The 57,671-nt window shown below is 54.8% G+C and carries 45 protein-coding genes and 1 pseudogene (1 of these 46 running past the window's edge); 17 read left to right on the top strand and 29 right to left on the bottom strand.

All coding sequences use genetic code 11. The annotated features are described in order from the left end of the window. Window positions 1-438 carry the 3' portion of an SOS-induced cell division inhibitor SulA gene (gene sulA / locus ACSZO1_RS02100; RefSeq protein ID WP_437609039.1) on the top strand. It extends 69 nt beyond the left edge of the window, so the window shows 438 of its 507 coding nt (coding positions 70-507); its start codon lies beyond the left edge, outside the window; it ends in the stop codon at window positions 436-438. Between the two features lie 350 nt (window positions 439-788). Continuing rightward, window positions 789-1,856, top strand: a complete 1,068-nt coding sequence (ompA, locus tag ACSZO1_RS02095; protein ID WP_437609037.1) for a porin OmpA — start codon at window positions 789-791, stop codon at window positions 1,854-1,856. Window positions 1,857-1,929: 73 nt separating this feature from the next. Here ompA and matP read toward each other — a convergent pair whose 3' ends face one another. After that, window positions 1,930-2,388: a macrodomain Ter protein MatP gene (gene matP / locus ACSZO1_RS02090; protein WP_437609035.1), complete on the bottom strand. Its 459-nt coding sequence runs from the start codon at window positions 2,386-2,388 to the stop codon at window positions 1,930-1,932. A gap of 185 nt (window positions 2,389-2,573) precedes the next feature. Here matP and ACSZO1_RS02085 point away from each other — a divergent pair, with 185 nt between their 5' ends. Continuing rightward, complete coding sequence (locus ACSZO1_RS02085) at window positions 2,574-4,331, top strand: AAA family ATPase (RefSeq protein WP_437609034.1); 1,758 nt, start codon at window positions 2,574-2,576, stop codon at window positions 4,329-4,331. Between the two features lie 68 nt (window positions 4,332-4,399). Beyond that, the gene (gene fabA, locus ACSZO1_RS02080) at window positions 4,400-4,918 is read left to right on the top strand and encodes a bifunctional 3-hydroxydecanoyl-ACP dehydratase/trans-2-decenoyl-ACP isomerase (RefSeq protein WP_437609032.1); all 519 of its coding nucleotides are present in this window, start codon (window positions 4,400-4,402) and stop codon (window positions 4,916-4,918) included. A gap of 60 nt (window positions 4,919-4,978) precedes the next feature. On the opposite strand, the gene rmf is transcribed toward fabA, so the two are convergent. The 6 genes from rmf to rlmKL all read right to left on the bottom strand — a co-directional run bounded on the left by rmf (window position 4,979) and on the right by rlmKL (window position 13,003). Then, window positions 4,979-5,149: a ribosome modulation factor gene (rmf, locus tag ACSZO1_RS02075; RefSeq protein ID WP_437609099.1), complete on the bottom strand. Its 171-nt coding sequence runs from the start codon at window positions 5,147-5,149 to the stop codon at window positions 4,979-4,981. Window positions 5,150-5,455: 306 nt separating this feature from the next. Then, entirely contained in the window at window positions 5,456-6,055 is a 600-nt protein-coding gene (gene pqiC / locus ACSZO1_RS02070; protein ID WP_437609030.1) for a membrane integrity-associated transporter subunit PqiC, read from the bottom strand. Next, window positions 6,055-7,698 (bottom strand): intermembrane transport protein PqiB, encoded by a 1,644-nt coding sequence (pqiB, locus tag ACSZO1_RS02065; protein ID WP_437609028.1) that lies wholly within the window; start codon window positions 7,696-7,698, stop codon window positions 6,055-6,057. Before pqiB ends, pqiC begins: the two co-directional genes overlap by 1 nt. Continuing rightward, window positions 7,685-8,953 carry a membrane integrity-associated transporter subunit PqiA gene (gene pqiA, locus ACSZO1_RS02060; protein ID WP_437609026.1) on the bottom strand — a complete coding sequence of 423 codons (1,269 nt, stop codon included), beginning with the start codon at window positions 8,951-8,953 and terminating at the stop codon, window positions 7,685-7,687. Before pqiA ends, pqiB begins: the two co-directional genes overlap by 14 nt. A gap of 19 nt (window positions 8,954-8,972) precedes the next feature. Next, a complete protein-coding gene (locus ACSZO1_RS02055) occupies window positions 8,973-10,880 on the bottom strand; it encodes an ABC transporter ATP-binding protein (protein ID WP_437609024.1) in 1,908 nt (635 codons plus the stop codon). 5 nt (window positions 10,881-10,885) lie between these two features. Then, window positions 10,886-13,003 carry a bifunctional 23S rRNA (guanine(2069)-N(7))-methyltransferase RlmK/23S rRNA (guanine(2445)-N(2))-methyltransferase RlmL gene (rlmKL, locus tag ACSZO1_RS02050; protein WP_437609022.1) on the bottom strand — a complete coding sequence of 706 codons (2,118 nt, stop codon included), beginning with the start codon at window positions 13,001-13,003 and terminating at the stop codon, window positions 10,886-10,888. 147 nt (window positions 13,004-13,150) lie between these two features. On the opposite strand from rlmKL, the gene ACSZO1_RS02045 reads away from it, so the two are divergent. Beyond that, window positions 13,151-14,263, top strand: coding sequence for a YcbX family protein (locus tag ACSZO1_RS02045; RefSeq protein WP_437609020.1), 1,113 nt, complete (start codon window positions 13,151-13,153; stop codon window positions 14,261-14,263). Window positions 14,264-14,332: 69 nt separating this feature from the next. Here ACSZO1_RS02045 and ACSZO1_RS02040 read toward each other — a convergent pair whose 3' ends face one another. Together ACSZO1_RS02040 and pyrD are read right to left on the bottom strand one after the other, a co-directional pair. Beyond that, window positions 14,333-14,878 (bottom strand): cell division protein ZapC, encoded by a 546-nt coding sequence (locus ACSZO1_RS02040; RefSeq protein ID WP_437609018.1) that lies wholly within the window; start codon window positions 14,876-14,878, stop codon window positions 14,333-14,335. A gap of 151 nt (window positions 14,879-15,029) precedes the next feature. Continuing rightward, complete coding sequence (gene pyrD / locus ACSZO1_RS02035) at window positions 15,030-16,040, bottom strand: quinone-dependent dihydroorotate dehydrogenase (RefSeq protein ID WP_437609016.1); 1,011 nt, start codon at window positions 16,038-16,040, stop codon at window positions 15,030-15,032. Between pyrD and ACSZO1_RS02030 the strand changes: the two genes are divergently transcribed. The 6 genes from ACSZO1_RS02030 to ssuB are packed head-to-tail and all read left to right on the top strand — an operon-like array spanning window position 16,039 to window position 20,558. Continuing rightward, a complete protein-coding gene (locus ACSZO1_RS02030; protein WP_437609014.1) occupies window positions 16,039-16,254 on the top strand; it encodes a hypothetical protein in 216 nt (71 codons plus the stop codon). The two genes, pyrD and ACSZO1_RS02030, sit on opposite strands and share 2 nt — an antisense overlap. Before the next feature lie 33 nt (window positions 16,255-16,287). After that, window positions 16,288-16,839 carry an NADPH-dependent FMN reductase gene (gene ssuE / locus ACSZO1_RS02025; protein ID WP_437609012.1) on the top strand — a complete coding sequence of 184 codons (552 nt, stop codon included), beginning with the start codon at window positions 16,288-16,290 and terminating at the stop codon, window positions 16,837-16,839. 13 nt (window positions 16,840-16,852) lie between these two features. After that, window positions 16,853-17,812 carry a sulfonate ABC transporter substrate-binding protein gene (locus ACSZO1_RS02020; RefSeq protein ID WP_437609010.1) on the top strand — a complete coding sequence of 320 codons (960 nt, stop codon included), beginning with the start codon at window positions 16,853-16,855 and terminating at the stop codon, window positions 17,810-17,812. Between the two features lie 14 nt (window positions 17,813-17,826). Further along, complete coding sequence (gene ssuD, locus ACSZO1_RS02015; RefSeq protein WP_437609008.1) at window positions 17,827-18,972, top strand: FMNH2-dependent alkanesulfonate monooxygenase; 1,146 nt, start codon at window positions 17,827-17,829, stop codon at window positions 18,970-18,972. 9 nt (window positions 18,973-18,981) lie between these two features. After that, complete coding sequence (gene ssuC / locus ACSZO1_RS02010) at window positions 18,982-19,773, top strand: aliphatic sulfonate ABC transporter permease SsuC (RefSeq protein ID WP_437609006.1); 792 nt, start codon at window positions 18,982-18,984, stop codon at window positions 19,771-19,773. Then, window positions 19,770-20,558, top strand: a complete 789-nt coding sequence (gene ssuB / locus ACSZO1_RS02005; RefSeq protein ID WP_437609004.1) for an aliphatic sulfonates ABC transporter ATP-binding protein — start codon at window positions 19,770-19,772, stop codon at window positions 20,556-20,558. The genes ssuC and ssuB overlap by 4 nt, the downstream gene beginning before the upstream one ends. A gap of 287 nt (window positions 20,559-20,845) precedes the next feature. Here ssuB and pepN read toward each other — a convergent pair whose 3' ends face one another. Continuing rightward, entirely contained in the window at window positions 20,846-23,464 is a 2,619-nt protein-coding gene (gene pepN, locus ACSZO1_RS02000; protein ID WP_437609002.1) for an aminopeptidase N, read from the bottom strand. A gap of 317 nt (window positions 23,465-23,781) precedes the next feature. Here pepN and pncB point away from each other — a divergent pair, with 317 nt between their 5' ends. The 4 genes from pncB (at window position 23,782) to ACSZO1_RS01980 (ending at window position 29,603) form a co-directional block, all read left to right on the top strand. Continuing rightward, entirely contained in the window at window positions 23,782-24,987 is a 1,206-nt protein-coding gene (gene pncB, locus ACSZO1_RS01995; RefSeq protein ID WP_437609000.1) for a nicotinate phosphoribosyltransferase, read from the top strand. Window positions 24,988-25,372: 385 nt separating this feature from the next. After that, window positions 25,373-26,773 (top strand): asparagine--tRNA ligase, encoded by a 1,401-nt coding sequence (gene asnS, locus ACSZO1_RS01990; RefSeq protein ID WP_437608998.1) that lies wholly within the window; start codon window positions 25,373-25,375, stop codon window positions 26,771-26,773. Between the two features lie 302 nt (window positions 26,774-27,075). Then, window positions 27,076-28,185: a porin gene (locus ACSZO1_RS01985; protein WP_437608996.1), complete on the top strand. Its 1,110-nt coding sequence runs from the start codon at window positions 27,076-27,078 to the stop codon at window positions 28,183-28,185. Between the two features lie 227 nt (window positions 28,186-28,412). Beyond that, window positions 28,413-29,603 (top strand): amino acid aminotransferase, encoded by a 1,191-nt coding sequence (locus ACSZO1_RS01980; RefSeq protein ID WP_437608994.1) that lies wholly within the window; start codon window positions 28,413-28,415, stop codon window positions 29,601-29,603. Window positions 29,604-29,691: 88 nt separating this feature from the next. Here ACSZO1_RS01980 and ACSZO1_RS01975 read toward each other — a convergent pair whose 3' ends face one another. From ACSZO1_RS01975 to cmoM, 7 genes are all read right to left on the bottom strand, one after another. After that, on the bottom strand, window positions 29,692-30,321 hold the full coding sequence (locus ACSZO1_RS01975) for an MBL fold metallo-hydrolase (RefSeq protein WP_437608992.1): 630 nt from the start codon (window positions 30,319-30,321) through the stop codon (window positions 29,692-29,694). Between the two features lie 47 nt (window positions 30,322-30,368). Next, complete coding sequence (locus tag ACSZO1_RS01970; protein ID WP_437608990.1) at window positions 30,369-30,917, bottom strand: DUF882 domain-containing protein; 549 nt, start codon at window positions 30,915-30,917, stop codon at window positions 30,369-30,371. A 185-nt stretch (window positions 30,918-31,102) separates the two neighbouring features. After that, entirely contained in the window at window positions 31,103-32,779 is a 1,677-nt protein-coding gene (gene ldtD, locus ACSZO1_RS01965; RefSeq protein WP_437609097.1) for a L,D-transpeptidase, read from the bottom strand. 284 nt (window positions 32,780-33,063) lie between these two features. Beyond that, the gene (gene mukB / locus ACSZO1_RS01960) at window positions 33,064-37,524 is read right to left on the bottom strand and encodes a chromosome partition protein MukB (RefSeq protein ID WP_437608988.1); all 4,461 of its coding nucleotides are present in this window, start codon (window positions 37,522-37,524) and stop codon (window positions 33,064-33,066) included. Further along, window positions 37,521-38,252, bottom strand: coding sequence for a chromosome partition protein MukE (gene mukE / locus ACSZO1_RS01955; RefSeq protein ID WP_437608986.1), 732 nt, complete (start codon window positions 38,250-38,252; stop codon window positions 37,521-37,523). The genes mukB and mukE overlap by 4 nt, the downstream gene beginning before the upstream one ends. Further along, window positions 38,233-39,555: a chromosome partition protein MukF gene (mukF, locus tag ACSZO1_RS01950; protein WP_437608984.1), complete on the bottom strand. Its 1,323-nt coding sequence runs from the start codon at window positions 39,553-39,555 to the stop codon at window positions 38,233-38,235. Before mukF ends, mukE begins: the two co-directional genes overlap by 20 nt. Beyond that, window positions 39,552-40,337, bottom strand: a complete 786-nt coding sequence (gene cmoM / locus ACSZO1_RS01945) for a tRNA uridine 5-oxyacetic acid(34) methyltransferase CmoM (protein ID WP_437608982.1) — start codon at window positions 40,335-40,337, stop codon at window positions 39,552-39,554. Before cmoM ends, mukF begins: the two co-directional genes overlap by 4 nt. A gap of 126 nt (window positions 40,338-40,463) precedes the next feature. On the opposite strand from cmoM, the gene elyC reads away from it, so the two are divergent. Then, window positions 40,464-41,252, top strand: a complete 789-nt coding sequence (elyC, locus tag ACSZO1_RS01940; RefSeq protein WP_437608980.1) for an envelope biogenesis factor ElyC — start codon at window positions 40,464-40,466, stop codon at window positions 41,250-41,252. On the opposite strand, the gene ACSZO1_RS01935 is transcribed toward elyC, so the two are convergent. The 12 genes and pseudogenes from ACSZO1_RS01935 to serC form a co-directional block, all read right to left on the bottom strand. Beyond that, window positions 41,232-42,125, bottom strand: a complete 894-nt coding sequence (locus tag ACSZO1_RS01935) for a YcbJ family phosphotransferase (protein WP_437608978.1) — start codon at window positions 42,123-42,125, stop codon at window positions 41,232-41,234. The genes elyC and ACSZO1_RS01935 overlap by 21 nt on opposite strands. 169 nt (window positions 42,126-42,294) lie before the next feature. Beyond that, window positions 42,295-43,041 (bottom strand): 3-deoxy-manno-octulosonate cytidylyltransferase, encoded by a 747-nt coding sequence (gene kdsB / locus ACSZO1_RS01930; RefSeq protein WP_437608976.1) that lies wholly within the window; start codon window positions 43,039-43,041, stop codon window positions 42,295-42,297. Next, a complete protein-coding gene (ycaR, locus tag ACSZO1_RS01925) occupies window positions 43,038-43,220 on the bottom strand; it encodes a protein YcaR (protein WP_437608974.1) in 183 nt (60 codons plus the stop codon). Before ycaR ends, kdsB begins: the two co-directional genes overlap by 4 nt. A gap of 34 nt (window positions 43,221-43,254) precedes the next feature. Continuing rightward, window positions 43,255-44,472 carry a winged helix-turn-helix domain-containing protein gene (locus ACSZO1_RS01920; protein ID WP_437608972.1) on the bottom strand — a complete coding sequence of 406 codons (1,218 nt, stop codon included), beginning with the start codon at window positions 44,470-44,472 and terminating at the stop codon, window positions 43,255-43,257. A 62-nt stretch (window positions 44,473-44,534) separates the two neighbouring features. Then, window positions 44,535-45,512, bottom strand: a complete 978-nt coding sequence (gene lpxK / locus ACSZO1_RS01915) for a tetraacyldisaccharide 4'-kinase (RefSeq protein WP_437608970.1) — start codon at window positions 45,510-45,512, stop codon at window positions 44,535-44,537. Then, a complete protein-coding gene (msbA, locus tag ACSZO1_RS01910) occupies window positions 45,509-47,257 on the bottom strand; it encodes a lipid A ABC transporter ATP-binding protein/permease MsbA (RefSeq protein ID WP_437608968.1) in 1,749 nt (582 codons plus the stop codon). Before msbA ends, lpxK begins: the two co-directional genes overlap by 4 nt. A 35-nt stretch (window positions 47,258-47,292) precedes the next feature. After that, window positions 47,293-49,550 (bottom strand): annotated as a pseudogene (locus ACSZO1_RS01905) (ComEC family protein). Between the two features lie 214 nt (window positions 49,551-49,764). Continuing rightward, entirely contained in the window at window positions 49,765-50,049 is a 285-nt protein-coding gene (ihfB, locus tag ACSZO1_RS01900; RefSeq protein WP_437608966.1) for an integration host factor subunit beta, read from the bottom strand. An 88-nt stretch (window positions 50,050-50,137) separates the two neighbouring features. Beyond that, on the bottom strand, window positions 50,138-51,811 hold the full coding sequence (rpsA, locus tag ACSZO1_RS01895) for a 30S ribosomal protein S1 (protein WP_437608964.1): 1,674 nt from the start codon (window positions 51,809-51,811) through the stop codon (window positions 50,138-50,140). Window positions 51,812-51,936: 125 nt separating this feature from the next. Continuing rightward, window positions 51,937-52,626, bottom strand: coding sequence for a (d)CMP kinase (cmk, locus tag ACSZO1_RS01890; protein WP_437608962.1), 690 nt, complete (start codon window positions 52,624-52,626; stop codon window positions 51,937-51,939). Between the two features lie 171 nt (window positions 52,627-52,797). After that, the gene (aroA, locus tag ACSZO1_RS01885; protein ID WP_437609095.1) at window positions 52,798-54,081 is read right to left on the bottom strand and encodes a 3-phosphoshikimate 1-carboxyvinyltransferase; all 1,284 of its coding nucleotides are present in this window, start codon (window positions 54,079-54,081) and stop codon (window positions 52,798-52,800) included. A gap of 109 nt (window positions 54,082-54,190) precedes the next feature. Beyond that, a complete protein-coding gene (gene serC / locus ACSZO1_RS01880) occupies window positions 54,191-55,276 on the bottom strand; it encodes a 3-phosphoserine/phosphohydroxythreonine transaminase (RefSeq protein ID WP_437608960.1) in 1,086 nt (361 codons plus the stop codon). Between the two features lie 343 nt (window positions 55,277-55,619). On the opposite strand from serC, the gene ycaO reads away from it, so the two are divergent. Further along, window positions 55,620-57,377 (top strand): 30S ribosomal protein S12 methylthiotransferase accessory factor YcaO, encoded by a 1,758-nt coding sequence (gene ycaO, locus ACSZO1_RS01875; RefSeq protein ID WP_437608958.1) that lies wholly within the window; start codon window positions 55,620-55,622, stop codon window positions 57,375-57,377. Window positions 57,378-57,671 lie beyond the last annotated feature (294 nt).

The raw sequence follows: 57,671 nt of genomic DNA, 5'->3' as shown, positions 1-57,671 counted from the left end.
GCATCTGCTTCTTCTGGCGGCTGGATTAGTGAACTGACCTACAGTGAAGACCAACCGGGCATGACACAAATGCTGCTTCTCCCCCTGCTGCAGCAACTGGGTACGCAGTCTCGCTGGCAACTGTGGTTAACTCCGCCGCATAAACTCAGCCGCCGCTGGTTACAGCAGTCCGGCCTGCCACTGAATAAAGTGATGCAGATCCCACAGACGGCGGAAATCTGTACCGTTGATGCCATGATTAAAGCCCTGCAGACCGGCAATTACAGTGTGGTATTAGGCTGGTTACCGGATGAGATCGATGATGAGGATCGCCGTCGTCTGAATGAAGCGGCCTCAATGGGCCAGGCGCTGGGTTTGATTATGCGACCGCAATACCGGATTGCATCATCCGCGAGACCGGCAAGTGCGTTAAAAATTCACTCGACTTTGTATCATTAAGTAAAAATGAGATTTTTCTCAGCGTGATTATCGTCTCATCTTCCGATAAACCACTGATTCTGCTCTGACGCGGCTGAACAATGAGTTAGCCGCATCGCCAACGGGATTTTATCGCACAGAATCCCCCTTCAAATGTGTAAAATTATGTACGAAACCCTGATTTTTTACCGACCTGCATCACATCCTACTTGTAAGTTTGCTGTTACGCTGTAGACTTTATCTCGCCAGGGTGCTCAATAACCTCCGTTTTATCGGAAGAGTAATAATCGAGCTTTATAACCCGGCGAAGGATTTAACCAAGGGCTTAATTTAAAGCTCATTGCCTATTTGGATGATAACGAGGCGCAAAAATGAAAAAGACAGCTATCGCAATTGCAGTGGCACTGGCTGGCTTCGCTACCGTAGCGCAGGCCGCTCCGAAAGATGACACCTGGTACACCGGTGCTAAACTGGGCTGGTCTCAGTACCATGACGTTGGTTTCGACGGCAACGGCTATGTAAACAACAACGGCCCAACCCACGAAAATCAACTGGGCGCGGGTGCATTCGCAGGTTACCAGGCTAACCCATACCTGGGCTTCGAACTGGGTTATGACTGGTTGGGTCGTATGCCTTATAAAGGCAGCGAAATCAACGGCGCATTCAAAGGTCAGGGCGTTCAGCTGGCAGCTAAATTAAGCTACCCAATCGCTGACGATCTGGACCTGTACACCCGTCTGGGTGGTATGGTATGGCGTGTTGACTCTAAACAAGACAACAACGGCGTTCGCACCAGCGACCACGACACCGGCGTTTCTCCGCTGGCTGCAGTTGGTGTTGAATACGCACTGACCCGTGACCTGGCTGCCCGCCTGGACTACCAGTGGGTTAACAACATCGGTGACCGTGCTACCGTTGGTGCACGTCCAGACAACTCCATGCTGAGCCTGGGCCTGTCCTACCGTTTCGGTCAGGAAGCAGAAGCTGCGCCAGCTCCGGCACCAGCTCCAGCTCCAGCTCCAGTTGTTGAAACCAAGCGTTTCACTCTGAAGTCTGACGTGCTGTTCAACTTCAACAAAGCAACCCTGAAACCAGAAGGTCAGCAGGCTCTGGATCAGCTGTACAGCCAGCTGAGCTCTCTGGACCCGAAAGACGGTTCTGTGGTTGTTCTGGGTTACACCGACCGTATCGGTTCCGAGCAGTACAACCAGAAACTGTCTGAGCAGCGCGCTCAGTCTGTGGTTGACTACCTGGTATCTAAAGGTATCCCAGCTTCTAAAATCTCCGCTCGTGGCCAGGGTAAATCTAACCCAGTTACCGGCAGCACCTGTGACAGCGTGAAAGGCCGTAACGCCCTGATCGAATGTCTGGGTCCAGACCGTCGCGTAGAGATCGAAGTGAAAGGCATCAAAGACGTTGTAACTCAGCCTCAGGCTTAAGTTATCACGTAACAAAAACCCCGCCACGGCGGGGTTTTTTATTGGTGTTGTGTACCTGCGAAGGAAAGGGATATCAGTTTTCAGGCTTACCCAGCATATCCTGCAACCCCTGCTTCAGCGACGACATCTGGCTGGCGTACTGTTCTTTACGCTCGGCATCTTCAATCAGCTGCACAATGGTTTCTGACAGCGTACAGTGACGACGTTGCGCCAGACCTGCCAGCCTCTGCCACACCAGATATTCCAGATCGATAGACTTCTTACGGGTATGCTGATGTTCAGCATTAAAATGCCGCTTACGACGCGCACGAATGGTTTGCTTCATGCGGTTTTCCAGTGCTGGATTCATATGCAGCTTAATCCACTGCAATACCTCCACCGGACGATTTTCCAGAGCCAGTAACGCGTCTACCGCTTCCTGCGCTGCGCTGGTCTCGATATGGCGCGTGATCAACTCCCCTTCCCGGTGTTTTTTCACCAGGTAGGTCCATTTCCATCCACTTTCAAGGTTTTCGAGTTGCTGATATTTCATCGGGATCTCATCGTGACCACGTAACAAGCTAAGAATAACAGCTTTTTTCTGGCTTGCGGCAGAGAAAAAGAGATGATTAAACAGGATCAGATTTCCGGCAGGGCAAAATGCATCTCTACGGTGCTTAACCGGCTGAAATCTTGTATAATCGCGCTTTTCCTTAATTCAGATAAATTCGGATAACTTTGACCAGCAACCGACTTGAATGGCGCGCCCTGCAGCCCGATACTGACAGCTTCCAGCCTCTTTTTTCCCGGTCATTTGATGACGACGATGCAGATTGTCTGGCTGCGGTGCAGCCCCGTCTAATCAATGCGTTAGGCTTACTGCAACTTTCATCGGCAGCCTTCCCGTTGATGCTGGTAAAAACAGCCGAGAGCCACGATTACCTCACCTTACTGGCCGATGCCCTGCGCAGTACCAGCGAGGAAGAGGATGATACCGTTTACGGCGGTCAGTATACGATTGACGAGCGTCACGTGAGCTGGCAACCAGCCAGTGTGGCGGATGAACGTTTTGCCAGCCACGGTGAAACGCATTTTGCTGACTGGATTGAAGCGGAACAGCTGTTTGGCTGCGTGCGTGTTTATCAGGATAACATTCAGCTCGAACCCGGCCTGCTACATCGCGTTAATGGCGGCACGCTGGTGCTGTCACTGCGCAGCGTCCTGGCGCAGCCGCTGTTATGGCTGCGTCTGAAACAGATTATCAGTCGCCAGCGTTTCGACTGGCTGTCACCAGATGAAACCCGCCCTTTGCCCGTTTCCATTCCTTCCATGCCAATGCAGTTCCGCCTGGTGCTGAGCGGCGAGCGTGATGCGCTGGCAGATTTTCAGGAAATGGAACCGGAGCTGGCATCACTCTGCATCTACAGTGAGTTTGAAGAAAATCTGCAGATCGCAGATGAAGAAGAGCTGACTCTGTGGTGCCAGTGGACACAACATCTCGCCCGCACCGCGGGGCTTCCGCCGCTTAATGCCGATTTCTGGCCAGTGCTGTTCCGTGAAGCCACCCGCTATACCGGCGATCAATACACGCTGCCACTGTGTCCGGACTGGCTGAACCGCCAGCTGCGTGAAGCAGCACTGTACAGCGAGGACGAGCAGATTACCGCAGCCAGTCTCAGCGCAGCCCTGGATGCACGCGTGTGGCGGGAGAGTTATCTGTCAGAACGTGTGCGTGATGAGATCCTGCTGGATCAGATTCTGATCGAGACCGAAGGCGAAGTGACTGGCCAGATCAATGGCCTGTCCGTGATTGAATTCCCCGGCCACCCGCGCGCTTTCGGTGAACCTTCACGTATTAGCTGTGTTGTGCATGCTGGCGACGGCGAATTTACTGACGTCGAGCGCAAAGCCGAGCTGGGCGGTAACATCCATGCCAAAGGCATGATGATTATGCAGGCCTATCTGATCAGTGAACTGGAACTGGAGCAGCAGCTGCCCTTCTCTGCCTCGCTGGTATTTGAGCAGTCATACAATGAAGTGGATGGCGACAGCGCTTCCCTTGCGGAGTTGTGTGCTCTGATCAGTGCGCTGGCGAACCAGCCGATTAGCCAGCATATTGCGGTAACGGGTTCTGTCGACCAGTTTGGTAATGTCCAGCCAGTCGGCGGGCTGAACGAAAAAATTGAAGGATTCTTTGAGATTTGCCGCCAGCGCGAGCTGAGCGGGAAACAAGGGGTGATCATTCCCGCCAGCAATGTCCGCCATCTTAGTCTGCATCAGAACGTGGTGGATGCCGTGCGCGATGGTCAGTTCCATATCTGGGCGGTCAACAGTGCGGACGAAGCACTGCCATTGTTGACCGGAGTAGAGTGGGATAAAGAAAATGCACCCTGTCTGCTACGATCTATTCAGGAGCGCATTGCCCAAATTCAACAGCAGGACGCACGCCAGCGTCCCTGGCCGCTGCGTTGGGTTAACTGGTTTAACCACAGCTGATCGGAGTTGTTCAGCTTACACCTGTTAGCTAACCTTCGTGATTCACTAAAATAAGGCTTATTGAGAACATGGTAGATAAACGCGAATCCTATACAAAAGAAGACCTGATTGCTTCTGGTCGCGGCGAACTGTTTGGCGCCGAGGGCCCTCCGTTGCCAGCCGGTAATATGCTGATGATGGACCGCGTGGTGAAGATGACTGAAACCGGCGGTAACTTTGATAAAGGTTACGTGGAAGCAGAACTGGATATCAATCCGGACCTGTGGTTCTTCGCCTGCCACTTTATCGGCGACCCGGTCATGCCAGGCTGCCTGGGCCTGGATGCCATGTGGCAGCTTGTTGGTTTCTACCTCGGCTGGCTGGGCGCAGAAGGCAAAGGCCGTGCGCTGGGCGTGGGTGAAGTGAAATTCACCGGCCAGGTCCTGCCAACGGCGAAAAAAGTGACTTACCGTATCCACTTCAAGCGCGTTATCAACCGTAAACTGGTAATGGGCGTGGCAGATGGTGAAGTGCTGGTCGATGGCAATGTGATTTACACCGCCACCGATCTGAAAGTGGGTCTGTTTAAAGACACCTCTGCTTTCTGATGCACTGATACAAAAACCTCCGCGCTAAGCGGAGGTTAATTTCCCTGACTGAACAGTCAGTTACGCTGCGGTAACTGCCCTGTCCTCCATGGCTTGTCGCCAACCTCCCAGCCACTGTGAGCGCGCATCGATCGTCTGATAAGGACACATCTCTTTTGAGCGCCCGCTGATTCCTGCCTGATAACCCCGTGAGTGCGCGCGTTCCATACGGTCACGTTTCTGTCTCTTCATCATGCCTCGTTTCCCTCATTTTTAGTCTGCTGGAATGTGGTTTCAAAGAAAACAGTGGTCACATAATGTGCAGCCACATCTAAGTTCTACCTGCTAAAAATAGAAAGATCAATGCGCAAAATTCACGCCAATGTCATAAATGAAGTGTAAGATTATTCTTTCTGCTGGCGCTTTTTTCTGCTTATTTTTCGCCCATCCTGCTGATTCTGCAAATAAAAAGTCCCTGACCCTCTGAGAAACACTGGCTCAGACAATCAAGGACTTACACCGGCCATACCGGCTTTGTATAGTAATGAAAAAATATTGCTACTCTAAGCGTGATAACGCATTTGCAATCTGCTGCGCTTCCTGCTGCCAGCCCTGTGCCAGCGTGCGCACCAGTGCATCATAACCATCTTCCTGTTGCGGCAGAGTAATCAGAAACGGACGTTTAATCAGGCGCTGATGGTGTTGCAGTATCCATTCCCCACTGACAATCACCTGGCCATCATAGCGTCCATGGAAGCCACTGACGGTAACATTAAGCGTGTCATAGTCCGGGCCTAAGGCAGATGACGACACAATCCAGCCCGGCAACGCCGCGCTCAGATTGCTGACCAGACGCTGTTGCAGCTGCTGATCCAGTGGGCTGGCCCACTGGTTATTGGCGGCAATCACATATTTCACATCGCTGGTCTGATAAACCACGCCATTGCCCGCCAGATAGTCCGGCACCGCGACATGTTCCACCCACAATACCGGCTGGCGGCGTTCCGCACCGCGCGTCGCTGCCAGCGAACCCGCATCAGCAGGCTGGCTGGCTTTCAGGCTGCCACTTCCCGCTGGCAGCTGATAATAGGTTGTTTCCGGTGTACTGCTGCAGGCGCTTAACACCAGTGCGGCGGACACGGCAATCCATTTCATCATTATCTGGCCCTCTTCGGCTGTGGGTCCTCACCGGGTTTGGCTTCAAACACCAGCGCATTACTCTTGTTATTCAGGGTTTTCAGCACGGGCTGCAGTTCGCGCAGCACCTGGTCCAGCCGCTGCATATCCGCCACCATCTTGTTGTAAGCCGGTGAACCTGGCTGGAAGCCCTTCATACTGCGATTCAGCTCGCGCAGCGTCTGCTGCATATCCTGCGGCAGATCCTTCATCGACTGGCTGGAGGTAATCTGGTTCAGGCTGTCGAGGGTTTTCTGCAGTTCACGCAGCGTGCGCTGGCTTTCCGCCAGAGTATTGGTCGCCTGGTTGATCATCGGATCAAGTGGCAGTGAATTGATCTTATCCAGCGTCGCCATCAGTTTCTGCTGGATCTGATTCAGGCCACCACTGGTGGTCGGAATCACCTCATAGCCGGCAATTTTATTCGGCCCGTTGTAGGCTTTAACGCTATCGTAGAAATCGAGATCGATATACAGCGAGCCGGTCAGCAGGTTGGCGGATTTCAGCGATGCACGCAGACCACGTTTTTTGCCATCCTGCAGATGCTGTTCAAGATTGAACTCGCCGCCCACCTGGGCAAGGAAACGCTCTGGCTCAATACGGATCAGCACCGGAATACGGTAATCGGTATTCAGCTCCTGATTCGCCGCACCCGGGAACTGGAATGGCGCCTGCGCCACCGTACCGAGGCGGATACCACGGAACTCGACCGGTGCCCCCGCCTGCAGGCCACGAATCGAGTCGCTGAAGAACATCACATAATCGACGTGCTCGGTGTACAGCGAATCCTGGATACTACGCTGATCGTCAAACAGCTGATATTCATCACTGTTTTTCGCCACCAGCCCCAGTTCACGGCCATCAGGAATATCGAAACTCACACCACCGCTAAACAGCGTGGTCAGCGAGCCCATCTCCACACGCATGCCGGATGCGGACATATCCACCGCAATACCGCTGTCTTTCCAGAAACGCACATTGGTGGTCACCAGACGATCGTAAGGCGCGCCAATAAACAGCTGGTAGCGCATCGCGCGCTTATCCGCATCAAAGTTGCTGGTCTCGACCGACCCCACACGATAGCCGCGGAACAGCACCGGATCGCCGGCATTTAACTGACCGGCCTTGTTACTGCTCAGAATGACACGAATACCTTTCGCATCCGGCGGTGCCAGCGGTGGCGCATCGAGCAACTGATAACTTTCCGGTTTATCACCTTTACTGCCCGGCTGCAGCTCAATATACGCGCCGGACAGCAGTGTACCGAGGCCGGTCACCCCTTCACGGCCAATCTGCGGTTTCACCACCCAGAAAGCGCTGTCGCCATGCAGCAGTTTTTCCATTCCGGTATTCAGCCGCGCTTTAATTTCCACATGATGCAAATCATCGCTCAGCACCGCACTTTCCACCACGCCAACGTCCACACTGCGGCTTTTGATCGCGGTTTTTCCCCCTTCAATCCCCTCCGCATTAGTGGTGATAAGGGTGACTTCCGGCCCCTGATGGCTGAAATGGTAAAACAGAATCCATGCCCCAATCAGAATGGTGACAATGGGAACAATCCAGACAGGCGACCAGCGTTTAATCTGCTCGACTCTGGCGACGCCGTGATTATTTTCCGTCAACGCTCGGCTCCTTCAGATTTGTTTCGCGAACTCGATCCCAGGTCAGGCGCGGGTCAAACGTCATGGCAGCGAACATTGTCAGGATCACCACCAGCGCAAACAGCAGCGCACCCACCGCCGGGTAAATGCTCATTAAACGCCCCATACGCACCAGCGCACTGAGCACAGCAATAACAAAGACGTCGATCATCGACCAGCGACCGACAAACTCCACCACCTCATAAATCAGATGCATCTTCTCGCCATCCCGGCGGCCATAACCCTGAGCATCCAGACACAGCCAGCCAATCGCCAGCATCTTCAGCGACGGCACCATAATACTGGCAATAAAAATCACCAGCGCCACCGGATACGAGCCATCGCTCCATAACAGAATGACCCCGGCCATAATGGTCGAGCTAATCTGGTTACCGAGCGCTTCCGTCACCATAATCGGCAACAGATTGGCCGGGATATACAGCAGCACCGAGGTCAGCAGCAGTGCCAGTGTCCATTGCAGGCTGTGTTTGCGGCGCGCATGCCCGGCAACGCCGCAGCGTGAACAGACACGCTGATCGACCGGCAGAATTGCGGTACAGCAGCGGCAGGAGCGCACCCCCTGCTGCAATCCACTGACGCCCGCCAGCGGCTTCACCGGCAACAGCGGCAGCGGGTCAACGCGCTGCCATAACCAGCGACGATCCACACACTGGAACGCTCGCAGTTGCAACACGCAAAACAGGCACCAGGGAATAAAGCTGGTGCCAATGCCGATCTCGCCGTAGGCCATCAGTTTGACGAAGCTCACCAGCACACCGGCGAGGAAAATCTCCGCCATACCCCAGCTCTTCAGCTGAAACAGAATGCGCGCCATCCAGCGGCGTACCGGTTCAGGTAACGGTGCCTGATTCACCAGCAGCAGGATCGCCAGCATGCAAAACGCCGGCACGCCCTGCACAAACAGCAGGAACAGCGTCGCTAGGCTGGTGTAATCTTCCGCCACCATCACCTGCGGGATTTGCATCAGGGTAATCTGGCTGCTCAGACCGGAAACCTGCATATTGACGAACGGAAACAGGTTGGCGAACAGCAACATGACGAGTGCTGAGAAAGCATAACCGGAGGGCCGCCTGCGCGGCTCCTGCCAGTTCATCACTAAGGTGGTATGACAGCGCGGGCAGCTTGCCTTGCTGCCCGGCCGGATTTCCGGCAGCTGTGTCATCAGGTCACATTGGGGACACAGCATCCACTGATGCGAGTGGTCCGACGAACACATAGCCGTTTCTCCCGTGGTATTAAGCGCCGTTCCTGAGGGATTCCAGATATTCCCAGCGCTCAAATGCGATTTCCAGTTCCTGCTCACTGTTCGCCAGCGCATCCAGCACTGGCTGCGTGACGTCACGCGGCTGGTTAAAGAAATTAGCATCACTCATCTGCGCCTGCAGATCGCCAATTTTCGTTTCCAGCTCTTCCAGTTTTTGTGGCAACTGTTCCAGTTCCCGTTGCAGGTTATAGCTTAGTTTGCTGGCAGCGCGTTTGACATTTTCTGGCTTCGCCGTTTCCTGTTTTACCGGCGCAGCAGGTTTCGCCGCCCGCGTTTGCTTATACGCAGCGCGCTGCAGCTGGGCATCGTGGTAACCACCGACAAAGCTGCCGATTTCGCCCGTACCTTCAAAGATCCAGCATTCTGTCACCGTATTGTCGACAAACTGACGATCGTGGCTGACCAGCAATACCGTGCCCTGGTAACCGTCGATCAGCTCTTCCAGCAACTCCAGCGTTTCCACATCGAGATCGTTGGTCGGTTCATCGAGGATCATCAGGTTGCTGGGTTTCAGGAACAACCGCGCCAGTAACAGACGGTTACGCTCACCACCAGACAGCGCGCGCACCGGTGTCATCGCACGTTTCGGATGGAACAGGAAGTCCTGCAGATAACCCAGCACATGGCGGGGTTTACCATTCACCAGCACTTCCTGTTTACCTTCGGCGAGGTTATCCATCACGGTGCGATCCGGGTCCAGCTCGGCACGGTGCTGATCGAAGTAGGCCACTTCCAGCTTGGTGCCGATATGTACGCGTCCGCTGTCGGCTTTCAGCTGATCCAGCATCAAACGCAGCAGTGTGGTTTTACCGCAACCGTTCGGCCCCACCAGCGCAATTTTATCGCCACGCTGCACCTGCACGGAGAAATCATTTACCAGCTGCTTACCGCCCACCGCGTAATCGACATTTTCCAGCTCAAAGACGATCTTGCCGGAGCGGCTGGCTTCACCCACCTGCATATTGGCTTTGCCCATCACTTCGCGGCGCTCAGAACGCTCACGACGCAACGCTTTCAGTGCACGCACACGTCCTTCGTTACGGGTCCGGCGTGCTTTAATGCCCTGACGGATCCAGACTTCTTCCTGCGCCAGCTTGCGGTCGAACTCGGCGTTCTGCATCTCTTCGACACGCAGCGCTTCTTCTTTGGCCAGCAGATACTGGTCATAATCGCCCGGCCAGGAAACCAGCTTGCCGCGATCGAGATCGACAATGCGCGTCGCCATATTGCGGATAAAGGAACGGTCGTGGGAAATAAACACGATGCTGCCCTGGAAGGTTTTCAGGAAACTTTCCAGCCAGTCGATGGTTTCAATATCAAGGTGGTTGGTGGGTTCATCCAGCAGCAGAACTTTTGGATTGCTGACCAGTGCACGACCCAGCGCCGCTTTACGCAGCCAGCCGCCCGACAGCGACGACAGCGCCACGTCCGCTTCCAGACCAATCTGCTGCAGCACATCGTTAATACGACTTTCCAGCTGCCACAGGTTCTGGTGGTCGAGAATGCCCTGCAACCGCGCCATTTCGTTGAGGTTTTTCTCGCTCGGATCTTCCATTACCGTATGAGAAATCGCGTGATAGGCTTTCAGATGTTCCGCCTGCTCCGCCACGCCTTCGGCGACAAAATCATATACCGAACCCTGCACATTGCGCGGCGGGTCCTGTTGCAGACGGGCGATAATCAGATCCTGTTCGTAAATGATACGTCCGTCATCCAGCGGCTGCTCGCCGTTGATGATCTTCATCAGGGTCGATTTGCCGGCACCGTTACGGCCCACCAGACAAACCCGCTCGTTCTCTTCGATATGCAGCTCAGTGTTATCCAACAGCGGCGCATCGCTGAAAGAGAGCCAGGCACCATGAATACTGATTAATGACATAAAACTTATTCCTTACCGGCGTGGGTGATCAGCCAGCAGTTATGAATGTGACGGTTACGGGCAAAATCCTGCGACTGGGTTTTGGCGGTGATCTCTTGTGCCGCCAGGCCCAGCGTCGCCAGCCCGTCGTGATCCATTTTGAATCCACGTTTGTTGTTAGAAAACATAATGGTGCCGCCGCGACGCAGCAGACGTTTCAGATCGCGCATCAGGCTCAGATGGTCGCGCTGCACGTCAAAGCTGTCTTCCATGCGTTTGGAGTTGGAGAACGTTGGCGGATCGATAAAGATCAGGTCGAACTGCTCATCGCTGTCACGCATCCAGCTCAGGCAGTCGGCCTGCATCAGGCGATGCTGACGGCCGGTTAAGCCATTCAGGCGCAGGTTGCGTTCCGCCCACTCAAGGTAGGTACGCGACATATCCACCGTGGTGGTGCTGCGCGCGCCGCCCAGCCCGGCGTGCACACTGGCGCTACCGGTGTAAGCAAACAGGTTGAGGAAGTCTTTACCCTGGCTCATCTGCCCGAGCATTTTACGCGCGATGCGGTGGTCGAGGAACAGACCGGTATCCAGGTAATCGGTCAGGTTAACCCACAGCTGCGCATCAAATTCGCGCACCTGGAAGAAATCGCCCTTCTCGCCCAGCTTCTGGTACTGATTTTTGCCTTTCTGCTTTTCGCGCGTTTTCAGCACCAGCCGGTTAGCCGGTAATTCCAGCACACTGAGGGTGGCAGCAATGACATCAAACAGACGCTGGCGCGCTTTATTCGGGTCGACGGTTTTCGGTGGCGCATACTCCTGCACCACCACCCAGTCGGCGTAGCGGTCTACCGCCACGTTGTATTCCGGCAAATCGGCGTCGTAGATACGGTAACAGTCGATACCGCTCTGTTTTGCCCATTTTTCCAGTTTCTTCAGGTTCTTACGCAGGCGATTGGCGTAATCTTCGGCAATCTGCGCCACTGCGCCACCTGACGGGTTCGCCGCCAGCTGATAGTTTTTCTGCACGCAATCCAGCGGACCGTTTTTCGCTTTAAACTGACGATCGGCACGCAGCTGCAGGCAGCTTAATAATTCTGGCGATGCACTGAACAGAGACAGATTCCAGCCGCCAAACTGCTGTTTCATGATGCGTCCCAGCTGACTGTGCAGGGCAATCAGTGCGGGTTCACTCTCCAGACGCTCGCCGTATGGCGGGTTGCTGATCACCGTACCTGCCGGGCCTTCCGGCAGCGGATTGGTCAGCTTCACCACATCCTGAGCGGTAAACGTCATCAGCTGTTCCAGCCCGGCACGACGCGCATTAGCACGTGCACGTTCCAGCACCCGGCTATCGTTGTCATAACCATAGAAGCGTGACGTGGTCTCCTGCAAACCGCGACGCGCACGCAACTGCGCCTCACTTTTCACTTCGCGCCACAGCGTGTCGTTATGCTGGTTCCAGCCAGTGAAACCCCAGTGGGTACGATGCAGACCCGGCGCACGATCGGTGGCGATCATCGCCGCTTCAATCAGCAGCGTACCAGAACCACACATCGGGTCGAGCAGTGGCGTGCCCGGCTGCCAGCCAGAGCGCTGCACAATCGCCGCCGCCAGGTTCTCTTTCAGCGGTGCCTGTCCGGCCTGCTGACGGTAACCGCGCAGATGCAGCCCCTCACCGCTGAGATCCAGCGCAATGCTGGCGTTATCGTTATTCAGCCAGACATTGACGCGGATATCGGGCAGCTCGCGATCCACATTCGGGCGCGGCAGATTTTTGCGCGTAAAGCTGTCAACAATGGCATCTTTCACTTTCAGCGCGCCAAACTGGCTGTTGCGGATCACCTCACTGGTGCCGCTAAAGTGCACCGCGAAGGTTTTGTCGCTGTCGAACATCGCGGTCCAGTCGATGGCCTGTGCACCCAGATACAGATCCAGGTCGCTCCACACACCGCATTCGCCCAGTGGCAGCAGGATACGCGACGCCAGACGGCTCCACATCAGGCTCTGATAGAGTAAACGATCGTCTCCGTCAAAATGCACCCCGCCCTGCACGACCCGGCACTCCTGGGCGCCCAGCGCTTCCAGTTCACTTTTTAACAGCTCTTCGAGCCCACGCGCCGTACTGGCAAACAGAGAATTCATATCGTCACTTACTGTCCTGAGAAAATTGTTGCGCATTATAGCTAATCCGCACCGCATGTCATAAAGTTAGCTTCTTTTCGTCCGACATTTGTCGCGACAGCGCCCAAACCCGCCCCACAACTGTGACGCACTGTAATGGAGATGTCGATGATTAGCCTGACGCGCCTGTTTATTCACCCGGTAAAATCGATGCGGGGTTTGCAGGTCTCCCACGCCCTGGCGCTGGACAGCGGTCTTGCCTTAGATCGCGCCTTTATGATCACCGAACCCAGCGGCAAATTTATTACCGCCCGCCAGTTTCCGCAGATGGTGCTGTTTACCCCAGCACAGTTGCCGGACGGTCTCTATTTACAGGCGCCGGACGGCAGCAGCGCCATGGTGCGTTTCGATGACTTCGCCGCACAAAACGCCGCGCCCACCGAAGTATGGGGCACCCATTTTAGTGCGCTGATTGCGCCGGACAGTATCAACAGCTGGTTAAGCGGTTTCTTTCCGCGTCCGGTGCAGCTGCGCTGGGTCGGGCCGCAGATGACGCGGAGGGTAAAACGTAAACCCAAAATCCCGCTTGGCTTTGCCGATGGTTATCCTTTCCTGCTGGTCAGTCAGGCTTCGCTGCTCGATCTGCAACGGCGCTGTCCGGCCAGCGTCAAAATGGAACAGTTTCGCCCCAACCTGGTGATTAGTGGTGCCGAGGCCTGGGCAGAAGACAGCTGGTCGGTATTACGTGTCGGCGATGTCACCTTTGAAGTACCAAAGCCTTGCAGCCGCTGCGTGTTTACCACTGTCAGTACCGAACATGGCCGCAAGCACCCGGATGGCGAACCGCTGGCAACGCTGCAGTCGTTCCGCAGTGCACTGGACGACAGTGGCGATATCGATTTCGGCCTCAATCTGATTGCCCGTAATACCGGCATTATTCGCGTCGGCGATGCGGTGGAAATTATTAAAACCCACCCGCCACGCCTTTATGGTGCAGGCAAAGTGGAGCAGAACATCGCGGTGCCGCAGCAGTCCAGCAGCGCGGTGAAGATAGGCTATCAGGGCAAGTCCTTCAATGGCGATAACCAGCAGGTTCTGCTGGAGCAGCTGGAAATGGAAGGTTTCAGCATTCCTTACTCCTGCCGTGCCGGGATTTGTGGCAGCTGCAAAATGACACTGGTTTCCGGCAACGTGAAAGCGCTGAAACAGAGCGCGGTGCGCAACGATGGCACGATTCTGAGCTGTAGTTGTATTCCGGCGGGAGATATTGAGCTGGCGTAACACTGGCGTAGTGCCGGTTTGCCTGTGCCCGGCAGGCTGTGAGTACCGGGCAATGATGATATCCTGGGCTTAAACCGCGCGATCCAGCTCCACATTGTGATTCTGTGGGTATGGCAACAGGCGATCATGCATAATTTTGATTGCATCACCCAGCACCATACCGCGGCCTGCCAGGGTCAGCTGATTCTGCGCCAGCAGGCACAGTGCGGCATTTTCCCCGCTTTCCACCACCAGCAGCGACGCCTGCTCACCGTTTTCGCACAACTGAACACGGACTCTGTCGCCATCGCCAGGCCGCCAGCCACGCTGTTCATAGCTTTCAAAGTGCCAGCTTTTTGGCATCAGCGGTTTCAGGAAACGTGTCGCCACCAGCGCATTCAGCACCAGTTCCGCTCGCTGATCGGCATTCAGATCCAGCGCGCGGCACTTTTCATCGAAGGTAAAAAATAAGGCGGCGTCATCAACGCAAAAACCTGATTCCGCAAACGCGTCAGGGGTCAGCATTTTACGCGGGAAACGGGAACGGAATAACATACCATCCGCCAGATCGAGCATCATTCGATCGTGCTGTTCGTCAAAAAACCAACGCCAGTTGTCGTCAGGTTTAATTCTCATGGTACGTCCTTCAGGAAATAATTTGTTACTTTTACCGCCTGCAAAACGCGACGGCAAAATGAATATAGACCAAATAATGATTGATTGGGATAAAATATAAACGAGCCAGAGGCAGAAATAAAGCCCCTGGCTGATTTTACGACAGATTGTCTCAGAGATGGGTCACAATTTCTTTAATTAGCGACGGGCCTTTAAAGATAAAGCCGGAATATATTTGCACCAGCGTCGCGCCTGCGGCGATTTTTTCCCGCGCAGCCACCAGCGAATCAATACCGCCGACACCGATAATCGGTATCCGTCCCTGCAGCTCCTGCGCCAGCCGGCGAATCACTTCAGTGCTGCGCAACTGTACCGGACGACCACTTAAACCACCCGCTTCGTCACAATGTTTTAATCCGGCTACCAGTGAACGATCGAGCGTGGTATTGGTGGCGATCACACCATCAATATTATGACGCAACAAACTGTCGGCAATTTGGATCAACTCTTCTTCGGAAAGATCCGGCGCGATCTTTACCGCCACCGGCACATAGCGGCTGTGAATATTTTCCAGATCCTTCTGCTTTATTTTAATCGCCGCCAGAAGATCGTCCAGCGCTTCGCCATATTGCAGCGTGCGTAAACCTGGCGTGTTCGGAGAGGAGATATTGATCGCAATATAACCTGCATACGGATAAACCTTCTCCATACAGATTAAATAATCGTCTTTACCCTGCTCTACCGGCGTATCTTTATTCTTGCCTATATTAATGCCGAGGACGCCTTTGAAGTGGGCTTTTTTGACATTCTCTACCAGATGATCAACACCGAGGTTATTGAACCCCATACGGTTAATAATCCCCTCGGCTTCCACGAGACGGAACAGGCGCGGCTTATCATTACCCGGCTGTGGACGTGGTGTCACGGTGCCAATCTCGACAAAACCGAAACCCATCGCGCCGAGCGCATCGATGCACTCACCGTTCTTATCCAGTCCGGCGGCCAGCCCTAACGGGTTAGAAAAGGTCAGTCCCATACAGGTGACAGGCTTTGCCGGCAGCTTCTGCCGAATCAGCGCTTCAAATGGGGTGCCGGACAACCGGCGCAACTGCTGAAAAGTCAGTTCATGCGCCCGCTCTGGGTCGAACTGAAACAGCGCTTTACGAACGAAGGGATAGTACATGCACTCTCCTGAATTCCCGGTGGCAAATCGGGGCGCTATTATCCGGCATCACGCGCAGAAAAAACAGGACTCAGGACAAAAACGCAAACGTTTTCATCACCACGGCTCCCCTTCCTCCCTGTTAAATCGCAAATCTGACTTAGATTTCCCGGAAAAATCATTTAAACGCCTGTTCGCGCTCTGTCAGGATAATGTTACCTGTTCTGAAAAATAGACATTCAATAACTAATAGTTATAAGGAGTCGCTATGCGCGTTATTACTCTGGCGGGAAGCCCTCGCTACCCTTCCCGCTCCACGGCGTTGCTGAGCCTGTGCCAGACGCAGCTGGAAAAACGCGGGGTGGAAGTGATCCCATGGAATCTGCACAACTTCCAGCCAGAAGATCTGCTTTACGCGCGTTTTGACTCTCCGGCACTGCAGGCGCTGAAGCAGGATCTGGAAAACGCCGATGGCGTGATTGTCGCGACTCCGGTCTATAAAGCCTCTTTTTCCGGCGCACTGAAAACCCTGCTGGATTTACTGCCAGAACGCGCACTGGAACATAAAGTCGTACTGCCGTTGGCAACCGGCGGCACTGTCGCGCATATGCTGGCGGTGGATTACGCGCTGAAACCGGTGCTGAACGCACTGAAAGCGCAGGAGATCCTGCATGGTGTGTTTGCGGATGACTCGCAAATCAGCCACTACGATCGCCAGCCTGAAGTGAACCAGACACTGGCCGCGCGTCTTGATGAGGCGCTGGATACCTTCTGGCACGCGCTGTCGCGCCGCCGCCCGCCGCTGGCAAAAGCCGTGTAACAGGAGCCGGAAAATGAAAAAATTACGTCATCTGCTTTCCGGGATCGCACTGGGTGCGTTGCTGAGCGTTGGCAGCCAGGCCAGCGCGGCAGACACTGCTCCGAAAGAATTCCGTATTGGTTACCAGAAAGGTTCAGTCAGCATGGTGCTGGCAAAATCTCACCAGTTGCTGGAGAAGAAATTCCCTGCCACCCACATCAAATGGATCGAGTTCCCGGCCGGGCCACAGATGCTCGAAGCACTGAATGTCGGCAGCATTGATCTTGGCAGCACCGGCGACATCCCGCCGATCTTTGCTCAGGCGGCGGGCGCGGATCTGCTGTATGTCGGCTCCGAACCACCAAAACCGCAGGCCGAAGTGATCCTGGTGCCGAAAGACAGCCCGCTGAAAACTGTCGCCGACCTGAAAGGGCATAAAGTCGCGTTCCAGAAAGGTTCCAGTTCACACAATCTGCTGCTGCGCGCGCTGAAACAGGCTGGCCTCGATTTTAGCGATATTAAACCCACCTTTCTGACACCTGCTGACGCGCGTGCCGCCTTCCAGCAGGGAGATGTCGATGCCTGGGCCATCTGGGACCCTTACTACTCCGCTGCGTTGCAGCAGGGCAATGTACGGGTACTGAAAGACGGTTCCGACCTCAATCTGACAGGTTCTTTCTATCTCGCCACCCGCAGCTTTACTGAAGCCAACGGCCCGTTTGTGCGTGAGGTGCTGGCATCCTTTACTGACGCAGATGCGCTGACACGCAGTCAGCGTGACGAGAGCATTGATCTGCTGGCGCAGGCAATGGGGCTACCGAAACCGGTTCTGGCCAGTTATCTCAGCCATCGACCACCCACCACCATTACGCCGGTGAGTGACAAGACCGCCAAAGCCCAGCAGCAGACCGCTGATCTGTTTTATGACAGCCACTTAATTCCGGTGAAAGTTGAGATTGCCAGCCGCATCTGGCACGACACCGCCGCCCAGTAATAAAGGAGCATATCATGAGTCTTTCCGTCTTCTGGTTCCTGCCGACACACGGTGATGGTCACTATCTTGGCACCTCTGAAGGGGCGCGCCCGGTGGACCATGCCTATCTGCAGCAGATTGCTCAGGCCGCAGATCGCCTGGGGTTCGGCGGCGTCCTGATCCCGACCGGCCGCTCCTGTGAAGATGCCTGGCTGGTGGCGGCATCGCTGATCCCGGTGACGCAGCGCCTGCGTTTTCTGGTGGCGCTGCGCCCGGGCGTGATCTCACCCACTCAGGCGGCGCGTCAGGCCGCGACACTGGATCGTCTGTCCAATGGCCGTGCGCTGTTTAACCTGGTCACAGGCGGCGACGCAGAAGAGCTGGCGGGTGACGGCGTGTTTCTCGATCACCGCGAACGCTATGCCGAGTCCGCAGAGTTTACCCGCGTCTGGCGACGCGTGCTGGAAGGCGAAACCGTCGACTACGAAGGGAAATATGTTCATGTGCGCGGTGCACGTCTGATGTTTAAACCGGTGCAGCAGCCGCGCCCGCCACTGTGGTTTGGCGGATCGTCTGATGTGGCGCAGGATCTGGCGGCTGAACAGGTGGATGTCTATCTCACCTGGGGCGAACCGCCTGCGCAGGTGAAAGAAAAAATCGCAGCCGTGCGCGCCAAAGCGGCGGCACAGGGGCGTAAGGTGCGCTTTGGTATTCGCCTGCATGTGATTGTGCGCGAAACCACTGCCGAAGCCTGGCAGGCTGCCGAGCGTCTGATCGCGCATCTTGATGACGCCACTATCGCCAAAGCGCAAAGTTTACTGGCGCGGACTGACTCGGTGGGCCAGCACCGTATGCAGGCGCTGCATGGCGGACGCCGCGATAAACTGGAAATCAGCCCGAACCTGTGGGCGGGTGTCGGTCTGGTGCGCGGCGGAGCAGGCACAGCGCTGGTGGGTGATGGCCCAACCGTCGCGGCACGCATGCAGGAGTATGCTGATCTGGGCATCGAAACCTTTATTCTTTCCGGTTATCCGCATCTGGAAGAAGCGTATCGCGTCGGCGAGCTGTTATTCCCGCACCTTGACCTGCAGGTGCCCGATGTTCCGCAGCGGTTTAACGTGACTGCCCATGGCGAGCATGTGGGTCATGACTTTGCGCCGCAGAAAGTGTCGCAAAGCTAAGGAGGCGCCATGAGCAAAGCTGCAAAACGGCTGGCAAACCAGCTGGCACCGTGGGCGCTGCCGCTGTTGCTGATTGTAGTATGGCAAATCGCCTCACAAACCGGACTGCTGTCGACACGTATTTTGCCGTCACCGGAAAACATTGTGCTCACGTTCTGGCGTTTATCCGCCAGCGGCGAACTGTGGCAGCATCTGGCCATCAGCAGCTGGCGCGCCATCATCGGCTTCAGTATTGGTGGCACCATTGGCCTGCTGCTGGGTCTGATTACCGGTATGTCGCGCTGGGGTGAACGTCTGCTGGATACCTCAGTGCAGATGCTGCGCAATGTGCCGCATCTGGCGCTGATCCCACTGGTGATCCTGTGGTTTGGCATCGATGAAGCCGCCAAGATCTTCCTGGTGGCGCTCGGCACGCTGTTTCCGATCTATCTCAACACGTATCACGGTATCCGCAATATCGATCGCGGGCTGGTGGAGATGGCGCGCAGCTATGGCCTGTCCGGCTGGAGCCTGTTCGTACAGGTGATCCTGCCCGGCGCCCTGCCCGGCATTATGGTCGGCGTGCGCTTTGCCCTTGGCCTGATGTGGCTGACGCTGATTGTGGCGGAGACCATTTCTGCTAACTCCGGGATTGGCTATCTGGCAATGAACGCGCGTGAGTTCCTGCAAACCGATGTGGTGGTGGTAGCCATTATTCTCTACGCCCTGCTCGGCAAACTTGCGGACGTCAGCGCCCAGCTGCTGGAGCGCGTCTGGCTGCGCTGGCACCCGGCATATCAACTGAAGGAGGAAAATGCATGAGTGAATTAACACGCTCTCCGGCACGCCTCAATGCCGGTACACCACTGGTGATCAACGGCGTCAGCAAGCAGTACAGTGGGCGCGCTATTCTCAGTGATATTAACCTGCATATCCCCGCGGGTCAGTTTGTCGCCGTGGTGGGTCGCAGCGGTTGTGGTAAAAGCACCCTGCTGCGCCTGCTGGCGGGACTGGAAAGTACCAGCAGCGGCGAACTGCTGGCAGGTAGCGCGCCGCTCAGTGCCGCACGCGACGATACCCGTCTGATGTTCCAGGATGCACGTCTGCTGCCGTGGAAAAGCGTGATTGATAATGTCGGCCTTGGGCTGCGAGGCAAAAGCTGGCGTGATGCCGCGCAGGAGGCGCTGGACGCTGTCGGTCTGGCGGATCGTGCTAAAGAGTGGCCTGCTGCCCTCTCAGGCGGCCAGAAGCAGCGTGTGGCGCTGGCGCGCGCATTGATCCATCGTCCTGGGCTACTGCTGCTTGATGAACCACTGGGGGCGCTGGATGCCCTGACGCGCATTGAAATGCAGGGATTAATCGAATCACTGTGGCAGCAGCATCATTTTACCGTCTTGCTGGTGACACACGATGTCAGTGAAGCCGTGGTGCTGGCGGATCGCGTGTTGCTGATAGAGGAAGGCCGGATCGGACTGGATCTGACGGTTGATCTGCCACGTCCGCGCCGTCGTGGTTCGGCGAAACTGGCACAGCTGGAAGCGGAAGTGCTGGATCGGGTGATGACGCGCACGCCTGCGGAACCGGAAAAGCGAGTAGCGCAACGATAATTGATAGTCGCAGGCGCAGAGCCAGAAGAACGCCGTCAGTGGCTCAAAGGCCAGAGGGAACACCAGACAGCGACGCCTGAACCTGAAGCGATGGGAACACGGTCAGCGGAGGAAAGCGTCCCGCGCCGTCATGGATGACACGTTTTGCGTCTTTCCGGAGCTGACCGTGTTCCCTGAGCAATCAAAGAACTAACAGCGACAGGCAGGTAATATCCGCCACAACCCACCAATTTATAGCAATAAAAAAAGGGCGGTCTCCCGCCCTTCTCGTTTATCAACTCCGCGACTTATGCACTCAGCGCCTTACTGATCTTCTCGTACAGATCACCCGACAGCTTATCCAGTCCTTTCAGCTGTTCCAGCGCCTGACGCATCAGTCCCTGGCGGGTTGTATCATAGCGTTTCAGGCGAATCAGTGGCTCAATCATGCGCGCCGCAACCTGCGGGTTACGCGTATTGAGATCGGTCAGCATTTCCACCAGGAACTGATAACCGCTGCCGTCAATGGCATGGAACGCCGCCGGATTGGCCGAAGCAAACGCGCCAATCAGTGAACGCACACGGTTCGGGTTACCCATACTGAAGGAACGGTGCTGCAGCAAAGCACGCACCCGCGCCAGCACATCCGTCGCCGGGCTGGTCGCCTGCAGAATAAACCACTTATCCATCACCAGACCGTCTTCATGCCAGCGCTCATCGAAATGCGCCAGCAGTGATTCACGGTACGGTAACTGCGCCGCCACCGCCGCCGACAATGCTGCCAGCGCATCGGTCATATTGTTCGCGGTCTGATATTGTGCGGTAACCAGCTTATCTGCCAGCTGCGCATCAGCAAACGCCAGGTAATTCAGGCAGACATTTTTCAGTGAACGCTTACCGATTTCCGCATGTTCCACGCGATAATCACTGCTCTGGTTCGCGCGATACACGGCCAGCAGCTCATCCGCCAGCTCTGTCGCTAAGGTACGTACCAGCGCTTCACGCACCGCCGCATTGGCTGCGGGATCGATAGTCTCGAACAGCTCAGCAATCTCATTTTCGCCCGGCAGTGTCAGAATCAACGCTGTCAGTGCCGGATCGCTCTCTTCATCCAGCAGCACCGCACGGAAAGCGTCCGCCACATGCAGCGGCAGTGACAGCGGCTGTCCCTGCTGATGACGGGCAACATTCAGCTTAATGTAGGTTGCCAGCAGGCTCTGTGCGGCATCCCAGCGAGAGAAATCATTGCGCGCATGGCGCATCAGGAACGTCAGCTGCGCATCACTCCATTTATAGTCCAGCTTCACTGGCGCAGAGAATTCACGCAGCAGCGAAGGTACTGGCTGGAAATGCACTTTATCGAAGACAAAACTCTGGAACGCTTCAGTGACATTCAGCACATGGTGCACCGGATGACCGTTATGCTGCAGCGGGATCACGTTACCTTCGCCGTCATACAGTTCGATATCCAGCGGGATATGCAGTGGCAGCTTCTGTTTCTGGTCAGCCGTCTGAGGCGTCATCTGCGTGACATGCAGCGTATACTGCTCCAGCTCCGGATTGTAATCGTCACGAATGCTCAGCACCGGTGTGCCGGACTGGCTGTACCAGCGGCGGAACTGAGAGAGGTCAACATTCGACGCATCTTCCATCGCCTGCACAAAATCATCACAGGTCGCCGCACTGCCATCGTGGCGCTCGAAGTAGAGCTGCATCCCTTTCTGGAAATTCTCTTCGCCCAGCAGGGTATGCATCATACGAATCACTTCGGAACCCTTCTCATACACTGTCAGGGTATAGAAGTTGTTCATCTCGATAACCTGCTCGGGACGAATCGGGTGCGCCATCGGACTGGCGTCTTCCGCAAACTGCGAACCGCGCATCACGCGCACATTATCGATACGGTTTACCGCACGTGAACCGAGGTCAGAACTGAATTCCTGGTCGCGGAAGACCGTCAGCCCCTCTTTCAGGCTCAGCTGGAACCAGTCGCGGCAGGTGACACGGTTGCCGGTCCAGTTATGGAAATATTCGTGGCCGATCACCGCTTCAATACCGAGGTAATCTTTATCAGTAGCGGTTTCCGCTTTCGCCAGCACATACTTGGAGTTAAAGACGTTCAGGCCTTTATTTTCCATCGCGCCCATATTGAAGAAGTCCACTGCGACGATCATAAAGATGTCGAGGTCATACTCGAGACCAAAGCGCTCCTCATCCCATTTCATGCTGTTTTTCAGCGAAGTCATCGCCCAGTCAGCACGATCGAGATTGCCGCGATCGACAAAGATCTCCAGCGCCACATCACGGCCGGAACGGGTGGTAAAGCTGTCACGCAGAACATCGAAGTCCCCCGCCACTAGCGCAAACAGATAACACGGTTTCGGGAACGGATCTTCCCACTTCATCCAGTGGCGACCATCTTCCAGATGCCCGCTGTCGAGACGGTTACCGTTAGACAGCAGATACGGATAGCGCGTCTGGTCAGCAATAATGGTGGTGGTAAAGCGCGCCAGCACATCCGGGCGATCGAGATACCAGGTAATATGGCGGAAACCTTCCGCTTCGCACTGGGTACAAAGCGCCACGCCTGACTGGTACAGTCCTTCCAGCGCGGTATTCTGATCCGGGTGGATCTTATTGATAATTTTTAAGGTGAAGTTTTCCGGCAACTGCTCCAGCATCAGCACCCCGTCCTGCAGCTGGTAGTGGGTCAACGGCTGGTCATCCACTTCCAGCGAAATCAGCGTCAGCCCGTCGCCGCCATCGAGACGCAGCGCGGCGTCGCTGGCGCCCAGCCGCTTAATGCGGCTCACCGCCGTCACCTGAGTGGTGCTGGCATCAAGGTTAAACGTCAGATCAATATCGGTAATGGTGTAATCCGGCGCACGATAGTCATGGCGATTCTTGGCTTGCGGCTGTTGCGTCATAGAATTCTTCTCACGTCATCAAAAAGTTAACCTAATCAAGTCTATTCCTGTTGCGCCCAGGTTGCCACGCTGAATCCGCGAATGGCGCGAATTGATACATTTTATTAACAATGGCACTTTTTATCCTCGACCTCTCTGTCCTATTTGTGCTGTGATCAGGTTCATAAAACATAATATGCGGTTATACTCCTGCCTCTTGATTGAGACATTTTACTTATACCCGTCATTCTTCAGGCTGCAGATGCGTTGGCTGCAACCTGAATTATTTAGGGTAATACAGGGATAACGCTCCGCGCGCGAGACTGCTGAAACGCACTATGACACGACAAGCTTCCCCGATATTGCACACGCTGCTTGATACCGATGCCTATAAGCTTCATATGCAGCAAGCCGTGTTTCACCGTTACCATAACGTTTCCGTTGCGGCGGAATTCCGCTGTCGCGGTGACGACCTGTTAGGCATTTATGCCGATGAAATCGCGCAGCAGGTTGCGCTGATGGCATCGCTGAGACTGAGCGACGAAGAGTATACCTGGCTCGCCAGTCTGCCTTTCTTTACCCGCGACTATCTCGACTGGCTGCGTGACTTCCGTTATGACCCGTCACAGGTCGAAGTACGCAATCAGCAGGGTAAACTGGATATTCGTATTGCTGGCCCATGGCGCGAAGTGATTATGTGGGAAGTGCCGCTGCTGGCGCTGATCAGTGAAGTGGTACACCGCCACCGCTCGCCACAGGTCACGCCGGAGATGGCGGTTGACCATCTGCATCACAAGCTGACAGCCTTTAACAGCCTGACCGCCGACCTGGATATGTCCCGCTTTAAGCTGATGGATTTCGGTACCCGTCGTCGCTTCTCTTACGACGTGCAGATGGCGATTGTCAGCACGCTGCAACAGGAATTGCCATGGCTGGTCGGCACCAGTAACTACGATATTGCCCGTCAGCTGAATATCGCGCCCGTCGGTACTCAGGCACATGAGTGGTTCCAGGCGCACCAGCAAATCAGTCCGGTACTGGCCAACAGCCAGCGCGCCGCACTACAGGCATGGCTGGATGAATATGATGACCAGTTGGGTATCGCCCTGACTGACTGCATTACTATGGATGCGTTCCTGCGTGATTTTGGCCCGGCATTTGCCCGCCGCTACCAGGGACTGCGCCATGACTCGGGTGATCCGGTCGAATGGGGAGAAAAAGCCATCGCCCATTATCAGCGCCTCGATATTGATCCGCTGAGCAAGACGCTGGTGTTCTCCGATAATCTCGATCTGGAAAAAGCCGTCAACCTGTACCGCCATTTTGGTCAGCGTGCGAACGTGGTGTTTGGCATCGGCACCCGGCTGACCTGCGATATTCCGCAGGTCAAACCGCTGAATATCGTGATTAAACTGGTGGAGTGCAACGGCAAGCCGGTGGCGAAACTCTCTGACAGCCCGGGTAAAACCATCTGCCAGGATCAGGCGTTTGTGCGCGCTCTGCGTAAAGCGTTCGACCTGCCGCGGGTGAAAAAGGCAAGTTAAGCCGCGATATTCTCAGCTAATTTACACATCGTCTTGCCAGCCATCTGGCAAGACATATCCTCGCTAAAGCTGCCCGCGTCAACAGACAACAAATAAAGCCCGTCTTTAGGGGAAACACGGCGATGGCTCCGGAGCGGCTTGTCCGCGCAGGACCGCGCCGTGGTCGTCCCGGGTATCTCGATCATTCAGACGACATCTTCATGCACTGAAGGTTTTGCCATCAATCCTGTAAGTAAAACCACTAATCCCTCTGTCATCCCTGAATAAATCTCTGCTTTCGCCGTGAATTCTGCTTGTGTCCTGCCAGACGCAAAGTAACATAGCAAGACCCCCAGATTCGGGGGCCTTAATTTTCTAAACAGTTCACATATAAAGAGAGAAATTTATGAGCATAGTGCCTGTAGCGGATGTACTGCACGGCCGTGTCTCGGTTGACAGCGAAGTCACCGTACGTGGTTGGGTACGTACCCGAAGAGATTCAAAAGCCGGTATTTCCTTTATCGCCGTTTATGACGGTTCCTGCTTTAATCCCGTTCAGGCTGTCGTAAATAATTCTCTGAATAATTATCAGGATGAAGTGCTGCGCCTGACCACCGGCTGCTCGGTGATCGTGACGGGTAAAGTCGTGGAATCCCCGGGTGAAGGCCAGAGCTTTGAAATCCAGGCCACCCATGTAGAAGTGGTCGGCTGGGTCGATGATCCGGATACCTATCCGATGGCGGCAAAACGCCACAGTATCGAGTATCTGCGTGAAGTGGCACACCTGCGTCCACGTACTAACCTGATCGGCGCGGTGGCGCGTGTGCGTCATACGCTGGCACAGGCACTGCACCGTTTCTTCCATGAAAACGGCTACTTCTGGGTTTCAACGCCGCTGATCACTGCGTCGGATACCGAAGGTGCCGGCGAAATGTTCCGTGTGTCCACGCTGGATCTGGAAAACCTGCCACGTACCCCGGAAGGCAAAGTCGACTTCAATGAAGACTTCTTTGGTAAAGAAGCGTTCCTGACCGTATCAGGCCAGCTGAACGGCGAAACCTATGCCAGCGCACTGTCCAAAATCTACACCTTTGGCCCAACCTTCCGCGCGGAAAACTCCAACACCAGCCGTCACCTGGCGGAATTCTGGATGCTGGAGCCGGAAATCGCCTTCGCGACACTGGACGATGCCGCGGCCCTGGCAGAAGCCATGCTGAAGTATGTCTTTAAAGCGGTACTGGACGAGCGTGCCGACGATATGGCCTTCTTCGCCGAACGTGTAGACAAAGATGCCGTTGCGCGCCTGGAGCGTTTTGTTACCGCCGATTTCGCTCAGGTGGATTACACCGATGCGGTTGAGATCCTGCTGGCTTGCGGTCAGACCTTCGAAAACCCGGTATCCTGGGGTATCGATCTGTCCTCCGAGCATGAGCGTTACCTGGCCGAGAAACACTTCAAAGCGCCAGTCGTGGTGAAAAACTATCCGAAAGATATCAAAGCCTTCTATATGCGCCTGAACGAAGACGGTAAGACCGTTGCCGCCATGGACGTGTTAGCACCAGGCATTGGTGAAATCATCGGCGGTTCACAGCGTGAAGAGCGTCTGGATGTGCTTGATGCACGTCTCGAAGAGATGGGCCTGAACAAAGAAGATTACTGGTGGTACCGCGACCTGCGTCGCTATGGCACCGTGCCACACTCAGGTTTCGGATTAGGTTTCGAACGTTTAATCGCATATGTCACCGGCGTACAAAATGTAAGGGATGTTATCCCCTTCCCACGTACCCCACGCAACGCGACTTTCTGATATTCAGCATTAAATATAAGAAATTCATATATATAAGAAGGTCGGCTTTGCCGGCCTTTTTTTATTTTTGTAAATTTTGAGTTGGTTCACAAAGTTCCGTATTTTTTACATTTTGTAATACATATTTTCCTTTTGATACAGGAATAGGAGATTAGTAGCATTTTAGGGGTAGATTAACTGGGTTTGGAATGGAAAGATGCGTGCAGACACAGGAAGACACCATACTTCAGTCGTAGTTCCGTAAAGGTTTTATGACAGCAGTGGCAGGTGTCCGAATAAACTCCAATGAGGGTAATAAATAAATGATGAAGCGCAATATTCTTGCAGTGGTAATCCCAGCTCTGTTAGCAGCTGGCGCGGCAAACGCAGCAGAGATTTACAACAAAGACGGCAACAAGCTGGATCTGTATGGCCGTGCTCAGGGCCTGCACTACTTCTCTGATAATGCTGGCAATGATGGCGACCAATCATATGGCCGTCTGGGCTTTAAAGGCCAGACTCAGATTAACGATCAACTGACCGGTTATGGCCAGTTTGAATATCAGTTCCAGTTCAACAACTCTGAAAGCACTGGTGCAACCGGTGGTGACAAAACCCGTCTGGGCTTTGCTGGTCTGAAATTTGGTGATGCGGGTTCTTTCGACTACGGTCGTAACCTGGGTATTGCATACGACGGTCTGGCCTATACCGATATGCTGCCAGAATTCGGTGGTGACTTCAGCAAAACTGACACCATGACTGGTCGTACCACTGGTGTGGCAACTTACCGCAATTCAAACTTCTTTGGTCTGGTTGATGGCTGGGACTTCGGTGTTCAGTACCAGGGCAAAAATGACCGTTCAGACGCAGATGACGCTCGTGTAGCTCAGAAAGCGAATGGTGACGGCTGGGGTATTTCTACCTCTTACACCTCTCCAATCGGCGTGGCTATCGTTGGTTCATATGCAAGCCAGGATCGTACCGAAACTCAGAACTCCGCTACCAACCTGGGTCAGGGTGAGCGTGCTGAAGTTTGGGCAACTGGTCTGAAATACGATGCTAACAGCCTGTACTTGGCTGCTACCTACGCTGAAGGCCGCAACGCAACGCCAATCGAGAACGCTAACTTTGCAACCAATGGTTCTCCTCGCTACGGTTTCGCAAACAAATCTTCAACTATGGAATTCACTGCGCAATACCAGTTCGACTTCGGTCTGCGTCCTGAAGTGTCCTATGTTCAGGGTAAAGCGAAAGACGTAGAAGGTATTGGCGATGCTGACCTGTACAAATACGTTTCAGTTGGCGGCGTTTACTCCTTCAACAAAAACATGTCCACCTATGTTGATTATCAAATCAACCTGCTGGATAGCGACAATGCACTGGGTCTGGCAAACGACGACGTAGTTGCCGTTGGTCTGATTTACCAGTTCTAATTGTCTGACGTAAACCGCGCGTTAGCGCCGTCTACGTCGACCGAAAACGGAGCCGCAAGGCTCCGTTTTTGTTTGCGTCAAAGCCTGCAACAAATAAGTCCGGCTTCAGAGTGTGAAGCCACCATGATAATTACTTTTCTTCCACGGCAAACGGTTGGCATTTCCCCGTTCTGGCGTTACCCTGAGTCCTCAATTTGCTTTAGATTAAGCTGATACGGACCTCTCTCATGTTTGAAAACATTGCAGCCGCACCCGCCGACCCGATTCTCGGTTTAGCCGATCTTTTCCGCGCCGATGACCGCACAAATAAAATCAACCTCGGTATCGGTGTCTACAAGGACGAAACCGGTAAAACTCCGGTACTGACCAGTGTAAAAAAAGCAGAACAGTTCCTGCTGGAAAATGAAACCACCAAAAACTACCTGAGCATTGACGGCATCGCCGATTTTGCGCGCTGCACGCAGGTACTGCTGTTTGGTCAGGACAGTGCGATCATCAGCGACAAACGCGCGTACACTGCACAGACACCAGGTGGCACCGGCGGACTGCGTGTTGCCGCTGATTTTCTGGCCAATAACACCGCCGCGAAACGTATCTGGGTGAGCAACCCAAGCTGGCCAAACCATAAGAATGTGTTTGCCGCCGCGGGTCTCGAAGTGTGTGAATACGATTACTATGATGCCGCTAACCATCAGCTGGATTTCGCTGGCCTGCTTAACAGCCTGAAAGCAGCGCAAGCCGGTGATGTGGTGCTGTTCCATGGTTGCTGCCATAACCCGACCGGTATCGATCCTACGGCGGAACAGTGGCAACAACTGGCCGAGATGTCGCTGGCTAACGGCTGGCTGCCGCTGTTTGACTTTGCTTATCAGGGCTTCGCCCGTGGTCTGGAAGAGGACGCGGAAGGCCTGCGTATTTTTGCCGCCAGTCACAAAGAACTGATTGTCGCCAGTTCCTACTCGAAAAACTTTGGCCTGTATAACGAACGCGTTGGCGCCTTTACCCTGGTCGCCGCTAATGCTGCCAGTGCCACCACAGCGTTTAGTCAGGTAAAAGCAACCATCCGCGCGAACTACTCAAATCCACCCGCACACGGCGCTGCGGTGGTTGCCACTATCCTGAGCGATGAAACGTTGCGCACTTTGTGGGAACAGGAACTGACGGCGATGCGTGAACGTATTCAGCGTATGCGTCAGCTGTTTGTGAATACCCTGCAGGAGAAAGGCGCAGATCGCGATTTCAGCTTTATTATCCAGCAGAATGGTATGTTCTCGTTCAGCGGTCTCACCAAAGATCAGGTGATTCGCCTGCGTGATGAGTTTGGCGTGTATGCGGTGAATTCTGGGCGCGTTAACGTTGCCGGAATGACGCCGGATAATATGGCGCCGTTGTGCGAAGCCATTGTTGCGGTACTGTAATCTGTAAGTCGGGGCGAAACCTGCCCCGCTAACCACGCAAAAGGGGCCATAATGGCCCCTTTGTTATTTGTCGTACCCTGACGGTATCTTACTGTAAAAATGGATTACTGACGCGTTCACGTCCCAGAGTCGACATTGGCCCATGGCCCGCAATAAAGGTCACATCATCGCCTAGCGGCAGCAGTTTCACCTTAATCGACTCAATCAGCGACTGGTGATCGCCCTGCGGGAAATCGCTGCGTCCGACGCCGCCATTAAAAATCACATCGCCAGAAACCAGCAGTCGGCCTGCGCGGTCAAAAAAGACAATATGCCCCGGCGTATGACCCGGGCAGTGCAGGATCTCCAGGGTAATATTGCCGACCTGCACACTGTCGCCCTCTTCCAGCCAGCGGTCGGGGGTAACTGGTGCACACTCTGCCAGGCCAAACATCTGGCTTTGCACCGGTAACGCATCCAGCCAGAAAGCGTCCCGTTTTTGCGGCCCAATAATCTGCACACCATAATGCGCTGCCAACTCTGTCGCCGCCCCAACATGATCCAGATGACCATGGGTCAATAAAATCTGGCTAACCTGTACCCCTTTTTCCGCCACGGCACGGATAATTTTTTCCGCATCGCCGCCGGGATCGACAATCGCCGCCTGATTCGTTGCAGCACACCAGATCAATGAACAATTCTGCGCGAACGCCGTCACGGGAATAATGTGATAATCCATAACACTCCGTTACCGGTCAGCTCTGCCGCTGCCGGGATTTCTCTCACTTACCAGTGCCGTACCGGCCCGGTATCAATATGCACAAAGTCGCTGCTCGGGTAGTATCCTACACCACCCGCGCCCATAGATAACGCGGCTTTGCGAATATTGCTCAGAGAAACCCCTTCAATATGGAAATCCATCGCCCGACCCTGCATATGGTAGCTCTGTTTGGCTACGCCTTTGCTGTGCGCGCGCAGCTCAGCATTGGTCGCTTTTGAGCGATAACCAGAAATCAGCTGCACCGGTTTGCGCGTGTCCAGCAGCGCCTGCAGGCGGTAAAGCTGATCGAACAGCTTTGGATCGATGCTCTTCACTTTATTGGCGCGGTAATCACGGAAAAAATGATTCAGGCGCGACAGTTCACTCTTGTCATAGTTGCGACCATCAAAAAACTCAGTTTTAAGGGTTTCACCGGTATTGAGATTGCTAAGCGTCAGAATACGCGGACGGGAGGTGGAAAGCGAAGCGAAAGCCTGCCCCGGCAACAGCGACAGGCCTAACGCGGCGCCGCCTAAAGCCAGTAATTTACGGCGATGTGAATCGAAATTATCCATGAAAAACTGTTACCCGAGTGAAAATAGCAAAATGAGCAAAAACTGCACAAGTTCGAACCATAACTGCCGTCCAGCCATCCGTCAACCGCTAATCTGTAAAAGCGCGCGCCAGCGCGTAACGCAGGCTGACCGAAAAAGAAAAGCCGGGCACTGGCCCGGCTTATTTCTCACAGACTTTTCAATCACTAGAGTAGCAGTAAGCCAGCGCTGGACAACACCTGCGAGCCAGAACGCGCCGTCATATCATAATTGTAAATATCTGTACGGAACTGCGGCCGGCCATCATCAGCCACCCAGGCGGTCAGATAATACAGGTTGACCGGAATACGGTGACGAATCGGTACATACTGAGTGTTACCGTCCTTCAGCTTGCTGGAGATACGCGTATCGTTCCAGCCCGCATCCTGCAGCAACAAGTTGGCCAAATCCGATGCCTTATTCACCCTGACACAGCCCGAGCTCAGCGCGCGGATATCGCGCTGGAACAGATCATGGTTCGGTGTGTCATGCAGGTAAATGGCATCAGAACTCGGCATATTAAATTTATAACGCCCTAACGAGTTCATGCTGCCTGGCGCCTGGCGTACACGGTACGGGAATGACGCAGGCGACACCATGCTCCAGTTAATCATCGACGGGTCGATCACCTCCGCATCACTGCTCCAGCCAGACAGCAGCGTGTAGCCATGCTTATAGAGATAAGTCGGGTCCTGAATCACCTTTGGAATAATATCCTGACGCACCAGATTGGTTGGCACATTCCATGGCGGATTCAGCACCACATTATTTAACGCGCTGCGCATCAGCGGCGTTTTGCGATCCGGTCTGCCAACAATCACCCGCGATGAGAGGATCTCATTACCATCAGAATAGTAAATCAGTGAATAGTTTGGAATATTCACCATAATGCCATTATGCATATCATCCGGCAGCAGACGCAGACGCTGAATATTTAACGCCAGCAGAGCAGCGCGCAACTGCGGTGACACATTCAGCCATTCACGGGTGCGCATACCAATGGCACCATCGGCGGCCAGTCCCTGCCACTGCTGGAAACGTTTGACCGCCGCCACTAAATCTTCACTGTAAACAGCCGCGGAACCGCCTGCTGCAGATGGCTGTACATTGCCCGGATTTTCCGGTGTGCCAGCGGGCAGATTCGCGACGCTGGTTGCGGATGGGCTGACAGCAACAACCGCATCACTCTGGGTCACAGGCACTGGTGCGGTGGGTATCGCATCCTGATTTGGCGGTGGTGTTAGCACGGAAGCATCCAGCATCCCAGTGCGCTGCAGGATTTCACGCAACGCAGGCACATCCTGGCTCATCTGGCCCGGACGCAGCGTCTGTTTATCATTCAGCTGCGGCCATGGACGGTTATCCGCCAGCATGGTTTTCAGCGCCTGGTGCATGCGACTGTATTGCGGATGTTGCGGTGCAAGCGACACCACAAACGCCGCTAAACCGCCTGCATCCGCTGCCGTCTGCCACTGGCTGATCACCGCCACGGGCGGCAGCGCCATTTTGTACGGCACATTACTGTACAGCCAGGTTTCGCCCTGGGCAGGCACGCTGGAGACAAACTGCAGATAGCCGAGCATTGCGTCAGACAGCACGATATCACGCGCCAGACCGCTAATATTCGGATTGGTGAGTTGCTGTACCCATTGGGTGAATTGTGGCTGCACACCAGAGATGGCCACTTCCGCCAGCTGCTGCTGGAATTGCTGTACCGCATTGCGGTCCTGCCAGACTGGCCGCATATCACGCGCGGCATAAATCGATGCCAGTGATGCCAGATAGAACGGTTTGACGTTAGCCAGTGTCGCCAGAATTTGCGCCTGGCTCTGACCCACGGACATCACTCCTGAGGATGCAGCATCCGGCAGCGATGGTGATACCGCTGCAGATGCACTGGTCAGCTGGGCAAGGCAAAGCATGAAACAACACCCCAGGGTCACTTTTTTCAACGTAACAACATTTGCCAGCAACATCCCTTGCCCCCTGTATTGCAAGTGGTCGCGCCAGGTAAAACCAGGTTTCCCGCCGCACCGTTAGTCATTGTTCTAAGTATAAAAGTAAAAACGGCATTTGCGTCAGCTGTCGCAAATGCCGTTATCAGATTAATGCCTGTACAATTTTTTTACTATATCTGGGCCTGTGATTTTTCTGTTTCAGTATTCGCAGCTGGCGTTGGATCCGCCGAGAAACCACGCAGGCCGACCACATGCACATGCTCAGTGTTATGGAACACTTTACGCACCAGTTTATAGGTGGTGCCTTTCTCCGGACTGATATTTTCTGGCGCCGCGATAATCAGCTGCATCTCCAGACGGTCACACAGCTCGAACAGTGTGGCGATGGATTTGGCATCCAGACGCGCCGCTTCATCGAGGAACAGCAGGCGGCATGGCGAAATATCTTTGCCACGCAGGCGACGTGATTCCTCTTCCCAGCTCTGTACCACCATCACCAGAATCGACATCCCCGTACCGATCGCTTCACCGGTAGAGAGTGCACCACTCTCCGCACGCAGCCAGCCATCAGAACCACGGTTAACTTCCACTTCCATTTCCAGATAGTTGCGGTAGTCGAGCAGCTCCTCACCGATAGTCTGCGGCGTGCGCTGTCCCATATCAATCTGCGGATTCAGGCGCTGATACAGCTTCGCCAGCGCTTCGGAGAAGGTCAGACGGTTACTGCTGAACAGATCCTGATGCTGCTCATGCTGTTCCGCCAGCACATCCAGCAGCATGGCATGGCTTTCACGCACATTGACATTGAGTCGCACACTGCGTACCTGACCGAAGCTGACACTGTTCAGTCCCTGGTTCAGCTGACGAATACGGTTCTGCTCACGCTGGATGGTCTTACGAATGATGTTCGACACACTGCGTGAACTGATCGCCAGCGTCTGCTCACGCGCCGTCAGCTCTTCCGTCAGACGGTTCAGCTCAATTTCCATCTGTTCAATCGCTTCGACCGGGTCATCGGTGCGGATAATATCCTGGCGGATACGCTCACGCAGATGCTGGTAGACAGCGATAAAGAACTGGATTTTACGTTCCGGACGTTTTGGATCTTCTGATGCACGCAGCACGTCGCGCAGATGTTCGTTGTCCGCGACTGCCAGACGCAATGCCCCCAGCGCCTTATCCGACATTGAGCGCAGCTCATCAGCGCCCAGATACGCCAGTTCCCGACGATGCAGACGACGCTCAACGCCATTGTCTTTCACCATACGCATCACTGCACACCAGCCCGATTTCGCTGTCACCACCTGCTCACGGTTCTGGTAGTAGTCTCGTTCCACCCGACGCAGTTTCTTCTGCAGGCCATCCATTTCAGCTTCACAGAAGGTCAGCTGTTTCTCCAGCTGATTGCGGCGTAAGCGGTTATTGCTTAACGCGGTATGCAGTTCATCACGTCGGATGCGCGCACGCTCTTCCGCACTGGCATCAGCCTGTACACCGATATCCTGCATTTCCTGCTGCAGCTCTTTCAGCATATCGCGCTTGGCATCGAAGGAACTCTTCAGCGATGCCTGCACCTGCGAATACTGTGTCAGTTGCGCCTGATGCTGACGCAGCTGCTCACGCGCCCGCGCACGTTCAGCTTCCGCCTGCTCCAGACGCTGGCGCAGCTTCTCATTAAGATCGCTGTTGCCGCTCAGCATGCCGGCAGAGTCGACGTAGCTGAAGTGGGCCCGGCGCTGCGTCACTTCCGTCAGGGCAAATGCCTGCTGACGCGCATCACGCTGCATCTGCTGCGCCTGCTGGTAATCAATCTTCAGCTGGTCGTGCTGCTCAGGATCACTCTGCAACACGGAAACAATCGGTTCCAGCCGCGCCAGGTGATTGCCCTGCTGCTGGATAAAGCGCGCCGCTTCATGCGCTTCATCAACCCGTTCACGGATCTCTTCATAGCGATCCTGCAGCGTCTCATCGGTCAGCAGCGAGATACGTGGCAACAGGCGGTTCAGCTGAGCAACGCCCTCTTTCGCCTGTTCAAACTGCTGGCGCTGTTGCTGGTTGTCACTCTCATGGGTGGCAAGACCGCGTTCAATTTCGGTACGACGTGCATTCAGCTGACGAATCTGCGCTTCCGGATCGTCCTCAAATGCCACCACCAGATGGCTGCCGATAAAGCGGCTGAATGACTGATGCAGGCGCTGGGTTTTCTGCACGTCAAACGACAGCGTGGCGTAGCTTTCCGCCAGCTCGTCACGTTCGTTACGCAGCAGTTCCAGCTGGTTTTCGCGCGCAGCGCGGCCAAACAGTGGCACTTTCGGGAAGCGCGAGTAGCGCCACTGGCGATCGGCGATTTTCACCACCACCGCCTGCTCCAGCTCTTCGATGCTGAACACGCTGTCATCGAAGGATTGCGGATCCCCTTCGATCAGATAGAGATCTTCCGGGCACTCTTCCAGCCCATCGAGCTGCTCACGTACCAGAGACAGATCTGGCACCACAATCGCATGACGCGATGGACCATACAGCGCCGAGAAGTAAGGCGCGTCGTCCAGCGTCACGTCATCATAAATTTCAGACAACAGCACGCCTCCAAAACGTTCAGCCAGGTTATTCAGGCGTGCATCTTCCGCACCACCCGGCTGACTCAGTTTTTCGATCTGCTGTTCGACTTCACGTTTGCGCGTGGCCACTTCATCGCGTTCAACGGTAGATTCACGCTCACGTTCCAGCAGTTGCTGCATGAGTTCGGTCACCTGCTGGCTGTTCTCCAGCGGCTGCCCGGTCTGTTCGCTCAGCTGAGTCAGGATCTCCTGCGCTGCCAGCCACTGCGGCGCACGCGCCGTCAGATTGCTGATGCGCTCGCGCAGTTGATCCAGCTCCTGGCGCATCATCATGCGGCGTTCGCCTGCTTCTGCCACACTGCCGGACAGCACCTCAATCTGCTCTTCCAGCTCGTGCTGCAATGCTTCCAGTTCCAGCGGGTCATACTGCTGCCCCTGGCGCTTACAGAACTCATTCAGCAGACGCTCAGCTTCCTGTTGCTCACGCAGGCGCTGCTCCAGTTCACCGAGACGCAAACGCAGCGATGGCAGCTGGTCAGCCTGATGGCGCTGGTTCGCCGCGTCACGCAGCAGGTCGCGGCCGGTTTGCCAGGCATCGCTGCGGCTGACCGGTCCGGCAATTTTATTTACCAGCTCAAATGCCTGTTCGAACTGGCTGTGCGCGGCTTCCGCCACACTCATCTTCTGTTCCAGTTGCAGCAGTCGCCCGGTGGCTTCCTGCTCTTTCGCCTGGAAGATTTCCAGCTGCTCATCTGCATTATCGACACTGAGATCCGGCAACTGGCAGATTTCCTGCGCACGCTGCAACGCCTGCAGTGCCTGCTGGTACTGAATGGCACGCGTTTGCTGCACATCGAGTGCCTGCTGGTAATCGGCGAGCTGGCTTTTCAGCTCATCCACTTCCAGTTCTGCGGCTTCGGCGCGGGCTTCATTCTCTTCCTGCACCTCACGCGCTTCCGCCACCACTTCATTCTGCTCTTCCAGACGATAGGTCAGCTCATCGAGATCGGCTTCATAGCGCTCGATTTTTTCCTGCTGACGCATCGCGGTTTGCACCAGATTCAGGTGGTCGCTGGCACCCTGATAGTCAGTTTCCAGATCGTTTTCTGCGCCAGCATACTCAGCCAGTTCACGCGCCATTTCGATATGGCGATACTGCTCGGCGGCCAGCTGTTTACGGCTGCTGAACAGATCGTTACGCAGTACCAGCGCACCATCGAGGTGGATACGACGTTCGTTGGCATGCCGCATATAGTCGGCGGCAACATAGCTGGTCGCTTCAGAGATCAGATGTTTAAACAGGTCGCGATCCGACTGAGTGACACGAATCGCTTCCAGCGTCATACGGTTTTCGCGCAGTGCGGCTTCCATGTCCTGGAATGCCTTACGCACGCCGCTGTTTTCCGGCAACAGGTAGTCACGCAGTGAGCGGGTAATGGCGCTGGAAATACCACCGTACAGTGAGGCTTCGATCAGACGATAGTATTTGCTGCGATCGCTCGCCGAACGCAGACGGCGCGCGACAATACCCAGATCAAACATCAGCGCGTGGTAGTCAGTAATCGAGTTGTACTGCTTAAACTGCACCCCTTCGATCGCTTCCAGACGCTCTTTCAGGTCGGTCAGCGGCAGTACGCGCGCCTGACGTTCATTCAGCGTTTCGGTAAGCATTTCCGTCGGGTTCATCGCCGTCGGCAGGCCATGAATACTGAACGGCTTGATATCGACCTTTTTGTCACGTCCCGCAACCTGTTGCAGACGCACGCCCACAATCACACGCTGATGACGTGAGTTGACCACGTCCAGCGCCGAGTAACAGACCCCCGCTTTCAGCTTACCGTGCAGGCCTTTATCGCGTGAGCCGCTGGTCGCACCCGCTTCAGTGGTGTTACGGAAGTGCAGCAGTGTCAGATCGGGGATCAGCGCAGTGATAAACGCCGCCATGGTGGTGGACTTACCGGCACCGTTACCGCCGGAGAGCGTGGTCACCAGTTCGTCGAGATCGAAGGTGCGCGCAAAGAAACCATTCCAGTTAATCAGCGTCAGCGAGCGAAATTTTCCGCGTTCAATCATTCCTGTTCATCCTCCGCGTTATCTGCCATCGTGCTGTCGCTATCGTTCTCGTTATCATCGCTTTCATCATTCAGCGTCATACCCGATTCCAGCGCCATCGCTTCACCGTCGCGGATCATGCGCAGCTGTGCTTCGCGCGGATCGTCACCGCTGCGCACATCGGCGCCAAAGCGGAATACCGCTTCGTTAATGCGGAACTTGCTGCTGTCATTGCCCATAAACCACACCATACCTAAACGGCGCAGACGGTTTAATGACGCACGGGTTTTTTCCTGCAGTTTCTGTTTATCGAGATCCGAACCGGTGGAACGCTGATTCACCAGCTTCAGCAGCTTGCTTTCGTCCGCCAGGCTGAACAGCTCGTCATACAGCTCCTGCTGAGTGAAGATACCTTCGTTTGCCAGCCGCTCCGGACTGAGATAGAGGTAGCACAGGATTTTCCCGACCATCATATCCAGTTCAGACAGTACCGAACGCGGGATCAGCGTGGTGGAGCGCGGACGCAGGTAAAAGAAGCCTTCCGGCGCACGGATCAACTCGACGTTGTAGCGCGCGTAGAACTCTTCCAGATACTCCTGATAATCCATCAGGAAGGCGTGATTATCTAACTCTTCGATGCCAATATGGCGCCCTGCACGTAACTGGCTATCCAGCGCCGGGAAAATCGAATTGGCCAGTGCCTGAGCCAGCTTGACCGGCATCACTTGTTCAATATTTGTCGATGACATGTGCCTGCACCTTGGCTCCGTAATCATTAATGACCTGCCATTCAGCGGGCAGGCCGGAGAAATCTGCTTCGGCCACGCCTAAACGCACGGCCTGATCCACCACGATGCGCGCCACGTCGAAATGACGTGCACGCGGATATTGCGCCAGATACTCGCGCATCACCGAGGCTAAGTGGAGCGGTTTTTGCTCCAGTTTGTAAATCTGCAGCGCCGCTTCAATCATCGCTGCAATCTGCTCACGAATTTCATTGAATTCTTCGTATTCCAGCTCAGAAGGCAGCTCACCGGTCACCTCTTCGTTGCGCAGCGTCAGTTCTTCATCACGCATATCGTAGAGACGCTCGGCGTTGGCGTAAGTGAGCGCCCACGGGCTGTCAAAATAGTTCTGCACCGACTGACGCAGGCGCTGGGCGAAGACGCGGTTTTTATCCATATCGATGGCGGTACGGATAAATTTATGCACATGGCGGTCGTAGCCAATCCACAGGTCAATCGCCTGCTGGCCCCAGCTGACAATACGGTCGAGTTTGCTCTGCAGGTCAAACACCAGCTTGTCGACAAAACCGAGGTCCGGACTGCTCATCGTGGCGTCCTGAATACGCAGCAGATTAGCCTGCAGCTTGTCGCCCGCCGCTTCCAGCGTATCCTGCAGTTCGCGCAGGGTGCCGGAGGTTTCCGACAGCAACAGCTCACAGCTGGAGATGGCCGCGCGCCAGTCCTGGTTCAGCAACTGGGCGATATCCTCTTTCACCGTCTGCTGCTGCTCATCCATCATGCGCTGCGTCAAATCGATACTGTCAAAAATCTCCGCGACAGAATATTTCAGCGGCGCAAAGACGTTGCGATGCCAGTGAAACTCATCACCATCCTCTTCCGCTGCATCGGCGGCGCGCTTCAGTTCCTGCGCCACAATCGACAGCTGCATGGAGAGGCGTAAGGTGGAAAATTCGCGCTGACGGATATAGTAATCCGTAATGCCGATGGCCAGTGGCGTCAGGCGGTAAATCGCATTGCCGTCCGTCAGTTCGCTGGTAAAACGGTTGAACAGGCGCTGGCGCACCATATCGTTAATGGCGTTATTGGCGCGCACCTGCACGGTTTCATTGGTTTGTTCGAAGGCTTTACTGACGTGGCGGAAGGCATCGACCAGATCGCCTTCACTCATTTCGCCATCCATGCGCTCGCCGTTAAGGGTGGCGACGGCCAGTAAAAAAGCCAGACGTTCGGTCGGTAAAGTGACGGAAAAATCGTTCTTTCGCGCCCAGGCAACCAGTTCCGGTACAGTCTGGGAAAATTCACTCATAGTGCGTCCTTCTGAATGGGTTTCCGCGCTGTCACGTGGATATAACGCCCTAAACTTAAAAATGGCTCCTGCCGGCAATAACGCTGTTCCATTGCCAACACCTCGTCGAATCTTTCGCTCTGTTTCTCTTTATCGCGCATATAGTCATGGAATACGCGGATGCCGGCACGCTGCTCAATGGTGAAGCCCAGTTCACGCAGCCAGCCGTACACCTGCTCTGGATCGCGCGGATAGTCCGGCGACAGGGTTTTCCGTTTGCGCTTGCGCAAATCCGCCTGCAGATAGCCAAAATTGCCCAGCGTCAGGGTGCGCATGGTCAGGCCATGCAGGTTATAAAACATCAGCGACAGCACACCGCCCGGGGCCAGCGCGTCATACAGCGCCGCCAGCACCTCCTGCGGCTGCGCCACCCACTCCAGCACAGCGTGAAACAATACCAGATCAACCGGCTTATCCAAATGTTGACCAACCATTTGCGCGCTAATTTGTTTGAATTGCATGTTTTCGCTCACACCTTTTTCGGTGGCATGAGCCTGCGCACGCTGGATCATCTCGGCAGACAGATCGCACAACAGCACCTGGTGGCCGCGCGCCGCCAGGCCACAGGCCGTTTGCCCTTCACCGCCGCCGGCATCCAGTACCGCCAGCGGGCGATCGGGCAAGGTGGTTAATAACGCGTCCAGTTCCTGCCACAGGATAGCCTGACGAATACGCCCTTTGGTGGTACCGTAAATATTTTGCGAGAATTTCTCAGCGATATCATCAAAGTTGCGATCCTGCATAAGATTGCGGCTCCAGGTAACTGCCGTGAATTAAAGGGCTATTTTGGCACACACTGGCGTAGAATGAACCTTTCACTCACCGCTTCGTCTTCAGGTGCTGTTTTTTCGGACAAAAGGAGTCAGTTTTTGCTACTTTTCACCCTCAAAAAAATCATTGGCGGCCTGCTGCTGCCCTTGCCTTTCCTGCTGCTGGTGATGGCGACTGGCCTTTTGCTGCTGTGGTTTAGCCGCTGGCAGAAAACGGGGAAAATTATACTCTCTTCCGCCTGGATAATCCTGCTGTTAATTAGCCTGCAGCCGGTGGCCGATCGCCTGCTGAAACCGATTGAAGACAGTTATCCCACCTGGAATGGTGGCCAGTCAGTGAAGTATATCGTGGTGCTTGGCGGCGGCTACACCTGGAACCCGGAATGGGCGCCGGGTTCCAATCTGATCGGCAACAGTCTGCCACGGCTGGTGGAGGGCGTGCGTCAGTGGCGCGACAATCCGGGCGCGAAGATGATCTTTACCGGCTACGCAGCCGCAAAAAATCCCGTCAGTATCGCAGAAACAGGCAAACGCGTTGCCATTACGCTGGGCGTGCCGCCGGAAGATATCATCACGCTGGATAAACCGCGTGATACCGAGGAAGAGGCGCAGGAAGTGAAAAAAGCAATTGGCGATCAGCCGTTCCTGCTGGTCACCTCCGCCAGTCATATGCAGCGGGCGATCATTTTCTTCCATGCTGCTGGTTTGCAGCCGATCGCGGCACCAGCCAATCAGCTGGCAATCACCTCACCGCTTAACTGGTGGGAAAAAGTGCTGCCCGGCAGCAACTGGTTAGGCCACAGCGAACGCGCCTGGTATGAGTCGCTGGGCCGTCTCTGGCAATGGCTGAAAGGTGATGCACCCGCGTCAGTAGAGCCAGGGCAGTAAACCTTCCGCGGCGGCGGTAAATTGCCGCCGGTTAAATTTCCCGGTATCGACAAGGGTGGCGATGGTGTCCCACATCAGGTAGAGCCAGCGCCGCCCGATAAAGGCTTCATCCACTGGCGCGAATTCCAGATAACGGAACAGCAGTGATTCCGCCGCGCCGCCATCCCATAAGCGAAACAGTTCATATTCCCGCGGCGCCCACAGCATGGTGCCCGGATTGACCATGGCCAGCAACAGATCGCTGCGCGCATCTTTCAGCATATTACGCAGGGTGACATTGCCGTGTACCAGTACACAGCTGTCATCAAAATCGCGAAACAACTGTGGCAGTTGCTCGCGGCTGCGATAGAGAATGCGCCGGTCATCATGGGTGAGATCCGGCGGAGTCAGGTTGCTGAGCGTGGCCCACAGCACTTCGACGCGTTGTGCATACCATGCGGCCCAGTGATTGTCCTGCGTGCTGTCGACCGTGCCCACCAGTCCATGACTGTCGATACGGTGCCAGGCTAACAGACTTTCGACGATTTGTTGCTGCAGTTCCGCCCAGCGCTGTGGCGTACGCGTCGGCGCTTCCACCGAAACGCCACCCAGCCGTTCGATCAGCAGCACTTCATGCTGCGGTTTTTGCTGACTGAGTACCACGCCATACACCGCTGGCAGTTTGATGCTGCCTTCACGCGCCAGCATCGAGAGTTTGTAGGCTTCCCGCGCTGCCATCCCGCTATTGCGGTAACACTTTGCCACCAGCGACATGGCATGACCCGCTTTGTCATACAGGGTGAATAATGTCGCGTAAGGTTGTTCAGAGACCGGCTCCAGTCGACTAATGCTTTCGCCCAACACCAGCGCCAGTTCAGCTCGCAACTGTTCCATCACATTACCTCTGTGCGCAATGAGGCTTTCGATCATGAGCGTGGTGACTGGCGATTTCATCGTCACAGATCAAAGTACAGTGAAAAAAGCGGGAACGGGGATGGAGAACAGGAACAGAGATCAGCGGAAACTGCGCCTTCCCCTGCAGATGAGGGGAAGGCGTACTGCATCACTGCATGGCGGCACGCACGCGCTGCAGATCGTCCGGTGTATCGACCCCCACACTGGGAATCGCTTTCGCCACATCGACGTGAATTTTCTCACCGTACCACAGCACCCGCAGCTGCTCTAACAGCTCAATCTGCTCCAGCTGGCTTGGCTCCCAGCGCACATAACGGCGGATAAAACCGGCACGATAGGCGTAGATACCAATATGGCGCAGGAAGTGGTCGCCAATGGCTTCACGCGACTGGGCAAAACGGTCACGTTCCCACGGGATAGTGGCGCGCGAGAAATAAAGCGCATAGCCCTGCGCATCACGCACTACTTTTACCGCATTCGGATTAAATGCCTCTTCGGCACTGGTAATCGGCACAGCCAGTGTCGCCATACCCGCACTGGCACCCGCCAGATTCTCTGCCACCTGGCGAATAATCACCGGGGGGATCATCGGTTCATCGCCCTGCACGTTAACAATCACCGTGTCATCAGCGAACTGATAGTGCTCAATCACTTCCGCCAGGCGTTCAGTACCAGACTGGTGATCGGCACGGGTCATGCAAACTTCACCGCCCGCAGCACGTACGGCGTCAGCCACATCAGGATGGTCCGTGGCAACAATCACCCGCTCTGCACCCGATGCCCGCGCCTTCTCCATCACATGGACTACCATCGGTTTGCCGTGGATGTCCACCAGCGGCTTGCCAGGCAGGCGGGTCGACGCAAAACGCGCCGGAATAATGGCGACAAAACTCATGGATGGCTCTCTTCCAGGGTCATGGTGCGCGCTTCGTTTTCCAGCAGCACCGGAATGCCGTCACGTACCGGAAAAGCCAGACCATCTGGCTTGCAGATCAGCTCCTGCTGCTCTTTGTTGTAATAAAGTTTGCCGTTGCAAACCGGGCAAGCCACAATTTCGAGTAAACGGTGATCCATGGTTCCTCCGTAATGAACCCGGTAATATCAGAAGCTACAGCATATCACAGCGCCAGCCCTCTCCCCAACTGGCGCGCAGCGCGGCGGGTGCATGATCGATCACAACCTGCTGTGCGCCCTGCCAGCGGGCGAAATCGGTAATGGCACGGGTAAGGTCACGTAGCAGAGTGTCGGTCACTTTGACACCCTCTTCCAGCCAGCAGCCTTTGATCTGCAGCACCTGCTCCTTGCGTAGCATTTTGGCATCCAGTCGCCCTTTCAGCGCACCGCGGTGCAACAACGGCAGGACAAAATAACCAAATTTACGCTTCGCTTCTGGCGTGTAGCACTCAATACGATAATCAAAAGCAAACAGTTCCAGTGCACGGCGGCGATCCCAGACAACCGGGTCAAATGGTGACAGCAGCGCGGTATGGGTCGCATTCAGCGGTTTTTCCAGCAGCGGCAACAGCGACTGGTGCAGATACATGTCGCCCAGTTTCTCCACCGTCACAGCCACCACCTCACCACTTTCCAGTGCCTGCGCCAGTACGGCTTTCACCGGCGCGCGTTTGATCCGGTAGTAATCCGCCAGCCATTCTGCGCGGAAGATCCCGAGGCTGCGCATGCTGTTGTACAGCATCTGCTGAACTGCGTCTTCCTCATCCAGCAGATGCAGACCATCATCCCAGTCCGGCAATACGCGCGAACGTAAATCATAAACCCGCTGAAAATTACGCCGCTCCGTGACCATCAGTTCGCCAGCAGTAAACAGATTTTCCAGATGGCGTTTATGCGGTTTCCACGACCACCAGCCCGGCTGATGACCTGGTGCAGTGGCAAAATCCGCCGAGCGCACCGGGCCATTGCTGGCAATATGCGCCAGCAATGCCTCGATCTCCTGCGCATAGTCAGCCACCCATTCAGCATTGTATTTCCAGCCCAGATTGGCCGGGTCGAGCATACGATGGCGCAATAATTTGTAGTCTTCTACCGGGATAAAACAGGCTTCATGCGCCCAGTATTCAAACAACTGACCTTCCGCCAGCGCCTGTTCCAGCCATAACTGCGGATACGCACCGAGCCGGCTGAACAGTACCAGGTAAGGGCTGCGCGCCACTACATGGATCGTGTCAATCTGCAACAGCGACATGCTGCGGATGGTGTTCAGTACGTCAGGGTAACGCGCTTTGCGTTTCGGGGATTTCAGTAGCTGTTGCGCGGCAAGATGTAGCTTGCGGGCTGTTGCCAGAGAGAGATCAAGTGCGGGCATCGTGGCATCCTGAAAAAGAAGATACCACCAGTTTAGCGGCGAATAATTATTCGCCGAATACTTTATTTGACCAGAGCCTTAATTTTATCAAGCAGTTCCGCCGCGGCCTGCGCCGGAATATCGGCGTCAACAGGCAGATACCACCAGTTTTCAGCGGCAAACTGACGGCATTTGACGGCATCTTTTTCCGTCATGATCAGCGCCTGTTCTGCGGAGGTCAGCGCACGCAGCTCTGCTTCGCTATAGGCCTGATGATCAGCAAACGCGACTTCTTTTATCGGTGTTACGCCCTGCTGCTTCAGGGTGGAGAAAAAGCGCGGGGGATGACCAATTCCGGCCATTGCAACGATCTGCGGCAGCTCGGTTAACGGTTTGCTCTGACCGGTATGCAGGTTGACTGCCTGACCCGGCTGCAGACGCATGGCAATCTCCGTTCCCTGCACCTCACCACCATTGACGATCACCGCATCGACACTGGCCAGCCGTCCCGCGCGCTCGCGCATGGGGCCGGCAGGCAGCCACCAGCCGTTGCCAAAGCGGCGCACACCATCAACCACGACAATCTCAATATCACGCGCCAGTGCATAATGCTGGAGACCATCATCGGTGACGATAACATCAATATCACCACGCGCCTGCAGTGCCTGCACCGCCTCACTGCGCCCCGGTGACACCGCCACCGGAGCATGTGTGCGCTGGTAAATCAGCACCGGTTCATCACCCGCAGCCGCCGTGGTGGTAGCCTCATCCAGCAATAGCGGATAGCGATCCGCCTTACCGCCGTAACCACGCGATACCACCCCAACACGCAGTCCCTGGCGCTGCAGAGCCTCCACCAGCCAAATCACCACCGGTGTTTTACCATTGCCACCGGCGGTCAGGTTCCCCACCACAACTACAGGCACTGAAGCACGCCACACCCTGCGCCAGCCAAGCTGGTAGCTCAGCCGGATGCCGTTACTGATCAGCCCATATAACCAGCTGAAAGGCAGTAACAGCAGCCACAGCGGTGAACGTCCGCTCCAGATACGCTCAATCATTGACCGAACTGCATTTTATGCAGCTGCGCATAGGCACCCTGCTGGCTTAGCAATTGCTGATGAGTACCGCGCTCAACAATATGGCCATCTTCCACCACCACAATCTCATCGGCTTTCTCGATGGTAGAGAGACGGTGGGCGATCACCAGCGAGGTACGGTTTTTCTGCAGTTCATCCAGCGCCGACTGAATAACGCGTTCAGATTCGGTATCCAGCGCGGAAGTCGCTTCGTCGAGGATCAGAATCGGGCAATCACGCAACAGCGCACGGGCAATAGCGATACGCTGGCGCTGGCCGCCAGACAACAGCACACCGTTCTCGCCAATCACCGTATCCAGGCCATTATCCATTTTGCTGATAAAGTCCATGGCATGCGCCATCACCGCCGCTTTTTCGATCTCTTCGCGGCTGTACTGTTCGCTGCGGGCATAGGCGATATTATTGGCAATGGTGTCGTTAAACAGATGCACGTTCTGCGACACCAGCGCCACCTGATTACGCAGCGAACGCAGGGTATATTCGCGCAACTCATGGCCATCGATCAGGATGTCGCCCTGCTGCACATCATAAAAACGCGTCAGCAGGCTTGCCAGGGTGGATTTACCCGAGCCAGAACGTCCAACCAGCGCCACCGTCTTCCCGGCAGGGATGGACAGGTTGATATTGCGCAGCGCCGGATTATCACGACCCGGATAGGTAAAGGTGACATCACGGAACTCGATATCGCCATTAACGCGTTCAACTTTACGCGTACCGGTATCATTCTCCTGCTCGCTGTCGAGAATCGAGAACAGCGTCTGGCAGGCGGCCATACCGCGCTGGAACTGCGCGTTGACGTTGGTCAGCGATTTCAGCGGGCGCATCAGCGCCACCATGGAAGAGAACACGACGGTAATCGTACCGGCGGTCAGGGTTTCCATCACGCTCGGGAAGCTGGCGGCGTAAAGCACAAATGCCAGCGCCATTGACGCGATCAGCTGAATAATCGGGTCGGAAATAGAAGATGCCGAAACCAGCTTCATGCCCTGCTGGCGCATTTTGTTGCTGACGGAATCAAAACGCTTACTTTCAATTTCCTGGCCGCCAAAGATCAACACTTCTTTATGGCCTTTCAGCATCTGCTCGGCACTGGTGGTCACTTCACCCATAGTGTTTTGCATGTTTTTGCTGATATTGCGGAACCGTTTTGATACCAGGCGAATAGCAAAAGAAACAATCGGCGCCAGTACAATCAGAATCAGCGATAACTGCCAGCTGTAGTAAAACATCATGATAAACAGGCCGATAATCGATGCGCCTTCACGCACCACAGTCACCAGCGCGCCAGACGATGAGGCTGCGACCTGCTCAGAATCATAGGTGATACGCGATAACAGCGTTCCCGTAGACTGCTGATCGAAGAAGGTGACCGGCATGCCCATCATATGACTGAACAGACGGCGGCGCATATTCATCACCACATGGCCGGAAACCCAGGAGATGCAGTAGCTGGAAACAAATCCCGATACACCACGTACCAGCATCAGACCAATCACCGCCAGCGGCATCCATAACAGAACCGAGCTGTCGGCTTTACCAAAACCATCATCAAGTAATGGTTTCAGCAATGACAGCATGAGAGTATCGCCCGCGGCGTTAATGATTAGCGCAATCGCTGACACAACCAGCCCAGCTTTGTGTGGCGCAATCATTGGCCACAGGCGGCGGAATGTCTGCCACGTCGAGAGATCTTTATCCAGATGCATTATTAAACCAGCTTATGATGAAGTAGCCGCTCATTCTACCTGGATTCCCTGGGTACGCCAAACCACTGATGATACCAACGGGGCAATATTTGCTCTCTTAAGCCTTTGACTTGCCATTTTTCGTTACTAAATTGCACGCTCAGCTGACCGGAAAGCGCCGTGTCGTACCACTGATAATCCTGCTGCTGATAACGCTGCACCACCTGAGTCGCAGGCATACGCCACGCGTTATAACGTGCCACAGATGCCAGTGCGGCACTTCCTGCAACATTTCGCAGCAGGAGCGCAGTGGATGAAGTATTACTGCCATGATGCGGCACCTGTAAAATATCGGCCTGCAGCGCCTGCTGATAGCGTGCGACCAGTGCCCGTTCGGCAGGTGCCTCAAGGTCTCCGGTAAGCAGTATGCGCCAGCGCCCGTCGTCCACCAGCAGCACGCAGGAGTCGTTATTCTGCCCTTCCTGATTGCCCGGCAGAGGCCACAGTACCTCAAAATGGAGTGTCTGCCATTGCCAGCGCTCTCCCTGATAACAGGGCAGATGAGGCCGGTTCTTCAGTGCACTGCGTACCGTCAGTTGTGGCCATTCCTGCTGCAGGCTCTCCAGCCCACCGAGATGGTCAAGGTGCTTATGACTGATAATCACCTGTTCAGGTTGTATCCCCTGCCAGCGCAGCCAGGGAGTAATAATCTGCCTGCCAGCATCACCACCTTTCCAGCGATTGCCGGTATCGTAGATCACGGCTTTGCCTCCTCGTGAGATGACAATCGCCAGACCATGCCCGACATCCAGCATATCCAGCCGCCAGTCGGGTTGTGGCATAGCCTGTCGCCAGTAAATCACTGTAACCAGAAGAGCTGTCACGGTGAAAGGCGATGTGCGCCACCAGCAGAAACGCCAGGCCAGCAACGCCAGCCAGCCACTCAGGCAGGCGAACACCGCGGATTTACTGAGTATCAGCCAGCCGGCTGGCAGCCCTTGCAGACAGACAATAACCAAAGCCAGAGATCTGTCCACCAGCCACCATACCGGGCTACTGGCTATTTCAGGTATCAACAGCGCCAGCAGAATCAGTGGCACGGAAACCAGCGAGATCACAGGCACTGCAATCAGATTCGCCAGTAGCGCGCTCATGCTGATGCCATGAAAGATAAAGCCCTGCACCGGCATCAGCAGCAGCATCATGCCGATTTGCAGATGCAGCAACTGCAGCCACCACCAGCGCTTTTGCCGTGTCAGACGTGCAGGCAGCGGAAACCACTGATACCACAGCAGTAATGCTGCGACCGCCAGCGCAGACAACCATAAGCTGTCGGAGAGAATTGCCAGTGGATCGAAGAACAGGATCGTGGCGATACACAGGCTCCAGACCTGCCAGCCGCTGCAACATATCCCCGATACACGCAGCAGGCACCACAGGGTTAATGCCAGCATTGCACGTACCGCGGGCGGATTAGCACCTGCCAGCCAGGTATAGAGCAATGCGACCAGCAGGCTGACAAACAGCGGGTAACGGTAACCAATCCAGTGAGCGGGAAAAAAAATTGCGTGGCACGCGCCAGCAGCCAGCCAAACAGTGCCGCCAGGCCAATGTGCATCCCTGAAATCGCCATCAGATGCGCCGTACCGGTTTCACGCCATAGCGCAGTCACCTCTGCAGACATACCCGCGCGCTCACCAAAGGCCAGCGCACTGATCACTCCCTGCCAGAGCAAGTGCTGATAAGCAGGCAGGGTGGCGTCAATGACACGCTGCCGCCAGCTGCAATCAGCATTGACAGGTTGTAGCGCGAGGATACGACCCGTTAGCGGGCTGTGATTCGCCAGCGCCTGCCGCTGACGGTCAAACTCCCCCTCATTCAGTCGCGCATGCACAGGCCGCAGATTCAGCGTCATCTGCCAGAGCTGACCGACACAGGCATCTTCAAGGCCTGGCGCAGCGTTCAGGATGGCGGAAACCGGTGGGAAGACAGGGTGCTGGTCGACACTCACCAGTCTGACCCGCAGACGCTCTCCTCCCACCAGCCATTGTTCAATCCGGACTTGCGCTTTAACCGGCGTGGTCGTCAGCGATGTGATTTGCTCCAGTGCTTGCCTCCCGGCAAGGCAACACCAGACAAACAACAACAGGGTTACTGCCACCACTTTGCTGGCCTGCCAGCGACATCGCAGTAAGATCAGCGTGACTATCGCCAGACAACTGAGCAGGCCATTTCCGGGTAAATCAGGCAACAGGCAGAGCGGCAACGCCGAGCAGATCATCATCCATGAAAGCTGTGTCACTGAGGCTGCCATCACCCTCTCCCTGTTTACCTGAGCGGGCAGTGTGGCAAAAACAACGCGGGAAGACAGCGGTCAGAAAACAGTTTTACGTAGCGGTTTCCGCGTTTTCGTTAGCGCTTGCAGAGAAGAGACAAAATTGTGCGAAGCAGTACGCAATCACCAGCATCAGGCAAAAAAAAAACGACACCCGTAAGTGTCGTTTTTATGCTTTCCGCTTCGCGGCTGCTTAACCGTAGATATTTGCGCGATCGCGCAGCTCTTTGCCTGGTTTGAAGTGGGGAACGTATTTACCTTCCAGTTCCACTTTGTCACCCGTTTTCGGGTTACGGCCAGTACGAGGTGCACGGTAGTGCAAAGAAAAGCTGCCGAATCCCCGGATTTCGATGCGTTCGCCATCTGCCAGCGTGGTGGCCATGTGCTCCAGCATCTCTTTAACCGCATCCTCAACGACTTTCGCCGGAATATGAGTCTGTTGGCCTGCAAGTCTTTCAATCAGTTCTGACTTGGTCATAAATCCTCCGGTTAATCCCTATGGAATAAGGTTTTGACAGCTTACTACAGAATCCGGGTAACTTGCGCTACCCGGATGCTTAAGTCGATTACTCGCCTTTAGCAGCTTTGAATGCTTCTGCCATAGCGTTAGAGAAGTTACCTTCTTCCTGTTTGGTGTTAACAGAAGCGATGGCATCTTTCTCGTCAGCTTCGTCTTTCGCACGAACAGACAGGCTAACAACGCGGTTTTTACGGTCAACACCGGTGAATTTGGCTTCAACATCGTCGCCAACACTCAGAACCAGAGTTGCGTCTTCAACGCGGTCACGTGAAGCTTCAGAAGCACGCAGGTAGCCTTCAACGCCGTCTGCTAATTCAACTGTAGCACCTTTAGCATCAACAGCAGTCACTTTACCGTTAACAATAGCACCTTTCTTGTTCAGAGAGATGTAGTTGTTGAACGGATCTTCTGCCAGCTGCTTAACGCCCAGGGAGATACGCTCGCGCTCTGCGTCAACCTGCAGAACCACAGCAGCGATTTCGTCGCCTTTCTTGTATTCACGAACTGCTTCTTCTCCGGTAGCGTTCCAGGAGATGTCAGACAGGTGAACCAGGCCGTCGATGCCGCCGTCCAGGCCGATGAAGATACCGAAGTCAGTGATAGACTTGATTTTACCTTCAACGCGGTCGCCCTTGTTGTGGGTCTCAGCGAACTGCTGCCATGGGTTAGATTTGCACTGCTTCAGACCCAGAGAGATACGACGACGTTCTTCGTCGATATCCAGAACCATTACTTCCACTACATCGCCAACGTTAACAACTTTGGATGGGTGGATGTTTTTGTTGGTCCAGTCCATTTCGGAAACGTGTACCAGACCTTCAACGCCTTCTTCGATCTCAACGAAGCAGCCGTAGTCAGTCAGGTTGGTCACGCGACCAGTCAGCTTGGTGCCTTCTGGGTAACGCTTAGCGATAGCGACCCATGGATCTTCGCCCAGCTGTTTCAGACCCAGAGATACACGGGTACGCTCGCGGTCGAATTTCAGCACTTTCACGTTGATTTCGTCGCCAACATTGACGATTTCGCTTGGATGCTTAACGCGTTTCCATGCCATGTCAGTGATGTGCAGCAGGCCGTCAACGCCGCCCAGATCAACGAAGGCGCCGTAGTCAGTGAGGTTCTTAACGATACCTTTAACTTCCATGCCTTCCTGCAGGTTTTCCAGCAGCTGATCGCGCTCTGCGCTGTTTTCGGATTCGATAACCGCACGACGTGAAACCACCACGTTGTTACGTTTCTGGTCCAGCTTGATTACTTTGAATTCAAGCTCTTTGCCTTCCAGGTGCAGAGTGTCACGCACTGGACGCACATCTACCAGGGAGCCTGGCAGGAACGCACGAATACCGTTCAGCTCAACTGTGAAGCCACCTTTAACTTTGCCGTTGATAACACCGGTAACAGTTTCAGCACCTTCGTAAGCTTTTTCCAGCGTGATCCAAGCTTCATGACGTTTAGCTTTTTCACGGGACAGCAGGGTTTCACCGAAGCCGTCTTCTACTGCATCCAGAGCAACGTCAACTTCGTCGCCCACCTGGATTTCCAGTTCGCCAGCTGCGTTTTTGAACTGCTCTGCAGGGATTGCAGATTCAGATTTCAGGCCCGCATCAACCAGAACGATGTCTTTGTCGATAGCAACAACAACACCACGAACGATGGAACCCGGACGGGTTTCGATTTCTTTCAGGGACTCTTCAAAGAGTTGAGCAAAAGATTCAGTCATATTGATAATCTTCAGGATTCTTCAATTTAACGTCCACCTGACATCCTGACGGGTGGGGTTGTTTCACATGCCCCATGACATCCATATCACAGGGTTAAAAATTCAATTATGCGTGTTTTGTCGCATTATTCATGCGGCAACGCGAGTTTTTCGCGCGCATATTGTAGCGCCTTTTCAATCACTTGCTCAATGGTCATACTGGTTGAATCCAGCACCAGAGCATCTTTCGCCGGCACCAGCGGAGCAATCGCCCGATTGCGGTCGCGATCGTCACGCTCTTTTATCTCGGATAAAAGGCGCTCAAAGTTAACACTAAAGCCCTTCTCCTGCAACTGTAGCATACGGCGGTGCGCACGCTCTTCCGAGCTGGCATCCAGGAAGATTTTCACTGGCGCATCAACGAACACCACGGTGCCCATATCCCGCCCGTCAGCGATTAAACCCGGCGCTTCGCGGAAGGCTCGCTGGCGACGTAACAGCGCTTCACGTACGCGCGGGAAAGCGGCGACTTTTGAAGCGGTGTTACTGACTTCCTGGCTGCGAATTTCCGCCGAAACATCTTCGCCTTCCAGAATCACTTCCATTTCACCGTTGGTGGCCACAAAGCGCACGTCCAGATGCGCCGCGATCGGCACCAGCGCTTCTTCCGACTCGATATCTACATGATGATGCAGAGCCGCAAGCGCCAGTACACGATAAATTGCGCCTGAGTCCAACAGGTGCCACTGCAGTGCTTCAGCCATCGCTTTACAAAGCGTGCCTTTGCCTGCACCACTCGGCCCATCAATGGTGATAACCGGGACTGTTGCCGTCATCTCTTTCTCCTGTAGTTCGTCAGACAAATACCGCCGCGCATTATACGCTGCAATAGCCGCGATAGTTACCCCAAAGCATAAGCTCGGGCAAAATAAACAGGAGATTCAGAATTAAGCAGTGAGACACCAGCGACAAAATACCCGTTGCAGCGATGCAACGGGTATTTAAGTTTAGGCCAGCTGGCTGACGCGCGCCAGTTGCTGGAAGTAGTCAGGGAACGTCTTCGCGGTGCATTTCGGATCGAGAATGGTGACCGGCGTGTCGGACAACGCCACCAGCGAGAAACACATCGCCATACGGTGATCGTTATAGGTGCCAATCTCGGCATACTGAAGGGTCGCAGGCGGTGTGATACGGATGTAATCATGCCCCTCTTCCACTTCCGCGCCCACTTTACGCAGTTCAGTTGCCATCGCCGCCAGACGATCGGTCTCTTTAACACGCCAGTTATAGATGTTGCGCATGACGGTAGTGCCTTTGGCAAACAGCGCCGCCGTGGCGATAGTCATTGCCGCATCCGGGATATGGTTCATATCGAGGTCGATGGCGTTCAGTTCTCCACGGCTGCAGGCAATATAGTCATCGCCCCACTCAACCGTTGCGCCCATTTTTTCCAGCACATCAGCAAAGCGGATATCACCCTGCACACTGTTACGGCCGATACCCGTCACACGCACGGTGCCGCCTTTTACTGCCGCTGCGGCGAGGAAATAGGAAGCAGAGGATGCATCGCCTTCCACCAGATAATCACCTGGTGACTGGTACTGCTGGTTGCCACGGATAACAAAACGCTGGTAGTTGTCGTGGGTCACGTCCACGCCAAACGTTTTCATCAGGTGCAGAGTGATATCGATATACGGCTTTGATACCAGATCGCCCTTAATCACAATGGTGGTATCCTGCGGCGCCAGGGGTGCAGTCATCAGCAACGCGGTCAGGAACTGGCTGGATACGCTGCCATCAACACTCACTTCACCGCCGACAAAGCCACCTTTAATATGTACTGGCGGATAATCGGTCTGCTCCAGATACTCTACTGTCGCACCGCCCTGACGCAGCGCATCAATCAGATGACCAATCGGACGCTCTTTCATGCGCGGTTCGCCGGTCAGTACAATGTCGTTATTGCCCAGACACAGCGCGGCCGCCAGCGGACGCATGGCGGTGCCAGCGTTGCCGAGAAACAGTTCCAGCGCTTTATCCGCATGCAATGGCCCGCCGTTACCGACTACTTCACACAAAGTGCGATCGGCAGAGAGCGTATAGCTGACACCCAGTGCGCTCAGCGCATTCAGCATATGTTTCACATCGTCGCTGTCCAGCAGATTGGTCAAACGCGTGGTGCCATTTGCCAGAGCCGCCAGCAGCAGCGCGCGGTTCGATACGCTTTTTGAGCCCGGCAGATTTACCGTGCCGTCGACGCGGGCGATGGGTTGTAACGTCAGGGATTCCAGCATGCGAAATCTATTCTCCATAAAACAAGTGCAATGAAACCTCACCGGGTGGTGAGGTTTCAGTAAGGTCTAAGACAAAGCCGTGTGATGGTTCTTTCGGTAAACGCGATTAACCGTGACGCTTTTCGAAACTCGTCATAAAGTCAGTCAGAACTTTTACCCCTTCCAGCGGCATCGCATTGTAGATGGAAGCACGCATGCCGCCAACCACGCGATGGCCTTTCAGCGCATGCAGGCCTGCCGCGAAAGACTCTTCAAGGAACAGTTTGTCCAGTGCAGGATCTTTCAGCTGGAACGGCACGTTCATACGTGAACGGTTAGCGATCGCCACACCATTGCGATAGAAGTCGCTGCTGTCGATCAGGCCGTACAGCAGGTCCGCTTTTGCCTGGTTACGCTTATCGATTTCACCGACACCGCCCTGCTCTTTCAGCCATTTGAACACCAGACCGGAGAGATACCAGGCGAAGGTTGGCGGAGTATTGAACATCGAGTCGTTATCTGCCAGCACCTTGTAATCAAGGATTGATGGCAGTTCCTGGCGTGCTTTACCCAGCAGATCATCACGGACGATGACCAGCGTCAGGCCAGCAGGGCCGATATTTTTCTGCGCGCCTGCGTAGATCACACCATAACAACTGATATCGAGCGGACGCGACAGAATAGTAGAAGAGAGGTCAGCGACAACCACTTTATCGCCAAAGTCAGGTTCTTCATTGATCGCCAGGCCATCAATGGTTTCGTTCGGGCAGAAATGCACATAGGCGGCGTCATCACTCAGCGCCCATTCACGCATTGGCGCAATGCCTGCCAGACCATTAATCGTGGTTTTGGCATCAATGACGTTTGGCGTGCAGTATTTCTGCGCTTCTTTGATGGCGCTGTGCGCCCAGTAACCACCATCAATATAATCGGCGGTTTTTGCCTGTCCCAGCAGATTTAATGGCACTGCGGCAAATTGCGCGCGAGCACCACCATGGCAGAACAGCACTTTATAGTTGGAGGGGATTTTCAGCAGGTCACGCAGATCCTGTTCGGCTTCCTCAGCGACCTTAATAAACTCTTTGCTGCGATGGCTAATCTCCATAACGGAGGTGCCTAAACCCTGCCAGTTAGTCAGTTCCTGTTCTGCGCGACGCAATACTTCTACCGGCAACATCGCCGGACCGGAGCTAAAATTGAAAACCTGAGTCATTTCCCCTCACCACTGTCAGATCTATTGGTTATGTGTCTGCTATCGGTTTTATCACTGCCTCAGGGTTGCTGCAATCATTTCTCCGGTGACACGGCCCATTTCCCGTGACGCGCCGCAACAGCTTGTAGGGCAATTGCAAACAACAACGATATTTTGTGAGGCGTCTTCACGCTTCATGCATTTGTCACGCAACAAGATCATAAATATGACAGGGTACACAGACGGATGCAGTAAATGACCCGCGCACGCTGACACGGTGTAAATTATTACGCCCGGATAGCGATTACGGCGCAAAACCCGTATCATTGCGCGCTTTCCGCACAACCAATCAAAAGTGGGCCACATGACTCAAACTTTTATCCCAGGCAAAGACGCCGCACTGGAAGACTCCATCGCACGCTTTCAGCAAAAATTACAGGATCTCGGCTTCAATATTGAAGAAGCGTCCTGGCTGAATCCTGTTCCGCATGTCTGGTCAGTCCATATTCGCGACCGCGATTGCCCACTTTGCTTTACCAATGGTAAAGGCGCCAGCAAGAAAGCGGCGCTGGCGTCAGCGCTCGGTGAATACTTCGAGCGTCTCTCCACCAACTATTTCTTTGCTGACTTCTGGCTGGGCAACAGCGTGGCGAACGGTGATTTCGTTCATTACCCGAATGAAAAATGGTTCCCGCTGCCAGACGACAAAAGCCTGCCGGAAGGTATTCTTGATGCGCGCCTGCGTAAATTCTACGATCCGGAGAATGAGCTGGGTGCCAGCGATCTGATCGATCTGCAATCCGGCAATGCCACCCGTGGCATCTGCGGACTGCCCTTTACCCGTCAGTCAGATAACCAGACCGTTTACATTCCCATGAACATCGTCGGCAACCTGTATGTGTCGAACGGTATGTCCGCGGGCAACACTGCGAACGAAGCACGTGTTCAGGGTCTGTCTGAAGTGTTTGAGCGTTATATTAAAAACCGCATCATCGCTGAATCTATCAGCCTGCCAGCCATTCCGGCTGACGTGCTGAACCGCTACCCTAGCGTGGTGGAAGCTATCGCGCGTCTGGAAGAAGAAGGTTTCCCTATCTTCGCTTACGACGCCTCACTGGGCGGTAACTACCCGGTCATCTGCGTGGTACTGTTCAACCCGGCTAATGGCACCTGCTTCGCCTCCTTCGGTGCACACCCTGATTTCGGTGTGGCGCTGGAGCGTACCGTCACTGAGCTGCTGCAGGGCCGCAGCCTGAAAGATCTCGATGTCTTTACCCCACCGACCTTCGACGATGAAGAAGTGGCGGAACACGCTAACCTGGAAACGCACTTTATCGACTCCAGCGGCCTGATCTCCTGGGATATGTTCAAAGACGACGCCGATTATCCGTTCGTCGACTGGTCATTTGCCGGTACTACCGAAGAAGAGTTCGCCACTCTGATGGCCATCTTCAACGCGGAAGATAAAGAAGTGTATATCGCCGACTACCAGCATCTGGATGTCTACGCCTGCCGTATTCTGGTGCCGGGCATGTCCGATATCTATCCGGCGGAAGATCTGCTGCTGGCCAACAACAGCATGGGCGCGTACCTGCGTGACACCCTGCTGTCGCTGCCAGGCAGCGAGTGGGAAAAAGAGCAGTACCTTTCACTGCTGGATCAGCTGGACGAAGATGGTCATGACGACTTTACCCGCGTACGTGAACTGCTGGGCATCGCGACCGGCAAAGACAATGGCTGGTACACACTGCGTATTGGTGAACTGAAAGCGATGCTGGCGCTGGCAGGCGGCGATCTGGAACAGGCGCTGATCTGGACCGAGTGGACCATGGAGTTCAACAACTCCATCTTTACGCCAGAACGCGCTAACTACTACCGCTGCCTGCAAACCCTGCTGCTGCTGTCGCAGGAAGAAGGTCGTGATCCGGTGCAGTACCACAATGCCTTTGTGCGCATGTACGGCAGTGATGCTGTGGAAGCCGCCTCCGCTGCACTGAGTGGTGAAACACCATTCTACGGTCTGCAGACGGTCAACAGCGATCTGCAGGCATTCCCGGCGCACCAGGCGCTGCTGGGTGCTTACGAGAAGCTGCAACGCGCAAAACGCAATAACTGGAAATAACACCCGTCTGTCACCTGAAGTTGCCGTTAACACTCCGGCAACTTCAGGGATACAATTTATCTCCGTTGCTTTCAGTACCTGATTCAATTATCAGCAATCGCCTTTTCCCTTCTTTTTATAATAGATTTATTGCACCACAAAGCCATTTGCAAAATAAAGGTTAAAGGAAAGTAAACACCTGCCGGCGGATTCAAGTTCGAAGTGCAACGCTAAGCCACCTGTCTTAACTCTGCAAAGACCACTGAAGGCTGCCGGAACCCGAGGCATTTTCTTGGCCTGCTGTTCAGTGCTCCC

This window comes from Erwinia sp. V71 (assembly GCF_965644245.1).
Taxonomy (GTDB): domain Bacteria; phylum Pseudomonadota; class Gammaproteobacteria; order Enterobacterales; family Enterobacteriaceae; genus Erwinia.
Note: the sequence above shows the minus strand (reverse complement) of the source record. Positions and strands in the feature narration are given on the sequence as shown.

What these genes read in the sequence shown, in the direction of transcription:
- ompA (WP_437609037.1), top strand. Translation starts at nt 789, where the DNA reads ATGAAAAAGACAGCTATCGCAATTGCAGTGGCACTGGCTGGCTTCGCT.
- ACSZO1_RS01970 (WP_437608990.1), bottom strand. Translation starts at nt 30,917, where the DNA reads ATGGATAATTTCGATTCACATCGCCGTAAATTACTGGCTTTAGGCGGC.
- ACSZO1_RS02055 (WP_437609024.1), bottom strand. Translation starts at nt 10,880, where the DNA reads ATGTCATTAATCAGTATTCATGGTGCCTGGCTCTCTTTCAGCGATGCG.
- ACSZO1_RS02030 (WP_437609014.1), top strand. Translation starts at nt 16,039, where the DNA reads ATGCACTCTCCTGAATTCCCGGTGGCAAATCGGGGCGCTATTATCCGG.
- pepN (WP_437609002.1), bottom strand. Translation starts at nt 23,464, where the DNA reads ATGACGCAACAGCCGCAAGCCAAGAATCGCCATGACTATCGTGCGCCG.
- pqiA (WP_437609026.1), bottom strand. Translation starts at nt 8,953, where the DNA reads ATGTGTTCGTCGGACCACTCGCATCAGTGGATGCTGTGTCCCCAATGT.
- ssuD (WP_437609008.1), top strand. Translation starts at nt 17,827, where the DNA reads ATGAGTCTTTCCGTCTTCTGGTTCCTGCCGACACACGGTGATGGTCAC.
- rpsA (WP_437608964.1), bottom strand. Translation starts at nt 51,811, where the DNA reads ATGACTGAATCTTTTGCTCAACTCTTTGAAGAGTCCCTGAAAGAAATC.
- pqiC (WP_437609030.1), bottom strand. Translation starts at nt 6,055, where the DNA reads ATGATGAAATGGATTGCCGTGTCCGCCGCACTGGTGTTAAGCGCCTGC.
- asnS (WP_437608998.1), top strand. Translation starts at nt 25,373, where the DNA reads ATGAGCATAGTGCCTGTAGCGGATGTACTGCACGGCCGTGTCTCGGTT.
- serC (WP_437608960.1), bottom strand. Translation starts at nt 55,276, where the DNA reads ATGACTCAGGTTTTCAATTTTAGCTCCGGTCCGGCGATGTTGCCGGTA.
- ACSZO1_RS01985 (WP_437608996.1), top strand. Translation starts at nt 27,076, where the DNA reads ATGATGAAGCGCAATATTCTTGCAGTGGTAATCCCAGCTCTGTTAGCA.
- rmf (WP_437609099.1), bottom strand. Translation starts at nt 5,149, where the DNA reads ATGAAGAGACAGAAACGTGACCGTATGGAACGCGCGCACTCACGGGGT.
- ycaO (WP_437608958.1), top strand. Translation starts at nt 55,620, where the DNA reads ATGACTCAAACTTTTATCCCAGGCAAAGACGCCGCACTGGAAGACTCC.
- mukF (WP_437608984.1), bottom strand. Translation starts at nt 39,555, where the DNA reads ATGAGTGAATTTTCCCAGACTGTACCGGAACTGGTTGCCTGGGCGCGA.
- mukE (WP_437608986.1), bottom strand. Translation starts at nt 38,252, where the DNA reads ATGTCATCGACAAATATTGAACAAGTGATGCCGGTCAAGCTGGCTCAG.
- ACSZO1_RS01920 (WP_437608972.1), bottom strand. Translation starts at nt 44,472, where the DNA reads ATGCCCGCACTTGATCTCTCTCTGGCAACAGCCCGCAAGCTACATCTT.
- ACSZO1_RS01935 (WP_437608978.1), bottom strand. Translation starts at nt 42,125, where the DNA reads ATGGAACAGTTGCGAGCTGAACTGGCGCTGGTGTTGGGCGAAAGCATT.
- ihfB (WP_437608966.1), bottom strand. Translation starts at nt 50,049, where the DNA reads ATGACCAAGTCAGAACTGATTGAAAGACTTGCAGGCCAACAGACTCAT.
- kdsB (WP_437608976.1), bottom strand. Translation starts at nt 43,041, where the DNA reads ATGAGTTTTGTCGCCATTATTCCGGCGCGTTTTGCGTCGACCCGCCTG.
- ACSZO1_RS01980 (WP_437608994.1), top strand. Translation starts at nt 28,413, where the DNA reads ATGTTTGAAAACATTGCAGCCGCACCCGCCGACCCGATTCTCGGTTTA.
- mukB (WP_437608988.1), bottom strand. Translation starts at nt 37,524, where the DNA reads ATGATTGAACGCGGAAAATTTCGCTCGCTGACGCTGATTAACTGGAAT.
- matP (WP_437609035.1), bottom strand. Translation starts at nt 2,388, where the DNA reads ATGAAATATCAGCAACTCGAAAACCTTGAAAGTGGATGGAAATGGACC.
- ACSZO1_RS01975 (WP_437608992.1), bottom strand. Translation starts at nt 30,321, where the DNA reads ATGGATTATCACATTATTCCCGTGACGGCGTTCGCGCAGAATTGTTCA.
- rlmKL (WP_437609022.1), bottom strand. Translation starts at nt 13,003, where the DNA reads ATGAATTCTCTGTTTGCCAGTACGGCGCGTGGGCTCGAAGAGCTGTTA.
- ldtD (WP_437609097.1), bottom strand. Translation starts at nt 32,779, where the DNA reads ATGTCCGTGGGTCAGAGCCAGGCGCAAATTCTGGCGACACTGGCTAAC.
- cmk (WP_437608962.1), bottom strand. Translation starts at nt 52,626, where the DNA reads ATGACGGCAACAGTCCCGGTTATCACCATTGATGGGCCGAGTGGTGCA.
- lpxK (WP_437608970.1), bottom strand. Translation starts at nt 45,512, where the DNA reads ATGATTGAGCGTATCTGGAGCGGACGTTCACCGCTGTGGCTGCTGTTA.
- pncB (WP_437609000.1), top strand. Translation starts at nt 23,782, where the DNA reads ATGACACGACAAGCTTCCCCGATATTGCACACGCTGCTTGATACCGAT.
- ssuB (WP_437609004.1), top strand. Translation starts at nt 19,770, where the DNA reads ATGAGTGAATTAACACGCTCTCCGGCACGCCTCAATGCCGGTACACCA.
- ssuC (WP_437609006.1), top strand. Translation starts at nt 18,982, where the DNA reads ATGAGCAAAGCTGCAAAACGGCTGGCAAACCAGCTGGCACCGTGGGCG.
- pyrD (WP_437609016.1), bottom strand. Translation starts at nt 16,040, where the DNA reads ATGTACTATCCCTTCGTTCGTAAAGCGCTGTTTCAGTTCGACCCAGAG.
- ssuE (WP_437609012.1), top strand. Translation starts at nt 16,288, where the DNA reads ATGCGCGTTATTACTCTGGCGGGAAGCCCTCGCTACCCTTCCCGCTCC.
- ycaR (WP_437608974.1), bottom strand. Translation starts at nt 43,220, where the DNA reads ATGGATCACCGTTTACTCGAAATTGTGGCTTGCCCGGTTTGCAACGGC.
- ACSZO1_RS02040 (WP_437609018.1), bottom strand. Translation starts at nt 14,878, where the DNA reads ATGAGAATTAAACCTGACGACAACTGGCGTTGGTTTTTTGACGAACAG.
- cmoM (WP_437608982.1), bottom strand. Translation starts at nt 40,337, where the DNA reads ATGCAGGATCGCAACTTTGATGATATCGCTGAGAAATTCTCGCAAAAT.
- msbA (WP_437608968.1), bottom strand. Translation starts at nt 47,257, where the DNA reads ATGCATCTGGATAAAGATCTCTCGACGTGGCAGACATTCCGCCGCCTG.
- ACSZO1_RS02020 (WP_437609010.1), top strand. Translation starts at nt 16,853, where the DNA reads ATGAAAAAATTACGTCATCTGCTTTCCGGGATCGCACTGGGTGCGTTG.
- ACSZO1_RS02045 (WP_437609020.1), top strand. Translation starts at nt 13,151, where the DNA reads ATGATTAGCCTGACGCGCCTGTTTATTCACCCGGTAAAATCGATGCGG.
- fabA (WP_437609032.1), top strand. Translation starts at nt 4,400, where the DNA reads ATGGTAGATAAACGCGAATCCTATACAAAAGAAGACCTGATTGCTTCT.